Genomic DNA, 57,671 nt, shown 5'->3' with positions numbered 1-57,671 from the left:
GCTCGCCCACGCGGTGCTGATCGCCCGCGACTACCTCGGGGACGACGACTTCGTCATGTATCTCGGCGACAACTTCATCGTCGGCGGCATCGACGACATCGTCGCCCGGTTCGCCAGGGACCGGCCGTCCGCTCAGATCATGCTCACCAGGGTCAACGACCCGCGCCAGTTCGGCGTCGCCCAGCTCGACGAGACCGGCCGGGTGGTCGGCCTGGAGGAAAAGCCGCAGCGGCCCAAGAGCGACCTGGCGCTCGTCGGCGTCTTCCTGTTCACCCCGGAGATCCACGAGGCGGTCGCCGACCTGAAGCCGTCGGCCCGCGGCGAGCTGGAGATCAGCGACGCCATCCAGTGGCTGATCGAGGAAGGCCGCCGGGTGGAGTCGCTCACCATCTCCGGCTACTGGAAGGACACCGGCAACGTCACCGACATGCTGGAGGTCAACCGCCTGGTGCTGGAGTCGCTGGAGAGCCGGGTGGACGGCCGGGTCGACGGGGACAGCGAGCTGATCGGCCGGGTCGTGGTCGAGCAGGGGGCGGTCGTCGAGCGCTCCCGCGTCGTCGGCCCCGCCATCATCGGCACCGGCTCCCGGGTCTCGGGCAGCTACGTCGGGCCGTTCACCTCGATCTCGCCCGACTGCGCGGTGGTGGCCAGCGAGATCGAGTACTCGATCATGCTGCCCCGGGCCTCCATCACCGGGGTCTCCCGGGTGGAGGCGTCGCTGATCGGCCACGAGGTCCAGGTCACGCCCGCGCCCGACACGCCCCGCGCGCACCGGCTGGTGCTGGGCGACCACAGCCAGGTCCAGCTGAGCTCATGAGACGGATCCTGGTCACCGGCGGCGCCGGCTTCATCGGCTCGCACTTCGCCCGGTCCCTGCCCGACGCCGAGATCACCGTGCTCGACAAGCTCACCTACGCGGGCGACCGGGCCAACCTGGAGGGCGTGCCGCACACGTTCGTGCACGGTGACCTCTGCGACGCCGGACTGCTGAAGGAGGTGGTCCCCGGGCACGACCTGGTGGTCAACTTCGCCGCCGAGTCGCACGTGGACCGCTCGATCGAGGGCGCGGCCGTGTTCGTCCGCACCAACGTGCTGGGCACCCAGACGCTGCTCGACGCCTGCCTGGAGGCCGCGGTGGCGAAGGTCGTGCAGGTCTCCACCGACGAGGTGTACGGCACGATCGACGAGGGCTCGTGGACCGAGGACGCCCCGCTGCTCCCCCGCTCGCCGTACGCGGCCTCGAAGGCGGGCGGCGACCTGCTCGCCCGCGCCTACGCGATCACCCACGGGCTGGACGTGTCCATCACCCGCTGCGGCAACAACTACGGGCCGTGCCAGTACCCGGAGAAGATGATCCCGCTGTTCGTCTCCCGCCTGCTGGACGGGCGCAAGGTCCCGCTGTACGGGGACGGCCGCAACGTGCGCGACTGGATCCACGTCAGCGATCACTGCACGGCGATCCGCCTGGTCGCCGAGCAGGGCCTGCCCGGCGAGGTCTACCACGTCGCCGGCACGGCCGAGCTGACCAACCTGGAACTGACCGAACGCCTGCTCGCGGAGTGCGGCGCCGGCTGGGAGATGGTCGAGCACGTCGAGGACCGCAAGGGCCACGACCGGCGCTACTCCCTGGACGACGCCAAGCTGCGCGCACTCGGCTACCGGCCGAGGGTCGGGTTCGCGTCCGGGCTGGCCGAGACCGTCCGCTGGTACGCCGACCATCCCGAACGGCGGGCCCGCCACGAGGAGTGACATGAGCCACCTGATCGTCGACAAGGCCGACCCCCGTTACCCGGATCTGGCCGGTCGGGGCATCAACGCCCGGTTCCCCGCGAGCCCCGCGAAGATCGTCCTGCCCGGTGAGACCGGGCAGGTGGTCCAGGCCGTGACGGAGGCGGTGGGGGCGGGCGAACGGCTCGCCGTGCGCAGCGGCGGGCACTGCTTCGAGTCGCTCGTCGACCACCCCGGGACGCAGACCGTGCTGGATCTGTCGGAGATGAAGGCCGTCGGCCTCGACCCGGAGACCGGGGCGTTCGCGGTGGAGCCGGGCGCGACCCTAGGCGCGATGTACCGGACGCTGTTCCTGCGCTGGGGCGTCACCGTGCCCGCCGGCCGGTGCCCGGAGATCGGCGTGGGCGGGCACGTGCCGGGCGGCGGGGGCGGCGCGCTCTCGCGCCGCCACGGGCTGTCGGTCGACCACTTGTACGGCGTCGAGATGGTCGTGGTGGACGACTCCGGGCGGGCGCGCGCCGTACGGGCGACCAGGGAGCCGGACGACCTCCACCGCGACCTCTGGTGGGCCTGCACCGGCGGCGGCGCGGGGGCCTTCGGCGTCGTCACCCGGTTCCTGTTCGGCTCGCCGGGGAAAGAGCGGGCGCTGCCCGCGCCGCCCGCCGCCGTGACCAAGAGGACCCTGCGCTGGCAGTGGGCCGACCTGGACGAGGACGACTTCGTCGCGCTCGTGCGCGCCTTCTCCCACTGGCACGAGCGCAACAGCGAGCCCGGCGGACCGGGCGCCCTGCTCGACAACAGTCTGACCCTGCCCCGCGCCGGCGGCGGGCCGATCACCCTGGAGACCGCGACCGAGGACGGCGGCGTCGGGCCGGCCGTCGCCGACGCCTTCGTCGCCGAGGTCTGCCGCGCCGTGCGGGCGACTCCCGAGACCGAGGTCTCGACCAGCCCGTTCCTGGCCGCCACGCTGGTTCCCGACGAGTACGCCGGGGTGAAGGGGCGCTTCAAGTCGAAGGCGGCCTTCCTCCGCTCGTCGTGGCCGGAGGAGAGGATCGCCGGGCTCTACCGCCGGCTCACCGACGAGTCGGGCTACCGCAACCCCGCGGCCGCCTTCTACCTGCTCTCCCACGGCGGGGCGATCAACGCCGCAGGACCGGCGGACACGGCCATGGCCCACCGGGACGCGGTGCTCAAGGCGTACGGATCGGTGTTCTGGTGGGACGGCCGTGAGGACGACGCGCACCTGGCGTGGATCCGCGAGACCTACCACGACCTGTTCGCCGACGCGGGCGGCGTGCCCGACCCGGCGCGCGGCCACGGCGGGGCGTTCGTCAACTACGCCGACGCCGACTTCACCGATCCCGGGCTCAACACGAGCGGGGTCCCCTGGCACCGGCTGTACTTCCGCGACAACTACCCCAGGCTGCAGCAGGTGAAGGCCCACTTCGACCCGCTCGACGCCTTCCGGCACGCCCTGTCGGTCCGGCTGCCTTGACGGGCACGTAAAAGCTTGACGCGCACGGAAAGGGAGACGTCACCCGGGTGACGTCTCCCTTTCCGTGCGCCTGAACCTTTCCCGTGCGCCTGAACCCCGCTACAGGACGCGCACCTCGGGGACGTAGACGATCCACTTGCCGCCCTGGGCGGCGAACTCCGCCTCCCGGGCGAGGATCTCGTCGGTGTGGTTCCACGCGAACAGCACCGCGTAGTCCGGGTACGGCCGGGAGAACTCGCTCGCCGCCTTGATCGGGATGCCCGAGCCGGGCATCAGCCGCCCGATCTTGGCCGGGGTCGTGTCGTAGACGCACGGCAGCAGCTCCGGGCCGAGGCCCGCGTAGTTCGTGACCGTCGCGCTCTTGGCGGTCGCGCCGTACCCGGCGACGGTGTGCCCCTTGCGGCGCAGATCCGCCAGCAGCGCGACGAGGTCGGCGCAGATGCGGTCGATGCCGTTGCCGAGCTTCTCCAGCGTCCCCAGCTCCGCGAGCCCCCGATCGGTCTCCTCGGCGATCAGCGCGGGGACCGCGGGGTTCACCTCCCGCTCGCCCCGGCGGGCGAGGGTGTAGCGCACCTCACCGCCGTGCACGGGCAGCCGCTTGACGTCGACCAGCTCGAAGCCGAACCGGCGGGCCACGCCGCGCACCGACCGGGCGGTGAACAGGTAGAAGTGCTCGTCGTAGATCTGGTCGAAGGTGTTGCGCTCGGCGATGTCACCCAGGTACGGGTCCTCGAAGACGAACACCCCGCCCGGGCGGAGCAGCGCGTCCACTCCCCGGAAGATCGAGTCCAGGTACGGGATGTGACAGATGGTGTTGGCCGCGTAGATCACGTCGGCGGGGCCGTCCTCGGCGGCGATCAGCCGGGCCGTCGACTCCTCGAAGAAGTCGGTGCGGACCCGGACCCCGTCCTTCCTGGCCACCTCGGCGACCCCGCCCGACGGCTCCACGCCCAGGTGGCGCACGCCGGCGTCCTTGATCACGCCGAGCATGACGCCGTCGTTGGAGCCGATCTCCACGCAGAACGGGTCGGGGCCGGTCAGCTCGGTGGCCAGCAGGTCGCGGGCGGTCTGCGCGAAGTGCTCCCGCATGTGCCGCGAACCGGAGGAGTGGTAGGGGTAGTCGTGGTGGAACATGCGTTCCCTGGGCACCTCTTCGAGCAGCTGCACCAGAGTGCACGCGGTGCACAGTCCCACGGCCAGCCGGAAGTGGAAGGCCTGGCCGGCCTCCTGCTCGGTGAGGAAGGCGTCGGACAGCGGCTGCGTACCGAAGTCGAAGAATTTCCGCACTTCACCTGCACAGACACGACATTTGCTTACTTCGGATTTGCTCACATCGCGATTGCTCACATCGGGCTCCATGGTGGACTCCGCGGAAACGGCGCCAGGGCGCCTGGGCTGCCTTCCAGCACAGCGGGTGGCGCTGGAGTGTGGTTGGAGCGCCGGTGGACCACACGCGCGGGAGCGCTTCTCCAGCGCCGTCGCCCAGGCTGATGCCGACGGCCTACCCGACGAGCCTACGGAGCGACCATGGCAGAACTGCGAGCGCCCGTGACCCCTGAGGGACGGCGGCTCCTCGAACTCCTCCGCCCCCACCTCCCGGCGCTGGCGGCGGAGGCGGAGGCGCACGACCGCGCGGCGGAGCTGCCCGCGCACCTGTTCGCCCGGCTGGGCAAGGACGGGGTGCTCGGCGCCACCGTGCCGGCCGAGCACGGCGGGCTGGGCGTCGCCTCGATGCACGACGTCGCCGTCGCGCTCGGCGAGGTGGCCCAGGCCGACGCCGGGGTGGCGCTGGCCCTGCACATGCAGTTCAGCCGGGGCCTGACGCTGGCCTACGAGTGGAAGCACGGCCCGCCCGCCTCCCGCGAGCTGGCCGCCGGCCTGCTGCGCCAGATGGCCACCGGTGAGGCCGTGGTCTGCGGCGCGGTCAAGGACATGGGCCGGACCACCGTGCTGACCAAATCCGGCGACGGCGGCTACATGCTGAGCGGGCGCAAGACCCTGGTCAGCATGGCGCCGATCGCCACCCACTTCGTGGTCTCGGCGCAGGTGCACGAGAACGGCGGGCCGGCGCGGATGGCCGCCCCGGTGGTGCCCCGCGACAGCGCCGGGCTGACCGTGGGCGACGACTGGGACGGGATGGGCATGCGCTCGTCCGGCACCGTCGAGATCGCCTTCGACGACGTCCCGGTGCCCGCCGAGCACGTGCTGCCGCGCGGGCCCGTCGGCGAGCAGGACGACGCCGCGCTGGCGGGCCAGACGGTCAGCTCGATCACGATGCTCGGCATCTACACCGCGCTGGCCGCGTCCGCGCGGGAGCTGGCCGTGGCGCACGTGCGCAAACGCGGCCGGGCGGCGCCCGCCGTGCTGACCAAGCTCGCGGAGATCGACACCCGGCTGTACGCGGTGCGGTGCGCGGTGGCCGCGGCGCTGGAGAACGCCGACCGGCTGGCCGAGGACCTCAGCGGCGACCCGGCCGAGCGCGGGCGGGCCATGATGACCCCGTTCCAGTACGCCAAGATGCTGGTCAACCGGCATGCGGTGGACATCGTGGACGACTGCCTGAGCGTGGTGGGCGGGATCGCCTACACCGGCTCCCATCCGCTGTCCCGGATCTACCGCAACGTCAGGGCGGGCGGGTTCATGCATCCCTACAACTACGCCGACGGGGTCGACTACCTCAGCGGCCAGGCGCTCCGGTGAAGGCCCGCGAGCTGGCCGTCGAAGGCGCCTACGAGTTCGTGCCCCAGGTCTTCCCCGACGAGCGCGGCCTGTTCGTCTCGCCGTTCCAGCACGCCGCGTTCGAGGCGGCGGTAGGCCACGACCTGTTCCCGATCCGGCAGACCAACCACAGCAGGTCCCGCCGGGGCGTGGTGCGCGGGATCCACTACACGGTCACCCCGCCGGGCACGGCCAAGTACGTCTACTGCCCGCAGGGCCGCGCGCTCGACGTCGTCGTCGACATCCGGGTGGGCTCGCCGACCTACGGCAAGTGGGAGTCGGCGCTGCTCGACCCGGACGAGTTCCGGTGCACGTACCTGCCCGTCGGGGTGGGGCACGCGTTCATCGCGCTGGAGGACGACACGGTGATGGCCTACATGCTCTCCGAGGAGTACACCCCGGCCAACGAGCTGGCGCTGTCGCCGCTGGACCCGGACCTGGGCCTGCCGATCCCCGACGCGTGGGAGCGGCCGATGCTGTCCGAGCGCGACCTCGCGGCCCCGACGCTGGAGGAGGCGCGGCGGGCGGGGCTGCTGCCCGGCTACCAGGCCTCCCGGGGCGTGGAGCGGAGGCTGTGGTCATGAGTTCCCCGCGCGTCGTGGTGCTGGGCGGCACCGGCAGCGTCGGCAGGCAGGTGTGCGCGGCCTTCGCCGGGCACGGCTGGGACGTGCTCGCCGTGGCCAGGTCCGCCGCCCCGCACCTGGCCGGCGTCCCGTTCACCGCCCTGGACATCACCGCGGCCGAGCCGGAGCGCCTGGCCGCGCTGTTCACCGAGCCGAGAGCCGACGCCGTGGTCAACGCGGCGGGCGGGTGGGGCGACACGACCGAGGAGATGACGTACTCGCACATCAGGCTGGTCGACCGGCTCCTGGAGGCGCTCGCCCTGGCGCCGCACCGGCCGCGCCTGGTGCACGTCGGCTCGGTGCACGAGTACGGTCCCGTCCCGTACGGCACGCTGCTGCGCGAGAACACGGTGCCCCAGCCCGTCACGCCGTACGCCACGACCAAGCTGGCGACGTCGCTGGCCGTGCTGGCGGGGGCCGGGCGCGGCCTGGACGCGGTGGTGCTGCGGGCGGCCAACATGTCGGGGCCGCACCCGCCGCAGGAGAGCTTCCTCGCCGCCCTGATGCTGCGCGTCGAGCGGGCGCTGGCGGCGGGCGAGGTGCTGGAGCTGAGCGTGGCCGACGCCCGGCGCGACTTCATCGACGTACGCGACGTCGCGGAGGCGATCGTACGGGCGGCCACGGCGTCCTTCGACGAGCGGGTCGTCAACCTCGGCAGGGGTGAGGCGGTGCCGATCGGCGCGCTGGTCGACTGGCTGATCGAGGCCTCCGGCTTCCCCCGCGACCGGGTCAAGCTGCTCGACCGGGAGGTCCGCAGCAAGGGCGGCGACTGGACCCGGCTCGACATCGGCCTGGCGCGCCGCGCGCTGTCGTGGGAGCCGCGCATCGGCCTGCGCGAGTCGGTGCACGCGATGTGGACCGCGTCGGCGGGGGCGGCCTGACTTCGGCCGCCCCCGCCGGGCCGTCAGGCCTTCAGCGCGGCCCGCAGCTCCGTGATCACCTTGTCCTGGGTGTCCACCGGCAGCGACGGGTACATCGGCAGCGAGAAGATCTCGTCGGCCAGCTTCTCCGTCACCGGCAGCCGCCCCTCCTCGTAGCCCAGATGGGCGAACCCGGTCATCGTGTGCACCGGCCAGGGGTAGCTGACGTTGAGGCGGATGTCGTGGGCCTCCAGCGTCTTGATGATCCGCTCGCGCTCGGGATGCCTGGCCACGTACACGTAGTAGACGTGGTCGTTGCCGTCGGCCAGCGAGGGCAGCACCAGCCCGGGGACGTCGCCGAGGCCCTCCTCGTAGCGGCGGGCGACCGCGCGGCGGCCCTCGATGTAGGCGTCGAGGCGGCGCAGCTTCCTGCGCAGGATCTCCGCCTGCACCTCGTCGAGCCGGCTGTTGTGGCCGGGGGTGTCGACCACGTAGTAGCGGCTCTCCATGCCGTAGTAGCGCAGCCGGCGCAGCGCGGCCTCGACGTCAGGGTCGGAGGTGATCGTGGCGCCGCCGTCGCCGTAGGCGCCGAGCACCTTGGTCGGGTAGAAGGAGAAGGCCGCGGCGTGGCCCATGGTGCCGGCCAACCGGCCGTGGTGCCGGGCGCCGTGGGCCTGCGCGCAGTCCTCCAGCACCCGCAGCCCGTGCTGCTCGGCCAGATCCAGCACCGGCGCCATGTCGACGCACTGGCCGTACAGGTGGACCGGCAGCAGGCAGCGGGTCCGCGGCGTGATCGCCGCCTTGATCTGGGCGGTGTCCATCAGGTAGTCGTCCGCCCTGACGTCGACGAAGACCGGCGTCGCGCCGACCGCGTCGATCGCCACCACCGTGGGCGCCGCCGTGTTCGACACGGTGATCACCTCGTCGCCGGGCCCGATGCCGAGCGCCTGGAGTCCGAGGACGATCGCGTTGGTGCCGTTGTCGACGCCCACGCAGTGCGGGACTCCGTGGTAGGCGGCGAATTCCGCCTCGAACGACGACACGCTTTTCCCGAGCACCAGCTGGCCGGATTCGAAGACCTTCTCCACCGCGTCCAGGATGTCGGCGCGTTCTTCCTGATATTCGGTCAGGTAATTCCATACATAGGTCGGCACGACCTCCTCCTCAAACGAAGACCCGGCCCGCGTCCAGTTTCGGATCGGAACGCAGGAGCGCCTGCTGAAGGTGCTGGAGACGGGCCGACGGCTCGACGCCGAGTTCGTTCACGAGCGTCGTGCGCAGCTTGATGAAGTTCTCCAGCGCCTGGCTCTTCCGGCCCGCCCGGTGCAGGGCGATCATGAACTGCGCCCAGAAGTTCTCGTGCATCGGGTAGCGGGCGGTCAGCGCCGACAGCTCGGCCAGCAGGCCCACGTGCCTGCCCAGCCGCAGGTCGGTCTCGATGCGCGCCTCCAGCACGCCGAGCTTGCTCTCCTCCAGGCGGGCCACCTCGACGCCGATGCGCAGGCCGGCGTGCACGTCGGCGAGCGCCTCCCCGCGCCAGATGTCCAGCGCCTGGCTGAACAGGTCGGACGCCGGTTCCCACCGGCCCGCCTCGAAGGCCTGCTTGCCCGCGGCCACCAGGCGTTCGTACCGGTTGACGTCCACGTCGTCCGGGTCGATGTCCAGCAGGTATCCCCCGTAGGAGGTGGTCAGGACGTCCTTGGCCGAGTCGGTGCAGTTGGCGCCCAGCGCGGCGGCGATGCCCCGGCGCACCTGCAGGATGTAGGTCTGCAGGGTCGACAGTGCGCTGGCCGGCGGATGCATCCCCCACAGCTCTTCGATGAACGCCGGCACCGTGACCATGGTGCCTGCCTGCAATGCCAGCAGGGAGAATACCTGCCGGGGTTTGCGCGGAATGGGAGTGATCGACATTCCGTTCTCATGGGCGACCAGCGGACCCAGTACCTTGATCTCCATCGAGTTGGCGTCCCCTCAACATGCGTGTCGGAGCTGACCTTTTCCACCATGTCAAGGACGCCGGGGGCCGGTAAGTGCGGTCGGCACGCGTTGTCGTGAATTACCCGCATGCGAATGGTGCAGAATTCACGATTACTCAGGAGAAAAGCGATTCGGCCCTGATGACGGCCGTTCTCTCTCACGAGAATAGGCCCCCGGCCGCCCTTCCGGGCCGGGGGCCTGTTCATCAAGTGCCGGTCAGCGCACGTGGACGTCCGGCCGGGGCGGCGTGCTCATGCCGTCGCCGATGAAGAAGCTCGGGTGCGGCGGCTGGTTGTAGGCGGTGTTCTGCCAGGCCAGGGCCACCCGGTACTGGGTGTCGTGGAGCAGGGTGTGGATCTTGGTGGTGGTGGCGTGCGGGGTGCTGTAGATGCGCAGGGCCCGGTTGTCGGTGGTGGGCCAGATGACCTCCTCGCGCCAGTCGCCCAGGATGTCGCCCGACAGCGACGGGGTGGCCTTGGTGCCGTTGTTGCTGTGCACGCCGGAGGCGGTCAGCAGGCGGGTCTCGCCGCCGGTGCCGTACTTGTCGATCCGGGTCTGGTCCAGCAGCTCGCGCACCGGGTCGCCGTCCCACCAGGACAGGAAGTTGGCCGAGGACGGCTGGCGGCCGACCACCGCGCCGGAGGTGTTGCGCAGCCCGTTCTGCCCGGCGCCCGCGGCCCAGGACTCGGCGCCGGGGCTGCCCGCGTAGACGTCGCCGGCCACGCCGCGTCCCGGGCCCTCGCCGTCGGAGCCCGAACCGGTGCCGGTCTGCCACAGCACCTGGCCGGTACGGGCGTCGACCATGTACAGGCCCGGCCGGCTCGCCGACTCGGAGATCTTCACGTACTCCTGGCCCGCCCGGGCCGGGTTGAGGTCGCCCAGGTGGGCGGCGTCCCCGTGGCCCCAGCCGACGTTCCACAGCCGGCCGCCGTTGTCGTCGACGGTCGCGGCGCCGTACACGATCTCGTCGCGGCCGTCGGCGTCCACGTCGCCGATGGTCAGCGAGTGGTTGCCCTGTCCCGCGTACGAGCCGTTGCCCGAGGCGTTGGTGTCGAACGTCCAGCGCTTGACGAGCCGGCCGTCGCGGAAGTCCCAGGCGGCGATCACGCTGCGGGTGTAGTAGCCGCGCGCCATGATCAGGCTCGGCCGGCGGCCGTCCAGGTAGGCGGTGCCGGCCAGGAACCGGTCGACGCGGTTGCCGTAGTTGTCGCCCCAGGAGGAGACGGTGCCGCGCGGCGGGTCGTAGTTCACCGTGGACATCGCGGCGCCGGTCTGGCCGTTGAACATGGTGAGGAACTCGGGCCCGGACAGGATGTAGCCGCTGGAATTGCGATGGTCGGCGCCGGCGTCGCCGATGACGGTGCCGCGCCCGTCGACGGTGCCGTCGGCGGTCTTCACCGCGACCTCGGCCCTGCCGTCGCCGTCGTAGTCGTAGACCTGGAACTGCGTGTAGTGCGCCCCGGCGCGGATGTTGCGGCCCAGGTTGATCCGCCACAGCCGGGTGCCGTCGAGCCTGAGGCCGTCGAGGTAGACCGGGTCGGTCACGCCGGACTGGGAGTTGTCCTTGGAGTTGTTCGCCTCCCACTTGAGCACCAGGTCCAGCCGGCCGTCGCCGTCCAGGTCGCCGACGCTGGCGTCGTTGGCGTGGTGGCCGGAACTCGGCGGGGTGATGGGCACGTCCAGATAGCCGTTGGCGAACCGCAGGGAGGTTCCGGAGGCCGGTCCCTCGGTTCCGCCGCTGACCGGGCGGACCGTGTAGGAGGCGTCGGCGGCGGCGCCGGAGTCGAGGTAGTTGGTGGAGTTGGTGACGGTCGCCACCCGCGTGCCGCCCCGGTAGACGTTGAAGGAGGTCTCGCGCGCCTCGGTGCCGAGCAGCCGCCAGGAGACCAGGTTGCCGCTGCCTGAACGGACGCTGATCAGGCCGCGGTCGAGGTCCTCGGCCTGCCTCGTCCCCTCGGGCGGCGGGGTCACCGTGGGGGTCACCGTGGGGGTCACCGTGGGGGTCACGGTCGGCGTGACGGTCGGGCCGGGGTCGCCGGTGCAGGTGACGCCGTTGAGCGCGAAGGAGGCGGGGGCCGGGTTGCTTGAGCCGTTCCAGGAGCCGTTGAAGCCGAAACTCGCGCTGCCGCCCGTCGGGATCGCGGCGTTGTGGCCCGCGTCCTCGGCCCTGACGGCCTGGCCGTTCTGCGTGGTGGTGGCGTTCCACGCCTGGGTGATCCGCTGCCCTGCGGTGAACGACCAGTCGAGGTGCCAGCCGTTGATCGCCTCACCCACGTTCCGGATGGTCACGTTGCCGGTGAAGCCGTCGGGCCACTCGGCGGCGACGGCGTAGTCGACCTCGCACGCCACCGCCGCGGCGGACGCCTGCAGGCCGGTGGTGCCCGCGACCGCCAGGCACACCGTGCTGCCGAACGCGGTGAGGAGTAACGCTGGACGGGGTAAACGTTTCATTGAGCGTCCAATCAGGAGGCGGGATTCCGTGGACGGCGGCGCGCCCTCACGGTAGGAACCCCCTGATCAGGGTGTCAATCGACGCACCCGGCCCACGACGGCGCCGGGTTGTTACCTTTCAGGTCAGAGCGGGGAGGGCCGGGCGCCGGGGTATGAAACTTTCGGAACCGGGCCGTTCACCGGCAGGGCGGCGCCGTCGACTCGCGGACGACCAGCCGGGGCCGGTAGACGAGTCGTTGATGACGGTGACCGGGCCGGGCCTCGTCCAGGAGCAGCTCCGCCGCGACCCGGCCGAGCTCGCGCTTCGGCTGCCACACGGTGGTGAGCGCCGGGGCGAGCTGGGCGGCGAACGCCACGTCGTCGTACCCCACCACGGACATCTCCCCCGGCACCGCGATCCCCCGCTCCCGCAGCCCGCCGATCACGCCGAGCGCCGCCGCGTCGTTGAGGCAGAGGATCGCGGTGGGCGGGTCGGCCGCGCTCAGCACGTCCTCCAGAGCCGCCGCGGCGGTCAGCGTGATGTCGGGCGACGGCACCCGGACGTCCAGCACCCCGCGGCCGGGGTCGAGGCCGGCCTTGCGGAACGCCGTGCGCACCCCGGCGTGGCGCTCGGTGGTCTGCTGCACGTCGATCGAGGCGCTGAGCAGGGCGATCCGCCGGTGCCCGAGGCCGATCAGGTGCGCCGCGACCTGCTCGCCGCCCCACTGGTTGTCGATGGACACCGAGCAGAGCCGCCCGTCGGCGGCCCGGTGGTCCAGCAGCACCACCGGGACGCCGCGCCCGGCCAGGGTGACCAGGGGTTCCAGGTCGGCCTCGACCGGGGTGATGAGCACGCCGCGCACGCCCTGCTTCTCCAGCTCCTGCAGATAGTGCTGCTCCCGTCCGGGCTGCAGGTCGGTGCTGCAGGTCATGAGCATGCAGCCGTCCTGGAGCAGTCGGTCCTCCACGCCCCGGCACACCTCGGTGAAGAACGGGCCGGCGATGTCGAGGGTCACCGCGCCGACCAGCGGGCTGGGCACGCCCCGTAATCGCCGGGCGGCGTCGTTGGGCAGGTAGCCCACCCGCTCCATCGCCTCGTGGACGCGCCGCCGGGTCTCCTCGGCGACCAGTTCGGGATTGTTGAGCACGTTGCTCACGGTCGTCGGTGAGACTCCCGCCTCTTTCGCGACGTGCCGCATCCCAGGGCGGCGTGGCGCGGACGCGTCCCCATGCACGGCAGCACCTTATCCGGCGGGGTCAAGGCTCGCTGGTGACGATCTCTTACCCGCCTCCCGGTACGGATGAGACCTTGGGCAACCGCGACACCCCGCCCACCGACCTCACACAGCACCCGCCGTACCGGCGCGGTGTGGTGACGGGGTGGGTAGTGGCACGGAGGCGACCAGGGTGCCGAACCGCCCGCCCACCGACCTCACACAGCACCCGCCGTACCGGCGCGGTGTGGTGAGGGGGTGGGGAGCGGCACGGAGGCGACCAGGGTGCCGAACCGCCCGCCCACCGACCTCACACAGCACCCGCCGTACCAGCGCGGTGTGGTGACGGGGTGGGGAGCGGCACGGAGGCGACCAGGGTGCCGAACCGCCCACCCACCGACCTCACACAGCACCCGCCGTACCAGCGCGGTGTGGTGACGGGGTGGGGAGCGGCACGGAGGCGACCAGGGTGCGGGTGTAGGGGTGGCGGGGCCGGGCGAACACGGTCGCGACGTCGCCTTCCTCGACGACCCGGCCGTCCTTCATGACCAGCACGCGGTCGGCCACGTGATGGACCACGCCCAGGTCGTGGGAGATGAACACCATCGCGGTGCCGTACTCGGCCTGGATGTCGGCGAGCAGGTCGAGCACCTGGGCCTGGATGGAGACGTCGAGCGCGGAGACCGGCTCGTCGCAGACCAGCACGTCGGGGCGGGGGCCGAGGGCGCGGGCGATGGCGACGCGCTGGCGCTGGCCGCCGGACAGCTCGCGGGGGTGGCGGGCGGCCGTCTCCGGGGGCAGGCCGACGCGGGCCAGCAGGTCGAGGACGCGGGCGCGGCGTTCGGCCCTGGGCAGGCGGAGCGGCTCGGCGATGAGGCGGAAGACGGTGTGGCGGGGGTCGAAGGAGTCGAGCGGGTTCTGGGAGATGAGCTGGATGCGCGGACGCAGCGGGCGGCGTTCGCGTTCGCGCCGGCCGCTCCACGGCGTGCGGTGCAGGGTGACCTGGCCGGCGTCGGGTTCGAGCAGGCCGAGGGCCAGCCGGGCGAGCGTGGTCTTGCCCGATCCCGATTCGCCCACGATGCCGAGCGTCTCGCCGCCGTGCAGGGTGAAGGAGACGTCGTCGACGACGCGGCGGGGTCCGTACGAGCGGGCGAGCCCGGTCCCGGCGAGGACCTGGGCGGACAGGTCGGGGTCGGGCCGGCGGTGCGGGGCGCCGGTGGTGAGCCGGGTGCCGCGGGAGGCGGCGGACGGCACGGCGGCCAGCAGTTCGCGGGTGTAGTCGTGGGCGGGCGCGGCCAGCACCTCGCGGGCGGTCCCCTCCTCCACGACGCGGCCGTCCTTCATGACCAGGATGCGGTCGGCGATGGAGGCGACCACGGCCAGGTCGTGGCTGATCAGCAGCAGCGCGGTCCCGGCGGCCCGGCGTTCGGCGAGCAGCCGCAGGATCTGGGCCTGGATGGTGACGTCGAGCGCGGTGGTCGGCTCGTCGGCGATGATGAGCCGGGGGTCGGCGGCGATGGCGGAGGCGATCAGGGCCCGCTGCCGCAGCCCGCCGGAGAGCTGGTGCGGATACTGCCGGGCGCGGAGCGCGGGCTCGGGCACGCCCACCGCGTCCAGCAGCTCCAGCGCCCGCTGCGCGCGGCGGCCCCGGGGCACGACGTCGTGCACGGTCAGCACCTCGGCGATCTCGGCGCCGATCGTGCGCAGCGGGTCGAGCGAGACCAGCGCGTCCTGCAGGACGAGGCCGGCGAACCCGCCGCGCAGCCGCCGCCAGTCGGCGGGGGTGAAGGCGAGCGCGTCCCGGCCGGCCACCCGGAACGCGGCCGCGCGCACCGACGATCCGGGCCCGGTCAGGCCGAGCAGGGTGCGGGCGGTGACGCTCTTGCCCGAGCCGGACTCGCCGACGACGGCGACGCACTCCCCTGGCGCCACCGACAGGGAGACGCCGCGGACGACCTCCGTCCCGCCGAAGCTCACGCGCAGGTCCTCCACGGACACCAGCGGGGTCACGGTGTTCTCCCCTCGAAGCGGCGTTGCAGGCGACGCCCGACGACGGTCAGGCAGACGACGGTGAGCGTGATCGCCAGGCCAGGGAAGAGCGCCTCCCACCAGGCGACCCGCAGGTAGTTGCGGGCCTCGGACAGCATCGCGCCCCATTCGGCGGCGGGCGGCTGCGGCCCCATGCCGAGGAAGCTCAGCCCCGAGCTGGCGATCACGGCCTGCCCGAGCCCGATCGTGGCCAGGACGGGGATCGGGCCGAGCACGTTCGGCAGCACGTGCCCGGTGTTGATCGCCAGGCGGGAGCGGCCGAACGTGACGGCCTGCTCGACGTAGCCCGAGCGGCGCACCACGAAGGTCTGGGCCCGGGTCACGCGGGCGTAGGTGGAGATCTGCGCGATGGCGATCGCGAAGATCACGTTGGTGGTCCCGGGGCCGGTGACCGCCACGACGAGCAGGGCGAGCAGCAGCTCCGGCAGCGTGGACAGCACGTCGAAGGCCCTGGCCAGCGCCTCGTCCAGCCACTTCGGCGACAGCCCGGCGGCCAGGCCGAGCAGCACGCCGGCGGTCACGGCGAGGGCGGTGGCGGCCACGCCGATGCTGATCGAGTGGCGGGCGCCGTACACCACCCTGGCCAGCACGTCCCGGCCGAGGTGGTCGCTGCCGAACCAGTGGGCGGCGCCGGGCGCCGCGAGCGCGTCCATCGGGTCGGCCGCCAGCGGGTCGGCGGCGGTCAGCAGGCCGGGCACGGCGACGGCGAGCGCGAGCACGGCGAGGAGGGCGACGGGAACGAGCCGCATGACCGGATCAGCTCCGGATCCGCGGGTCGATGACGCGGTAGGCGAGGTCGAGCAGCGTGCTGATGGTGACGTACACGACGGCCGACAGCAGCACCACGGCCATCACGACGGGCATGTCCTGGCCGGTCACGGCCTGCATGGCCACCTGGCCGAGTCCGGGCCTGCCGAACAGCACCTCGGTGATCACCGCACCGCCCAGCAGCGTCCCGGTCAGCCACCCGGCGAGCGTCACGGCGGGCAGCAGGGCGTGCCGCAGCGCGTGCCGGGCCACCAGGGCGCGCTCGGTGAGCCCGCGCGCCCTGGCCGTCACCGCGAACGGCTGTTCCAGCGCCCGCTCCAGCCCGCCGCGCAGCACCTGGCCGAGCACGCCCGCGATGGGCAGGCCGAGCGCCAGCGCGGGCAGCACCAGGGCGAGCGGCCCCTCCGCGCCGGAGACGGGGAACCAGCCGAGCGTGAACGAGAACACCGACAGCAGGACGATCCCGATGAGGAACGGCGGCACCGACACCGACACCAGCTCGGCGGCCGAGGCGGCGGCGCGCGGCCCGCGCCCCCGGCCCGCCGTGCCGATCGCGATGACGCCCGCGAGCACCACGCCGGTGACCGCCGCGGCGAGCGTGAGCTGCACGGTCGGCCCGATCTGCCCGGCCAGGATCTCGCCGACGCCGCGCTGGAGCTGGTACGAGCGGCCGAGGTCGCCGTGCAGCAGCCGCCAGAGGTACGACAGGTACTGCACGATCTCGGGCCGGTCGAGCCCCCACTCGGCGATGATCCCGGCCCGGATCTCCGGGGTGTCGGCGCCGTCGCCGATCAGGATGTCGACGGTGTCGCCCGGAGCCGCCAGCAGGGCGACGTAGGAGGCGGTGGCGGCGGCCCAGAGGACCGCCAGCCCCGCGCCGAGCCTCCTGATCATGTCCCTGTCCGCACGTCGTACGCGCTCGCCGGGGTGCCGGAGGCCGGGTCGAAGCCGAGCCCCTGGACGCTCTTGTGGGCGGCGATCTGGTCGGCCGGCACGTACAGCGGGAACACGATGGCCTCGTCCGCCACGACCGCCCGCTGCGCCTTGGCGTAGAGCTCCTTCCGTTCGGCCTGGTCGGCGGTGGCGGAGGCGGCGGCCAGCCACTTGTCCACCTCGGGGTCGGCGAACCGGGTGCGGTTGATGGCCCCGTCCGACGGCAGGATGAGGTTGAGCGCGGCGCCCGCGTCGGAGTCGCCGCGGGAGTTGCCGAACACCTCGTAGGCGTCGTCGTCCACGGCCTGCTGCGCGCTGCCCTGGTCCACGATCTTGACCTGGAAGTCGATGCCGGCGTTCTGCTTGACCTGGGCCTGGATGGCCTGGCCGAGGATGTCGCGCCGGTCGCGGATGAACGGGGCCGCGGCGACCTCGCGCACGGTGAGCCGCTCGCCGTCCTTGACCCGGTAGCCCTCGGCGTCGCGTTCCTTCCACCCGGCCGCGTCGAGCAGGGCGTTGGCCTTGGCGACGTCGCCGCCGTAGGACTTCTCCAGGCTCGCGTCGTAGAAGGGGCTCTTGCTGCCGACGACGCTCCACGCCCTGGTGGCGGTGCCCTGGTAGACCGACTTCAGCACCGCGTCCACGTCCACGGCCTCGCGGAACGCCTCCCGTACGCGCCGGTCGTCGAAGGGGGCGTGGGAGGTGTTGAAATAGTACGAGAAGGCGGTGCCGGAGTTGAGCGACGTCTGCAGGGTGAGCTCCGGATCCTGCTCGATCAGGGCGACCTCGGTGGCCGGGACGCCCTCGATGACCTGCACCTGCCCGGAGGTGAGCGCGCCGACGCGGACGGCGGCCTCGGGCAGGAACCGGTAGGTGATCTCCGACAGGTGGGCGGGGCCCTGGTGGGCGGCTCCGGCCGGGGGCCAGGCGTAACCGGGGTTGCGGCGGTAGTGGATCTCCTGGCCCTGGACGTACCGGTCGAGGATGAACGGCCCGGTGCCGACCAGGTCGGGCCCGCCGAACTTGAGGTCCTCGGCGTTCTTCAGCGACTTCGGCGAGACCTGCCCGGCCAGGGGCGAGGCCAGGAAGTCGAGGAACAGCCCGTCCGGCTCCTTGAGGGTGATCTTCACCTGGTGCGGCGACACGACCTCGGCCTTGTCGTAGGCCTTGAGCTGGATCGCGGCCACGGCCGGGTTGTAGCCGGGCACCTTGAACTGGTCGAGGTTGGCCTTGACGGCGGCGGCGTCGAACGCGGTGCCGTCGTGGAAGGTGACGTCGTCGCGCAGGTCGAGGGTGTAGGTCAGCCCGTCGTCCGAGACCGTCCAGGCCTTGGCGAGCCACGGCCCGAACGAGCCGTCCTCGGCTTTCGACAGCAGCGCGTCGAACTGGTTGAAGACCAGCAGCCTGGCCTTGTTCTGGGCCCACAGCTGGGGGTTGAGGGTGACCGGCTGGGTCTCGACGGCCCAGGTCAGGGTGGAGGCCTGGGCGGTCTCGGCGGGCTGCGCGCCGCACGCGGCGAGAGCCAGCAGCAGGACGGGGACGATGCGCTTCACTGGCGGTTCCATGCCTCGGCGAGCAGCTCGTAGGAGCGCACGCGGTCTTCGTGGTCGTGGGTGATGGTGGTGACGAGCAGTTCGTCGGCGCCGGTCACCCGGCGCAGCACGCGCAGCCCTTCGGCCACCTCGCCGGGCGAGCCGACGAACTGGGTGCTGAGCCGGTCCTCGACCAGCGCGCGATCGGCGTCGGTCCAGACGTGGGCGTCGGCCTCCGCCGCGGTCGGGTACGGGATCGCGCCGGCGCCCGTGCGGATGCTCCTGACCCAGAGGCCGTAGCCCTTGGCCAGCTCGTGGGCGCGCGCCGAGTTCTCGGCGACGACCGCGTCGGCCGAGACGACCACGTACGGTTCGGCGAGCGCGTCCGACGGCTTGAACGCCTCCCGGTAGGCCTCGACGGCCTCCAGCACGCTGGACGGGCTGACGTGGTAGTTCGCGGCGAACGGCAGCCCGCGTTCCCCGGCGACCTGGGCGCTCTGCCCGCCGCTGCTGCCGAGGATCCACACCTCCAGGTCGGCGCCCTCGCCGGGCACGGCGCGGACCTGGTGGGTGCCGCCGAGTAAGGCCAGGACGTCGTCGATCTGCTCGGCGAAGTCGGGGGTCCGGGCGCCCGGTTGCTGCAGGAGCGCGGCCTGCCGGGCGAGGTGCGGCTGCCTGGCGAGCGCCGACCAGTCGAAGGGCGGCGGGATCAGCAACCCGTCCACCACCCGGGCCGCCCGCTGCTCGGGCGCGGGGGCCGGGGCGGCGGCGCCCTGGGTGATCTCGGCGCGGCGCTGCCCGGAACGCCCGATCCCCAGGTCGATCCGGCCCGGGTGGAGCGCGTCGATGAGCCCGAACTGCTCGACCGCCGACAGCGGCGTCTGGTGCCCGAGCTGCACGGCGCCCGACCCGACCCGGATGGTGGAGGTGGCCGCCGCGACCAGCGCGATCAGCACGGCCGGGGCCGAGCCGGCGACGCCGGGCGCGAAGTGGTGCTCGGCCAGCCAGTAGCGGCGGTAGCCGAACCCCTCCGCCCGGCGGGCGAGGTCGAGGGTGTTGCGCAGGGCCTCGCCGACCGTGCCTCCCGACACGACGGGGGCGAGGTCGAGGATGGACAGCGTCACGCGGCACCTCCGGGGAACGGCCTGCTGGGGATCTCCGCCCGGAGCACGGGCGCGATCTCGGCCTGGAACAGTTCGAGCGCGTCCCGGTGCTGCCGGGGCGTGAGCCCGTCGGCGTCGGCGTGCAGGTGCATGACCTCGTGGCCGAACCGCTTGTGGTAGCGCAGCACCTTGTCGACGATCTGCTGCGGGCTGCCGACCAGGATGGAGCTGCGCTCGATGGCGTCCTCCAGGGTGGGGAAGACCACCGGCAGGCCGAGCTTGCGCTGGAACTCCACCCGGGCGTCGAAGATCGGCCGGTACGTGGCGACGGCCTCCTGGGAGGTCCTGGCCGCGTAGTAGCCCGCGGTCCCGGCTCCCACCAGCGCGCCGGCCGGGTCGTGCCCGTGGTGCGCCAGGCGCTCCCGGTAGTGGTCGATCAGCTCGGCGTACGGGCCGATGGGGTGGGTGACGTTGGCGGAGAACAGCGGGTCGCCGTACTTGGCGGCCAGGTCCACCGACTCCTTGCTGGTGGCGCTGCCGTGCCAGACGCGGATCGGCCGCTGCAGCGGGCGCGGCCAGGTCTCGGCCTCGGTGAGCGACGGGCGGAACGCGCCCTCCCAGGTGACCTTGTCCTCGCGCCAGAGGCGGCGGAAGAGCTCGTACGACTCCCGGTTGCGCGCCCACTGGTCCTCGGGCGTGACGTGGAAGAGCTGGGCCTGCGCCGCGCCGTTGCCCTTGCCGATGATCAGTTCCAGTCTGCCCTCCGACAGGTGGTCGAGGGTCGCGTAGTCCTCGTACGCCCGGACCGGGTCGAGCAGGCTCAGCGTGGTCACCGCGGTGAACAGGCGGATCCTGGAGGTCTTGGCGGCGATGTGGCTGAGCACCACCGGCGGCGAGGAGGAGATGAACGGCCGCTCGTGCCGCTCCCCCACGCCGAACCCGTCGAAGCCGAGCTCCTCGGCCAGCACCGCGTTCTCGACGACCTCGCGGAAGCGTTCGGTGGGCGAGCGGTCGTCGTTGTGGACGATCAATGTGATCGCTAGAAATTTCATGACACCTCCGCGTAGCGGCTCGCCGGGCGCGGCAGGCCGAGCAGCCCCCGGAGCGTGGCGGCCTCGTAGGCGCTCCGGAACACGCCGTGCCCGCGCAGCTCGGCCGTCAGATCGCGGGTGATCCGCTCCAGGTCGTACGGCAGCGCGCCGGGCCGCAGCCGGAACCCCTGGATCCCGGCGCGGTGCCACTCCAGCAGCACGTCGGCCAGCTCGCCCGCGGTCCCGGTGAAGATGGCGGCGTCGGACGCGAGCTCGGCCCCGTCCAGCTCGTCGAGCCGCGCCTTGCGCCAGGCGGCGTCCTCGCCGAGGAAGACGACCAGGTCGGCGAAGATCTTGATGCTGTCCGACAGCTCCCGGACCTCCTCGACGACCGCGCGGGCCTGCTCGTCGGAGTGCGGGGTGACGTACACGACGTCGGCGCTGCCCGCGGCGAACTCGTACGGCAGCCGCGAGTGCGCGAGCGCGGTCACCACCGGCTGCCCCTGCGGCGGCCGCGGCGTGATCGACGGCCCCTTGACCGAGAAGAACCGCCCGGCGAAGTCGGCGTAGTGCAGCTTGTCCCGGTCGATGAACCTGCCGGTGGCCACGTCGCGGATCTCGGCGTCGTCCTCCCAGCTGTCCCAGAGCCGCCGGGCGACCTCGACCGCGTCGGCGGCCTCGGCGAACAGGTCGCGCACGTGCGGGTCGCCGGACAGGTCCGCGCCGCCGGGCCGGTTGAGCACCTGGTCGAGCGGCGGGAACTGCCTGCGGCCGAAGTGCCGCGCCTCCGATGACCGGGCGGAGATCTGCGCCCGCCAGCCGGCCCGTCCGCCGCTGACGTGGTCGAGCGTGGCGATGCCGATGGCCACGTGGAACGGCTCGGTGTGCGTGGTGGTAGCGGTCGGCACCAGCCCGATCCGGCTGGTGAGCGGCGCCAGCCGGGCCGCGAGCAGCACGGCGTCGAACCGTCCGCGCACCTGGCCGGTCCGGTCGTCGGGGCCGTCGGGCAGGGTGGACTGCAGGCCGAGTGCGTCCTCGATGGTGACGAAGTCGAGCAGTCCGCGCTCGGCCTCGGTCACGAGCGCCGCCCAGTGGCGGGCCGAGAAGACGTCCGAGTGCGTCTCGCGCCAGGCGGCGGGGTGCCAGCCCGCGCCGTCGAGCGCCACGGCCAGGTGTAGCGTCATGTGAGCTCCAGGTGATCGCGGAGGGTGGCGCCGGTGTAGTCGGTGCGGAAGACGCCGCGCTCCTGCAGCAGCGGCACCACGCGGTCGACGAAGTCGTCCAGCCCGCCGGGCGTCAGGTGCGGCACGAGGATGAACCCGTCGGCCGCGTCGGCCTGCACGTGCTCGTCGATCTGCCGGGCCACGCCCTCGGGGGTGCCGACGAACGTCTGCCGCCCGGTCACCTCGATGACCAGCTCCCGGATCGACAGGCCCTTCTCCGCGGCCAGCGCCCGCCACTTGGCGGCGACGGCCGCGCGGTCCTTGATCGGCACCCGGCCCTGGGAGACCCCTTCCGACAGGTCCGGCTCGATCTCGGGCAGCGGGCCCTCGGGGTCGTACGACGACATGTCGCGGCCCCACACCTGCTCCAGGAACGCGATCGCGGTCTGCGGCCCGACCTGCTGACGGCGGATGGCGGCGGCGTTCTCGGCCGCCTCCTCGGCGGTGTCGCCCAGCGCGAACGTCGCCCCCGGCATGATCTTGAGTTGGTGCGGCTCGCGGCCGTACCTGGCCAGGCGGCGCTTGACGTCGGCGTAGAAGCGCTGGCCGTCCTCCAGCCTGCCGTGCGGGGTGAAGATCACATCGGCGTTCGCGGCGGCGAACTCGCGCCCTTCGTCGGAGTCCCCCGCCTGGATGATCACCGGGTGGCCCTGCGGGCCGCGCGGCAGCGTGAACCGGCCCTCGACGGTGAAGTGCGCGCCCCGGTGCTCGACCGCGCCGATGGCGCCGGGCCGGACGAACCTGCCGGTCTCCGGGTCGGCGGCGACCGCGTCCGGCTGCCAGGAGTCCCACAACTGCCGGGACAGCCGCACGAACTCGGCTGCTCGCTCGTACCGGTCGGCCTTGTCGAGAAAGCCGCCGCGGCGGAAGTTCTCGCCGGTGAAGGCGTCGGACGTGGTCACCACGTTCCACGCGGCCCGGCCGTCGCTCAGGTGGTCGAGCGTGGACAGCCGCCGGGCCAGCTCGTACGGCTCGTTGAAGGTGGCGTTCACGGTGCCGGCCAGGCCGAGCCGGTCGGTGACGGCGGCGAGCGCGCTGAGCAGGGTGAGCGACTCCGGCCGGCCGACCACGTCCAGGTCGTGGATGCGTCCCTTGAGCTCGCGCAGCCGCAGCCCCTCGGCCAGGAAGAAGAAGTCGAGCTTGCCGCGTTCGGCCGTCTTGGCCAGGTGGACGAACGAGGCGAAGTCGATCTGGCTGCCGGACCGGGGGTCGGCCCACACGGTGGTGTTGTTCACGCCGGGGAAGTGGGCCGCCAGGTGGACCCGCTTGCGGCTCATCGGTCCCGCCCGTGCGGCTCGTCCCAGGCCGCGGTCAGCCCTTCGGTCGTCTCGCGGAAGGCCGGGCGCTGGTAGAGGTCGCGGGCGTACGGCCAGAGATGCTCGAAGTCGGCCAGCTTCCTCTCGCTGATCAGGTGGCCGCGGTTGTGCTCGTCGAACCTGGCCAGCGTCACCCAGAGCCGCACGTCGGACTCGGTGATGGTGTCGCCGGTCAGGAACCGCCGCTCGGCCAGTTGCGCGTCCAGCCGTTCCAGGGCCGAGACGACCACGTGCCGCTCCCGCTCGCGGTCGTCCTCGGTGCCGGCGCGGCCCACGCGGGAGACGCCGGCGTTGACGTCGTGGTAGATCCAGGCGTTCAGCTTGTTGATCTCCGGGCGGAGCTCGGCCGGATAAAGGTCGGCCGAGCTGCCGGCCCACTGCTCGAACTGGGTGGCCAGGTCGATCGTGATGTCGGGGAAGTTGTTGCTGACGATCGCGCCGGTGTGCCGGTCCCAGAGCACGGGCACCGAGATGTGCCCGCCGTAGCCCTTCTCGGTGGCGTCGTACGCCTGCTCCAGCAGGGTGAAGCCGTTGACCGGGTCGGCGCCGCGACGCTCCCTGAAGGCCCAGCCGCGGCCGTCGCGCTCGTCGTCCACGTACGACAGCGAGATCACGTCCTCCAGGCCCTTGAGCTTGCGGACGATCGCGACGCGGTGCGCGTACGGGCAGACCCAGGCGGCGTAGAGGTGGTAGCGGCCGGGTTCGGCGCGGAAGCCGGTGGAGCCGTCGGCGCTGACGCGTCCCTGGAACGGGTAGAGCGGGCGGTTCCACTGGGGCGACAGGTGCAGACGTCCTGGCCCGTAGTGGCCGTACGCGACGTGGTCGACGGGGCTCGCGTAGGCCCTCGTCGTCGTGGGTGTGGACATGGGTTCTCCGGTTCAGGCGTCGGGGTGGGCCAGGAAGCGGCCGAAGCGGCCCTGGTGGTAGAGGAGCGGGCGGCCGGGCTGGTGCACGTCGGCCTCGGCCACCAGGCCGACGACCAGCACGTGGTCCCCGACCTCGGCCCGTTCGTAGGGGAGGCAGATCAGGTGGGCGGAGACGTCCTGCAGCAGGGGCGCGCCCAGCGGGCCGGGTCGCCAGCGGGTGGGCTCGGCGAAGCGGTCGATGCTCTTGCGGGCGAACCGGGCCGCCACCTCGGCCTGGTCGCTGGCCAGGATGTTGACCGCGAAGTGGTCGGCGGCGCCGAGGCGGGGCCAGGTGGTGGAGGAACGGTCCACGTAGAAGGAGACCAGGGGCGGTTCGAGGCTGACGGACGAGAAGGACGTGGCGGTGAGACCGACGGGGACGCCGTCGCTCTGGGCGGTGATGACCACGACGCCGCTGGCGTGCACGGCCAGCGCCCGCCTGAACCGGCCGGATTCCACGGCATGGTCGGCGGTCACGGGTGAAACGGTCACGAGAGTTCCTCACAGGAGAAAGGCATGCTCGCGCGGCGCCCCGGCAGGAGCCCGGGGACGCGGCGGAAGAGAAGTCGTCGACGAGGGCGCGGGCGGCTTCGGCCGCGCCGTGAGCACGGAGGTGACGGCTACGGATTCGTGATCAACGACATTGCGCGCTGGCGACGTGGCAGAAATCCACGTGGGAGCGCCTAGTCAGGAGGAGACCCTGCCTCATAGCCTCGACGTTAAGCCGGGGTGATCGCAAAGTCAATATTCCCTACTAGTTTTTAGGGGAAATTGCGCGAGGCACCCCCGTGCCCCCGCGCCCGGACGGGGGGCACGGGGGCACGTTCAGGACAAGGAGCCGCCGCGGACGGAGGGACGCGCCCTCACATGTCCTCGGCGCCCGCCTTGATCGCCTCGCGGATGCGCGAGTAGGTGCCGCACCGGCAGATGTTGCGGATGCCGTCGAGATCGGCCTCCGTGATCGCGCGGCCCTCGGCCGCGACGCGGCGCACCAGCGCGACCGCGGCCATGATCTGGCCGGGCTGGCAGTAACCGCACTGCGCGACGTCGTGCTCCAGCCAGGCCCGCTGCATCGGGTGCAGGTCCGACCCCGAGGTGGCCGCCAGTCCCTCGATGGTCGTGACCTCGTCGGCCGGCTCCAGGTCCGACACCGGGATCGCGCAGGGGTTGACCGCCTTGCCGTTGAGATGGCTCGTGCAGGCCTTGCAGACGTTGATGCCGCACCCGTACTTCGGCCCGGTGATGCCGAGGATGTCGCGCAGCACCCACAGCAGGCGCACGTCGCCCGGGACGCTGACGGTGACCTGCTCGCCGTTGACGCGGAAGGTGTGCTCGGGCACTCGGGACTCCTTGCTCCGGGAAGGGGCTTCAGCGGGCGTGGTCCCGGCCGTCGGTGGGCGACGGCGGGATCGGGGGGACGGTGGGCTTGGGGGTGAAGGAGAGCGTCCCGTGGTTGATCGGGAAGCTGGTCGGCATCGTCCCTGTCGCTCTGCCGTACGCGCAGGCGACCGCCGCCATCGAGGCGGCGACCGCGAGCTCGCCCGCGCCCCCGGGCTCTTCGGACGTGCTCGGCATGACGATGATCCGCAGCTCGGGCGGGGTGTTCCACTGGCGGGTGTAGAAGTAGTTGTCCCAGCTCGCCTCCAGGAAGTGGCCGTCGCGCAGGTGCAGGCTGGAGGTCAGGGCCAGCGCGATGCCGTCCATGACGCCGCCCATCATCTGGGCCTCCAGGCCGCGCGGGTTGACGGCCAGGCCGACGTCCACGGCGAAGACGACCTTGGTGACGCGCGGGCCGGTCACGCCGTCGCGGATGGGGCGGTTGACGGTGCCGGGCCGGCAGTCGATCTCCACCAGCGCGGCGCTGACGGACTTGTACTCGGCGTGGAAGGCGATGCCCTGGGCGGTGCCGGCGGCCATCGACCGGCCCCAGCCGCCGGCCTCGGCCACCCTGGCGAGCACCGCCCGGGAGCGGGCGTCCTGCAGGTGGTCGTGCCGGAACCGGTAGGGGTCCTTGCCCATCCTGCCGGCGACCTGGTCGACGATGAGCTCGCGGGCGCAGGTGACGTCGGGCGAGTAGACGTTGCGCATGCTGCCGGTGTTGAAGCTCTTGTCGGTCTCGTTGAGCAGCTGGCTGGTCACCCCGAACCGGTAGGACATCGACTGGCTGAAATGGAAGAACACCTGGGCGAAGGTCATGTCGCCCACCGGGAGCCGGGCGGCCAGGGCGGTGATGATCTCGCCGAGCCCGTGGCCGAGGTCCGTGGAGACGCTCGTGTGCCGCTGCTTGTAGCTGAGCACGGTGTCGCCCAGGTAGGAGACGCGGACCCGCGAGGTGGCCATCGGGTGCGTGCGGCCCTGCCGGGAGTCGTCGGCGCGGTGCCACATGAGCTTGACCGGCTTGCCGATCTTCTTCGACAGCTCGGCCGCTTCGAGCGCCGCGTCGAAGAACAGCTTGCGCCCGAAGGAGCCGCCGCCCTCGGTGACGTGCACGGTCACCTTGCCGACCGGCAGCCCGAGCTTGGCGGCGATGGCCTGCTGGGCGACGATCGGCGACTTCAGCGACGACCAGATCTCGGCCCGGTCGGACCGCACGTCGGCGATCGCGCAGTTGGGTTCGAGCGCGCTGTTGCTGCGGAAATAGAAGGTGAACTTGCCCTCGACCACCGGAGTGGGCGGCCGGAGCCCCATCGGCAGCTCGGCCGACTCCAGGGCCCGCAGCACGCTCGCGTCGGACTTCCCTTCCGCGGTGCCGGGGTTCCAGGTGACCTGCAGCGCGCGTACGGCGTCGATGCACTGGCCGAAGGTCTCGGCGCGGACCGCTACCCCGGTGGAGATCGTGACGACGTCGGTGACGCCCGGCATGGCGCGGACCGCCGCCAGGTTGGCCACCGAACGGACCGTGCCGTTGATGGTCGGCGGGCGGCACACCATCGCCGGCTTGGCGTTCGGCACGTCGAGGTCCATGGTGAACTTCTTGCGCCCGGTCACCGCGTCCAGGGCGTCGACGCGGTTGTGCGGTCTGCCGATGACGCGCAGGGCCGCCCGCGGCGTCAGCTCGACGGACACCCGCTCGGTCCGCGTGCTCGCGGCCTTCGTCGCGAGCGCGCCGATGCCGACGCTGCGGCCGGAGCGGTCCTTGACCACCCCGTCCTCGATCGTCAGGACGGCCGCGGCCACGCCGAGCTCGGCCGACGCCGCCGCCAGCAGGCGCTCCCTGGCGACGGCGGCGGCGACCCGGATCGGGGTGTAGGTGGCGATGGTGGTGTTCGAGCCGCCGGTGAGCTGGTTGAACACCAGCTCGGGCCGGGCGTCGGCCAGCGTGACGCGCACCCGGTCCAGCGGTACGGCCAGCTCCTCGGCGATCAGCATCGCCGTCGACGTGGTGATGCCCTGGCCGACCTCGGCCCGGGGCAGCGCGAACGCCACCGTGCCGTCCTGCCGCACCTCGACCGTGATCAGGTTGGCGGTCGGCAGCGCCGCCACCGTCATCAGGTCGTTGAGGTCGAGCAGCTCGGGCAGGGCCGACGTGGCCGCCGTGTTCGACGCGGCCGAGGCGGACAGCGGGGCGGCGGCGGCCGGCGCCGGGACGAGCTCGGCGGCGGCCACCAGGGTGGGGGCCGCCAGCACGTACCCGAGGAACCGCCGCCGCCCGATGGCCGTGTCCGGCCTGCCGTCGTCGTGGGATCCGGTCATCACGGGTCAGCTCGGGCGGTTGGTGGTCGGAATTTCGATCTTGGTTTCCTTGCCCTTGGTGAGGAACCACAGGATGTACTGCCGGATGGCCTCGTCGATGACCCAGGCGACCTGGGGCACCAGCGGCAGCGGGATGAGCCCTTCACGGAACTTGACCAGCTTCGGCCAGGCGGAGCGGATCAGCGGGTCCCACACCGGCTCGCGCCGGATCCCGTCCCAGTCGGCCACCTGGTCGCCGACCAGATAGCGGGCGAGCGCGTTGCACAGGGGGCGGCTCACGCTGGCCGGGCTGGTCTGCTCGGCGAGCTGGTCGAGCAGGATGTCGGTCAGCGCCACGCCCTCGGGCGTCGGCCCCATGTTGCGCGGCAGGACCAGGTCCGACTGCGCGTTGGCGGCCTCCCAGGTGGCCGGGATGTACTCGTCCCTGATGCCGAGCATGTGCGCAGTCACCTGCCACACGTGCAGGTACGCGGCGGAGTCGGCGGCGTTGATCGGGACCTTCCATTCCAGCATCTTGCGCATGGCGAAGGTCGGCAGCGTGTGCCAGGTGACGAGCATGTCCTCCTGGCTGATCGGGATGCCGTAGGGCCAGTGCGGCACCTGCTTCAACAGGTGCCGCACCGCCGCGTGCACCAGCCGGGTCTTCACGGCCTCGACCACGCACGAGCCGTCCGGCCGGTAGGCGTTCAGCGATCCGACGGCGAACCCCAGGATGCTCGTCTTGGCCACGCGGTCTTCCATGTCCGCGCCGCCCTTGGAGTAGTAGACCGCCCGGGCCTCCTTGGGGATGGCGGTGCTCAGCATGCCGCCGCCCACGCCGTTGAGCAGGTTGAGATAGAGCCCTCTGGACAGGTTGAACTTGGCCGCGGTCTCCAGCTTGGCCCGGTCGGCCCAGGACGGCATCTGACGGGCCCGCTCCATGAAGTCGCGCAGGTCAGCCGGCAGGCCATCGGGTAAGGGCTGGTCGTTGCGGTTCCAGTCCCACAGCAGGCGGTTGACCTCGGGCACGTCGCCGCGGTCGATCAGTGAGGCGACCAGTGCGTCGGCCTCCTCGTCCCACACCCACCTGGGGTCCTCACCCGTGCCGGAGCCCGCCACCGAGTTCCGCGGCGACCAGGTCCAGGCCGCCTGGCTGCGGGCCTCCGCCGGGGCGGTCACCCCCAGCGCGCCGAGTGCTCCCAGTGCTCCGCCCGAGATCAGCACTTTGCGCCTGCTCAGCTCTGCCATGCCGGGAACTCCTTCCTGCTCGTTGATACGCTGATACATAACACGTAAATTTGTATCTCCACAAGGGCCCCATCCACCGTGAAAGCCTTGGCGAAAAGGGCCCGCCGGTGATCAGGAAGGCCGGTTGGTGACCGGGATCTCGATGCTGATCGGCCGGGCCTCGGACAGGAAGAGCAGCGCCGCCTTGCGCAGGAACTCGTCGAAGAGCCAGTAGGCCTCCGGCGCCAGCGGGAAGGGCAGCAGCCCCTCGCGGACCGCGATGAACGGCCGCCAGGCCGTCTTGAGCAGCGTGTCCCAGACCGGCTCCCTGCGGATCTTGAGCCACCCGGCGATCTCGTCGCCGAGCAGGAAGCGGGTGAACGCGCCGAGAATGGGCTTGCTGAGGATGCCGGCGTCGACCTCGGCGCCCAGGTTGAGCAGGATGTCGGCGAGCTTGAGGCCCTCGGGCGTGGGGGCCAGCACCGGGGTCAGGACCTGCGCGGCCTGGGCGTCGGCCTCGGCCCACGAGGCGGGGATGTACTCGTCCTGGATGCCGAGCAGGTGCGCGCCCACCTGCCACGAGTGCAGGAAGGCGTCGGCCTCGGCGGCCGGGATCGGCACCCGCCAGGAGTTCATCTTCTGCATGACGGTCGTGGGCAGGCTGTGCCAGGTGACCATCATGTCGCGCTGGCTGATCGGGATGTCCTCGTCGGCGACCCCCGGCCAGTACGGCGACTGCGGCAGCAGGTGCCGCACCGCCGCGTGCACGAGCCGGGTCTTGACGCAGGTCACGATCATCTCGCCCTCGGGCCGGTAGGCGTTGGTCGACCCGATGTCGTACCCGAGCTTGGCGGTCTTGGAGATGCGGTCCTTCATGTCCGCACCACCCTGGGAGTAGTAGACCGCGCGCGCCTCCTTGGGGATGACCGTGCTCATCATGCCGCTGGCCAGGCCGTACAGCACGCCGAGGTAGAGCCCGCGCTTCTTGTTGAACTCGACCGCGGTGGCCAGCTTGCCGGTGTTGGCCCAGGACGGCATCTGGCGGGCCCGCTCCATGAAGTCGCGCAGGTCCGTCGGCAGTCCGGACGGCAGCGGCTGGCCGTTCTTGGTCCAGGTCCGTAAGAGCTCGTTGACGCGGGGCACGTCGCCCCGGGTGATGAGAGAGGCGACCAGCTGGTCGGCCTCGGGGTCCCACACGTACCGGGGGTCGACGCCCGCGCCGGAGCCGGCCACCGAGCCCGCGGGCGACCAGGTCCACGGTGTCGCGTTCGCGGGGGACGCCATGCTGATCGCACCTAGGGCGCCGAGCGCCCCACCGGCCTTGAGCACGTGGCGCCTGCTGAATTCGGCCATGCGTTCCTCCTCCTCGCCGAGGGGCACCCTGATACGATGAAACACGGGGCGAGTCCGTGTATCATCATCTGAGCACAATGTGAGGCCCATCACAAGCCGTGTCAACCGCTGTGCGGAAACGAGGCAGAATCATGTACGGGAGGTGATCGTGGAATCCGCGCTGTCCGTGCTCATGACGCCGTCCGACTCCGAGTCGCTGCTGGAGCGCGCCTACACCGACGCCGTCGAGCAGGTCGACGACACCGACACGACCCGCGCGCGCATCCTCGACGCCGCGTACGAGCAGTTCTGCCGCATGGGCATCCGGCGCTCCACGATGGAAGACGTGGCCCGCCGGGCCAAGGTCTCCCGCGTCACCGTCTATCGGCGCTTCGCCACCAAGGACGCGCTGGTGGAGCACGTCGTGCGCCGGGAGTTCCGGCGCTACTTCGACCAGTTCCTGGTCGACATCGAGCAGGCCGGCACCGCCGCCGACCGGGTGGTCCTGGGCTTCGTCAGCTCGATGCGCGCCATCAGGAGCAACCCCCTGATCGGCGGCCTGATCGCCGCCGAGCCCGAGCTGCTGGTGCCTTCCATGATCAGCGACGGCGGCCGGACCCTCGCCACCGTGCGGCAGTTCGTCGCGGGCCAGCTCCGCCGCGAGCAGCGGGCCGGCCACGTCCCCGGCGACCTCGACACCGACCTGGTGGCCGAGCTCATGGTCCGGGTCTCCGCCTCATTCCTGTCCACCCCGAGCCACATCGTCGACCTCGACGACGACGAGCAGCTCGCCACCGTGGCCCGGCAGTTCCTGGTGCCGATGCTGCGCGCCACCGGCTGACCCCCGGGAAGGGGCACGGCGCGGGCCGCCGCACCCCTCGCCCGTCAGGAGAACGCCGGCATGATCCGGTCGTGGATCAGCCGCAGCTGGGTGTCGACGTCGGCCACGTCCGGCAGTTCCCTGCCCATGAACTGCTTGACGAGCGTGGCGTCGGTGATGGCCAGGATCATGTGGTTGACGCCGGCGGGCTCGATCTCCTGCTTGATCTTGGCCACGCACTCTTCGGGGGTGCCCGCGATGGACAGCCGCTCCCCCAGCTCGGGCGTGGTCAGCTCGACGGCCCTGGCCAGGTCGCCGGCGCCGAGGGCGTCGACGATCGGCTTCATCGCGTTCGGGTCGACGCCGTTGCGTTCGAGCTGCTCGGCGGGCATGGACGAGGCGTAGAGGCCGACCATGCTGCGGGCGGCCTCCTTCGCCACGGCCGAGTCCGGGCCGGTGGCGAAGACGACCCAGGCGCCGATGTCCATCGACGAGGCGTCCTTGCCCGCCTTCTCGGCGCCGGCCGTGAAGTGCCGCACGAGGTAGTCGTAGGCCTCACGGGTGTAGCTGAGCGCGTGGTGCACGCCGTCGGAGTGCTCGCCGGCCGCCACGAAGGAGCGCGGCCCGCGCATCGCGCCGAGCTTGACCGGCACCCGGTCCTGCACCGGCCTGGCGAAGGTGAACAGGCCGCTGTACTTGAAGAACTCGCCGTCGTAGGTGATCGCGCCGTCGTCCAGCAGCGTGCGCACCACGTGCGCCGCCTCCTTGACCCGCGACAGCGGCTTGGTGACCGTCCAGTCGATGGTGTACTGGGCGAGCAGGCCGAAGTTGCCGCTGGACAGCACCACCTCGGCGCGCCCGTCGCTGAGCTCGTCGAGCGTGGCCGCGGCCTGGGCGATCAGCGTCGGCTCGCGCAGCACGACCGACGACACGCTGGGCCCGAAGCGGATCCGGGAGGTCTGCTGGGCCGCGGCGGCGAACAGCAGCCACAGGTCCTTGTGCCAGGTCTCGTCGGCCGCGTAACAGGCGTGGAAGCCGAGCTCGTCGGCCAGGCGGATGGACGCCAGCGACTCCTGGAGCGGGTAGTCGGGCAGCATCACGTAACTGAACTTCATCGTGCGACCTCCTGGGGGATGGCGTCGCCCGCCGGGGCGTCGCCCTTGTCGTACGGCCTGACGACCAGCAGGTAGACCAGCCCGGCGGCGATCACCACGAGCCCGGACAGCGCCACCAGGTAGTTGTCGTACCAGGGGGCGTCGGGCGTCCTCGGCCAGGTCATGTTGAGGATGGCGAGCACCCCGTACGCGAGCGCGGCCACGTTGACGGCGAGCCCGGCGCGGCCGAGGGTGAACGGCCCGGCCGGTCGCCAGCCGCGCACCCGGGCCCGCAGCGCCGCCAGCACCACCATCTGGAAGCCCAGGTAGATGCCGAGCACCGCGAACGAGACGATCTTGATGAGGGCGTCCTCCGACACGATCGAGCCGAGCACGATCACGGCGGGCACCAGGGCCGCGACCAGGAGCGCGTTCGGCGGGATGTGCCGGGCGGCGGAGAACTTACGGAACGCCCGGCTGAACACGATCATGTCGTCGCGGGCGTAGGAGTAGAGCAGCCGGCTCGCCGCCGCCTGGAGGCTGAGCGCGCACGACAGGAACGACAGCAGCACCACGCCGAGCACGACCTTGACCCCGACGGGGCCGAAGGCGGCGGTCAGCACGTTCATCACCGGGTCGGCGTCGGCACCGGTGATGACGGCACCGAAGTCGGGCACCGCGAGGAGCAGCGCCAGGCAGACGAACGTCGCGGCGGCGCCGCCCACGTAGATGGTCATGCGCATGGCCTTGGGGATGCGCCGGGTCGGGTCGGGCACCTCCTCGGCCACGTCACCGCACGCCTCGAAGCCGTAGTACTGGAAGATCCCGATCAGCCCCGCAGCCAGGAATGCCACGAAATATCCGGACTCGGACCCGGCGCCGAACGTGTCGAACAGCACCCCGAGCCCATGATGCCGCTCGGTCAGCAGCAGCCACCCGCCCACGGCCAGCGCACCGACCAGCTCGGCCACGAACCCGATGATCGCCACCACCGCCAGCGCCCTGGTCCCGCCCATGTTGACGGCCAGCGCCACGCCCAGGATGACCAGCGCGCACAGGATCGTGTTCCAGGTGGAGACCTCGATGCCGAGGAAGGCCGACAGGTACGGCCCGGCCCCGTACGCCACGCTCGCGATCGTCACCAGCAGCGCGACCAGATACACCCAGCCCGTCATCCAGGCCCACCGCCGCCCCCACAGCCGTCTGGCCCAGGGGTAGATACCGCCGGTCAGCGGATACTGGGAGACGATCTCGCCGAAGACGAGCGCCACGAGGAACTGCCCGGCGCCGACGATGACCAGGCTCCAGATCATCGGCGGGCCGCCGATGGCCAGCGACGAGGCGAACAGCGTGTAGATCCCGACCACGGGAGACAGGTACGTGAACCCGAGGGAGAAGTTGGCCCACAGGCTCATGTCCCTGCGGAACTCGGAGGTGTAGCCGAGGTCGGCCAGCCGGGCGTCGTCCGGCGGCGCGTCCCGGCGGCGCGGCGCGTCATTCGTCGAGGTCATGGAGGAGCTCCTCGCCAGAGATCACCTTGTCCGCGAAGTGCCGGTGCATCCAGGCCAGGTGGTCGGCCCGGGACCGGACCAGGCGCAGCGTGTCCCAGTTGGGGAAGGTCTGCTGGGTCACGTGGTCGGTCATGAGGCCGGGCTCGACCTCGTAGACGTGCTCGAACCGGGTGATCGCGACATCGGTCACCCGTTGGGGCGGCGGAGGCGACATTTCCTCCTTATAGCGATATTTCATGACTACTCCGCGTACGCCTGGTCGAGCAGGTACTTGCCGGGGTTCATGATGTTGTTCGGGTCGATGGCCCGCTTGACGGCGAGCATCACGTCGTACCCACCGCCGAGCTCCTCGGGCACCAGGTCCACCTCGCCCTCGCGGCAGGAGCCGTGACAGGCGCTGATCGAGCCGCCGTGCGCCAGCGCCACGGCGGCGAGGTCGCGCTTGGCCCGCACCCACGCCGCCCAGGCGGCGTCGTCGAGGCGCTGCTCCCAGATGCCGATGTCGATCTCGGTGAGGTAGTCGGCGCCGGTCGAGCCGTTGGTGTAGGCGAACATGCCCCAGTCGTCGAACACGTCGCTCTCACGCCGCAGCCGGTCGGCGATCTCGTGCCAGGCCAGCCGGACGGCGGGCAGGTTGGTGTAGTTGATCGAGGCGTCCTCGCAGTGCCAGCTCATCGGCACGACCTGGCCGGAGCGGGTGCGGCCGTGCAGCGGCGTGGCGTACCGGTCGTGCCGGGCCGCCCAGTCGCCCTCGGAGATCTCGTCCCCCAGGTAGTGGGCGCCGAGATCGCGGGCGATGCGGAGCAGCCGCCGGCCGCCGGCCCGCACCTCGTCCTCGTAGCCGTACAGCGCCGCGCACACCAGCGCCTTCACCGACGACGGCTGCGGGATGTAGGCCTCGTCGTCGCGCCGCAGGTAGGCGACCTTCCACTCGTCGAAGAGCACCGCCCCGGCGAAGGTGGCCACCCCGGCCCGCGCCAGCGCACCGACCGCGCGGTAGGCGCTGTCGTAGTCCTCGAACGCCCAGAACGGCGAGAACTCCGCCTCCGGCTTCGGGAACAGCTTCAGCGTCGCCTCGGTGGCGATGCCGAGCGTGCCCTGGTGGCCCATGAACAGGTGCTTGAGCTGGTAGCCGCTGGAGCTCTTGGTGATCTTCCGCCCGATGCCGTCGCCCACGTGGATGACCTTGCCGGAGGGCAGCACGTGATCGAAGCTGAGCACCAGGTCACGGGTGTGGCCGTAGCGGGAGCCGATCAGCGACCAGCCGCTGGTGCCGATCCGGCCGCCGACCAGCGAGCACGGGTAGGACGCCGGGTCGTCCGGATAGATCAGGCCGTGCCGGGCGAGGACCTCGTTCAGCTTGAGCGCGTTGATGCCGGTGCCGACCGTGCAGGTGCGGTTGTCGAGGTCGATCTCCTTGATCCGGTTGATCCGTTTGACGTCCACCACGATGCCGCCGCGCAGCGGCACCGCGCCGTCGGTCAGACCGGTGCCGCCGTCCCGCGGCACCACCGGGATCCGCAGGCTGTCGGCCAGCCTGAGCACCTCCGCGACCTCCTCGGTGGAGCCCGGCAGCACCACCAGGTCGGGCATCCGCTCCGCCCAGCGGTGCACCGGGAACGGCGCCGGCACCCGGGCGCGGTTGAGCCGGTCGGCCTTGCCGGTCAGCACGTGTTCGGCCCCGAGTATGCCCCTGAGCTCCTCCAGCACGGGATCGCCGAGCAGCACGGTCATGGCGCCACCCCCAGCGACTCGGCCAGCAGCTCGTGCAGGTCCACGACGTCGATCGACTGGGCCCGGCCGGCCTGCGTCAGCGGCCGCTCCGACCACGGGCAGGCGCTGACCAGCGTGTCGACGCCCAGCTCCGCGGCCTTCCCGATCCGGTGCTCGCTGATCTTCGCGGTCAGCTCCGGCTTCTCCACGGGCAGCCCGCCGCCCGCGCCCGAGCAGTAGGACCACTGCGTCACCCGGTCCACGTCCTCGAAGGTCAGCCCCGGGATCGCCCGGAGGATCTCGCGCGGCTCCCGCCAGACGCCCTTGCGCTTGTTGAGCCGGCACGGGTCGTGGTAGGTCACCGTGCGCTCGACCGGCACGTGCGGGGTCAGCCTGCCCTCTCGGATGAGCTCCGCCAGCAGCTCCACGACCAGGACGATCTCGATGTCGTACGACTCGCCGAAGTACTTCGGATAGTCCTCGGTGAACGTGATGTAGTCGTGCGGGTCGAGCACCAGCACCCGGCGCACCCCGGCCGCCCGCCAGTCGTCCAGGTTGTGCCGGGCGAACCGGCGCGCCTGCTCCTCGTACCCCATCTCGGCCGCCGGGCCGCCGCAGCACCACTGCTCGTTCATCAGCCCGAACTTGTAGCCGGCGAGGTTCAGGATCCGCGCCACCGAGCGTGGCACGGAGGTGCGGTGGAAGGCCGCCTCGCAGTCGACGAACAGGATGGTCTCGCCGCCGATCGGCAGGTCGAGCCCGTCGGCCCAGTCGCGGACCCGCGCCTGGTCGACCGGGGTGCCGTTGAGCACCGGCTCGTGCCGGCGCTCGTCGGTGAGCAGGTTCCAGCGCTGCCAGCCCGGCTGGTGCACGCCCTGCTCGACGGCCAGCCCGCGCACGGCCTTGACCAGGTCGACCGTGCGGGTGCGGAAGCGGTAGAAGTCTCCGGTGAACAGCGAGTTGGGGCAGCGCAGCTCGCACGCGCCGCATCCGGTGCAGTTGACGTAGTCGGCCGCGACGTCCGCGACCTCCAGTTCGCCCTTCTCCATCGCCACGACGTTGGCGTGGAAGGCGGTGGGGCTCCAGGACTCGTTCCGCGTGACCTGCATGACGGGGCAGACCTCGCGGCAGAACTTGTGGCCTGAGGAGAAACAGTTGTAAGCGGCGTTCCGCCACTCCTCGGCGAACTCCTTCTCGGGATCCGGCATGGGGCCTCCCTAAGGCGGGCGTTGCGCTTAAAACTATGAGTTCATATTTCAAAAGGCAATATGCTGGGGCCTGTGAGTCAGCTCCCCAAGGCCGCGGTCTTCGCCCCGGTCGACGACGGTTCAGGACGGGTGGAGGTCGTGGTGCGGCGGCTGGCCGAGGCGATCGCGCTCGGCCTGATCGCCGACGGCGACCAGCTGCCCGCCGAGCTGGAGCTGGCCAACGCGCTCAACGTCTCCACCGTGACGCTGCGCGCGGCCCTGGCCGCCCTGCGCGAGCGCGGGCTCGTCGAGACCCGCAGGGGCCGCGGCGGCGGCACGTTCGTGCTCGCGCCCGCCGACCCGTCCACCGCCCGGCTCCGCCGCCGCCTGCGCGAGCTCAGCACGTCGGAGCTGCGCGAGATCGGCGACTACCGCTGCGCCATCGCCGGCACCGCCGCCCGGCTGGCCGCCCTGCGGGCCTCCGCCGACAACATCACGCGGCTGCGCCAGATCCTCGGCCGGCTCGACGCCGCCGGCTCCGTGGGCGAGCGCCGCCGCGCCGACGGCCGCTTCCACATCGAGGTCGCCGCCGCCGCCCAGTCCGTACGCCTGACGCGCGCCGAGATCGACATCCAGTCCGAGGTGGGCGAGCTGCTCTGGCTCCCGTACGGAGAGGCCGTCGACCCGAAGGACGTGGTGCGCAGCCACACCCAGGTGATCGAGGCCATCGAGGCACGCGATCCGGCACGCGCCAGGTCACTCACCGAGGAACACATCGACAAGGGGATAGAGCGTCTGATGGAGTTCCATTGGCGGCTCGTCGCATCCGGGTAAGGAGGAAACGATGAGCGATCGGCACGTCGATCAGGTGGCGGCCCGGGTCCATACGATCGTCTCCGACATCTTCCGCTCGCTGGATCACATCCTGGCGAGCGTCGAGACCTGCTATCACGCCTCCAGCTCGTTCACCTGCGCCGATCTCGTCGCGGTGCGGCCGGAGATCTTCGCCTGCCTGAGCGGGAAGCGCGACGTGGTGGCGGGAGCCGGCGTCATCGTCGCGCCCGGCGTGCTGGCCGACCGCAGACGCTGGCTGGAGTGGTGGCAGGCGCCCTCCGAGCAGGATCCGACCTTCCTCGACGTGGACCTCGACCCGGAGAGCCTCGACTTCTACGACTACACCGCCGCCGAGTGGTTCGCCGTGCCCGAACGCACCCGGCACCGCCACATCGTCGGCCCGTACGTCGACTACGGCGGCACCGACACGTACATGCTGACCTTCACCACGCCCGCCGAGGTCGACGGCCGGTTCCTCGGCGTGGTGGGGGCGGACGTGCGGGCGGCCAGGTTCGAGGCGCTGCTGCTCGGCGTGCTGGCCGCCGGCCCCGCCCAGATCACGCTGGTGAACGGGGAGGGGCGGGTGGTGGCGACCAACTCGCCGCGGTTACCCGCCGGCTCCCTGCTCCTGGACCCGGGCCCGGACCGGCGTCCGCTGCCCGGGCTGCCGTGGAGCATCGTCACCTCGGCCAGGGACCGCGCGATCAGCCCTAGATAGCCGCCCGAATCTTCCGGGACTGCCCGGCCGGTGCCAGACCGGCCGGGCAGCCTCGCTCAGTCCTTCGCTGCCTTGATGAAGCCCCTGATGAAACCTATGACGAACGCCCCGGCCCGTCCCGGATCGGCGAGCATGTCCCCGTACTTCGGCACAGCCCCGACGAGGCGGCTCGGGCCATCGGCGTACGTCTGCTGATATTTGAGCCCGGTATCCACTCCGGATTTCACCCTGGGGTATCGGATCGCGGCACGCTGGACGAAGCCCTGTCTGTACGGCTGGGTCGCGGGGGGCGACTGCCGTGGCCTCACCGGCTCCCGCCGCGCCCTGGGCGGCGACTGCCGTTGGGCCGCCCGGTGACTGGTCGGACGGGTGCCGGGCCGGTGCCGCTGCTGGGATCTGGCCGGAGACCTGCTCGCGCGCCTGCTGTTCCGCACCTTGGCCGCGAGTTGCCTGCGCTGGGCCATGATCTCCTTCCGGCGTTTCGCCGCCGCCGCCACCCTGCGCCGCTGCGCCGCCTGCGCCGCCCGCTTCCGCTTCTCGGCCGCCCTCCTCTTGGCCGCCTCCGCCCTCTTGGCAGCGGCTGCCTGCCTGCGCTTCTCGGCCGCCTCCGCGGCCTTCTTCCTCTTGTCCGCAGCGGCCTTGCGCTTGGCCGCCTCCGCGATCGCCCTGCGCCTGGCCGCCTCGCGCCTGGCAGCCTCCAGGGCGGCGCGCCTCCTGGCCAGCCAGGCCGCCAGCCGCCTGGCTGCGGCTCTGGCGGCGAGTATCATCGCGACCCGTGCCGCGACAGCGAACCAGACCCACTGGCCGTCGGGGTCGCTGAGGGTGACGGGGCTGTTGTTGGCGTAGGCGTAGGCGTTGAGCTGCTGCGGCTCCTCCGGGTCGATGATCGGGTCCACGGAGAGGAAGCGCCCGTTCCTGGCGTCGTACTCGCGCGCGCCGAGGTGGACGAGGCCGATGGTCTTGTCCTGGGTGCCGCCGACGAAGCCGCGCTGCCCCGGCCACCAGGAGGGCGGTGATCCGCGGTCCTCGCCGAACGGCGTCATCCTCCTGACCGCGAGTTCGCCGGTGCTCGCTTTCACGGCCGCCTGGGCGGTGCCCTGGTGGTCGCCGGCCAGGAAGTACACCTGGTTGTCCGGCGTGCGCACCGCGATGGGCTGGCCGCCGACGGTGTAGTAGCGGGTCTGCTCTACGGCGTCCTTGGCGTAGTCGAAGCGCAGTTCCATGTCGTCGATGTAGAGGGTGGCGTCGGTCGGGGTCTTGCGCAGCAGGCGGTCACCGTCCGCGTCGTACACGAACGAGGTGACCTTGCCCGCCTCGGTCACCGACTCCAGGTTGCCCTCGACGTCCCAGACCAGGGTCTGGTCGGAGTTCCCGACCTTGCGCCTGGTGGTGTTGCCGGCCGCGTCGTAGGCGAACAGGTCCTGCCCGACGGACTGCAGCGCGTGCGGCCGGGGGCTGCCCGCCGCCGGGTAGGCGGAGGTGAGCACGGTGTCGGGCGCGCCGCCCCAGCCGTGCCTGGTCTCCTTGATCCGGTTTCCGGTGACGTCGTAGGCGTAGCTGAACGCGTACGGGGCCACGCCGCCGATCGTGGCGGCCTGCGGGCCGCCGGCGGCGCAGCCGTCCGTGGCCGTCCACGCCGAGGTCAGGCGGCGCAGGTGGTCGTGCCTGAAGCACTGGGTGTCCTGCCCGCCGGCCCGTTCCTCGATCTTGGTGATGTTGCCGGCCGGGTCGTAGCTGTAGCGGAGGTCGAGGTCGGTGGCGGGGGCGCCGGCCCGGTCCAGCCGGATGCCGGTCGTCCTGCGGGTGCCCTCGTCGTGGGTGTAGGTCAGCCAGGTCTTCCCGGCTCCCTCGCCCAGCTCGTACTGCAGGGTCTCGCCCATCTTCGAGTAGCGGGCCGCGCTCACGTACGGCGACAGGCCGGCGACCCTGGTCGGCTGGGCGAGCTCGTCGTAGGTGTAGACGACCGACTCTTCCGCCAGCCCGCCGGCGGCGGGGAAGCTGACGGACTTGACCTCGTCGTCGAGCGTGTAGCGGGTGTTGAGCACGTACGAGCCGGCCAGCTTGCCCTCCCGCGCGGGGATGGTGACGGTCTGGCGTAACGTGCGGTAGTCCGCGTCGATCGCGTTGATCTCGGCCTTGTACGCCTGCCCGCCCACGTAGCGGATGGCGGCGTTCAGCTCGCCCTTGGCCAGCGCGTCGTACTTCCACTCGGCCAACAGCGTGCCGGTCGCCGAGCCCTCGCGCAGCTGCGTCTTGCGGCCCAGCGCGTCGTAGCCGTGCCACAGGGTCCTGCCGCGGGCGTCGGTGGTGGTCACCACCTCGTCGGCGTCGTTGTACGTGGTGGTCGTGACGCCCTTGTCCGGGTCCTCCGTCCTGATCTCCCTGCCGCGCAGGTCGTAGTGGTGACGCCACACGTTGCCGGCCGCGTCGGTCACCGTGGACAGCCGGCCGGCGGAGTCGTAGGTGTACTTGGTGGACTCGTACGCGCCCGTCGGGGTCGCGCCCTTGTACTCGCGCAGCTCGATGAGCCGGTCCTCGGCGTCCCCGATCCGGGTGGTCGCGGTGCCTCCCGGCGGCGGCGTCAGGTGGACCCGGTCGCCTTCCACCTGGGCGCTCACCCGGAACTTCTCCACGCCCTTCGCCTTGAGGATCTGGGTGTCGAGCTCGCCTGCGCCGTCGTACAGTGACACGACCTGATTGGGCACGTCGGCGTCGGCCACCGCGATCAGGTTCGTGGACGGCGAACCGACGGCGAAGTAGCCGGTGTTGGCCTTGTGCTCCTCGCCCTGCGAGTTGTAGAGGGTGTCGGTGATCGTCCGGCCGTCACGCAGCGCGGGGTCGCTCGCCTGGTCGTCACGGGGGGCGGGCTCCTGGGTCTGCCGCTCGCGCAGCAGGCCGTCGTACAGCTCGTGGCTGGTGGTGTAGCCGCCGTCGTCGCGCAGCGTCTTGCTGGTCACGACGCTGGGGCCGTCCTTGCGGGTCAGGTAGGTGTACTCGGTGCTCGGCGACTGCCCGGCCGCCTTGCTGCGGTCGGACTGCCAGACCTTGGTCAGCCGGCCCAGCGGGTCGTACTCCAGGTCGACGCGGCGGTTGTTGGCGTCGATCTCGGCGACCGGCTCGCCCCAGGCCGGTTCGAGCAGGGTGCGCTCGGTGTGGCCGAGCGCGTTGGTCTCGGTGGTCTCCGTCACGGGGGCGCCCGAGGCGGGGCTGTAGGCGGTGACGGACCGGGTGCCGACCGGGTCGGTCTCGCTGGTCTCCCGGCCGTAGACGTCATAGGTGTGCGCGCTGCCGGTGATCGTCCGGCCGTCGGCGGAGACGAGCTCCTGGACGGAGGTCACGTCGCCCTTGGTGGGCGGCTGGCCGTTCGCCTTCCCGTCGTACTGGATGCGCTCGTCCGAGAGCACCTCGCCGGCGGCCAGAGAGGCGACCGGAGTGTCGCAGCCGGCCGAGACCGTCTCGACCCGGCTCGTGTAGTCGAGCATCCAGGAGGTGTCGTTCCTGGCGTAGCTGTACCGGACGCACTCGTCGTCGCCGGCGTCGGCCAGGTCACCCTTCTCGTGCACCCGCAGGAGCAGGCCCGTGGCGTCGTACGAGCGGGCCTCGCCGGTGCGCCGCCACTGACCTCCCTGGGTCGCGGTACGGGTGACCATGGAGGCGGGCTGGACCATGTGCGCGGCCTTGGTTACGCCGCCCTGGGTGGACTCGGCGGTCTTGACCGACCACGGCTCCTCCAGGGTCGCGGTCAGGATCGACCCGCCGTCGCCGTCGAAGAGGATCTCCTCGCGCTCGAAGCCGGCCAGCTGGTCCAGGTCGTCCAGCTTGCCGCCTTCGGAGTCCTCGACCTGCTCGCTGCGCCGGGAGCCGTCGGACCGCTTGTCTCCGTGCAGGCCGCGGAAGTACCGGTACTCCTTGAGCGTCCGCTCCGTGTCCTGCCCGTCGCCCTCCCTCACGCGTACGCGGCCGTACCCCCGCCAGTCGGACCACGTCCGGTGCGCGGGCTTGACCAGGATGTTCTCGGCGTAGCGCCAGCCGGCGCCGTCCAGGTACTCGTAGCCGGTGACCACGTCGGGCGAGCCCGCGACCCGGTCGACCTCGACCGTCTGGGTGACCAGGTACTTGTGGAACCAGTCGGTGACCTCGGTCTCGTCCGGGGGCGCCCAGCGCTGCGGGAAGCAGCGTCTGGCGTTCCGGTCCGCGACCGGCGTGTCACCGGGGGCGCAGTCGGCGGGCGAGTAGTTGATGCGCAGCTCGCCGCCGGACTCGTTGCCGATCGCCTGCACCCGCCACTTGATCAGCGGGGGACGCCCTTCGAGCGCGTCCACCCGGTTGGGCAGCTGCTTGCCCGTGAAGGTGATCGGAGGCAGCGTGAGCGAGCCGCCCACGTGGCCGGACTGCTGGATCGAGGCCAGCCACAGCGCCGGGCTCATGCCGTCCCCGGAGGCGGGGAAGGTGTGCGTCAGCGTCCACGAGTCCACTGGCTGGTACTGGCCGGAGGCGTTGCGGATCTGGGTGGTGACCTTCGCCAGCCGCTTGCGTGAGAAGAACGTCGGAGCCAGCCGGTCGGTGCACTTCACGCCGACGTCGCAGATCTGGTCGAACGGCACGTCCGGCCAGTGCTTCGCGGTGTCCTTCTTCAGCTCGCCGGGGGCGCACGTGACGGCGCCGGAGGGGATGCAGCGCTCGGCGTCCTCGAACAGCACGCGGGCGGCGGGAGCCCTGGTGAACAGCTCGTTCTTCAGGTATCCGTAGTCGATGCGGGTGAGCGGGGCGGCGCGCACGTACCGGGTGCCGAGCTCCGGCTTCATGCTGCGGCCGTAGTAGTTCGTCTCGTGCTGGTACCAGTACGTGGTGGCGTTGCCGTGGGCGTCGGCCACGTAGTCGAGGTTCCACCGGTAGGCCTGGTGGCACCAGGCGTTGGCCGGGGTGCCCGAGTGGCACGGCTCGCCGCTGTTGTTGCCGAACACCGGCACAGTCTGCACCGAGTTCGTCACCGGGTTGCCGGTGGTGTCGGCCCAGCCGGGGAGGCGGTTCAGGCCGAAGGTGTACTGGGTGCCGTCGGGGCTGGTCATCCGCCAGTACTCGCCGTTGTTGTCTCCGTTCACAGCGCCGACGAGCGCTTCGATCCTGGTCCCGTCGTCGCGCTTGGGCCGCCACTGCCCGCTGACGGCGTCCTTGACGAGCTCCATGGCGGTGCCGTCGAGGGACATGGTGGCGTTGTCCTGGTCCCAGCACAGGTCGCCGGTCTTCTTGCCGTCGAGCATGCACGCCTTGTAGCGGCGTTCGATGAAGCCGCCGGGGTTCAGCTCGAAACCCTCACCGGCCCAGGACGCCTGGTTGTTGGTGGAGGCGGTGCGCCCGTCCACGCTCTGCGAGGAGTAGGCCAGCGCCAGGTCCGGCTCGTCGCCGCCCAGAGCGGGCGGGGTGCGCAGCGCGTACCCCCAGCCGAAGTCGCCGGACTGGGTGCCCACACTCCACTTGGCTGTGGGTGACAGGGAGGTGGCCGCGTGGTCGCCGGACGGTCCGGACGGGGCCGCGGTGAGCGCGTACAGGCCGTCGGTCCCGACCTCGGCGGTGACCGTGCCCTTGGCCGCGTCGTTCTCGCTCTTCACCGGCAGCGACGGGGCGCAGCCGGTGGCGGCCGCGTCGAGCGCGCACTCCTCCAGCTTCACCACGCGCAGGCGCGAGCCGTAGTCGCCGCCGTACGCGTGCCGGAAGCCTGAGTAGTCGATCTCCAGGCGGGTCGTGGCCGCCGTCTTGACCCCGGCTCCGGGCTTGAGCCGCAGGGCCAGGCCGGGCAGGTCGGTGTCCAGCAGTTCGACGCTCACCGGGGCCTGGGCGGCGGTGGTCTTCGCGGTTCCCGGCGCCAGCCTGACGGGGAAGTCCTCCGCCTGGACGGCGGCGGAACCGCCCAGCACGGCGCTGCGCGCGCGGGGCCAGCGGACGTCCGGGGGCTTCTGCCACGCCCGCTCGGCGGCGGGGTCGGCCATGGGCGGTCTGACGGGGACGTCAGTGCCCTTGACCGGCGCTTCCCGCTGCACGGCCGGGTCCTGGCGGGAGGCCGCCCGGGCGGGCGTGGCCTGCACCAGCTGCACCACGAGCAAGATCGTGAGGGCGGGGGCCAGCTTGCGGGGCCAGCGGGCTTCGGGCTTGTTCTCTCCCTCGAAGCGGTTCCATGAGCTGTCGGGGATGTCGGGCTGCCGAGGGGCCTGCTGGAGGCCGTTCCATCGGGATTCGGGTAACTCTAACTCACCTGGAACATCCATGAGCGTCTCTCCAGTGGGGGTTCTGGATGGGTGTTCTACTGCGCGGCCAGTTGGGCGATCTGCTCGACGCTCAGCACTCCGTCGTAGAGGCGGATGTCGTCGATCGTCCCCGGCCAGTGACCGGTGAAGACTCCTGCGGTCTTGGTACGGCCCAGTTGCAGCGGCCTTGAGGCGTTCCATTGGCTGAGATGGTCGGTGTGGGTGGCCGACAGGCGGCCGTCGACGTAGACGCGGAGCTGTCCGGCGAGCGGGTCGTAGACGCCGGCGACGTGCGTCCACACCATCGGCACCGGCACGGCGTCGGAGCGGGCGCGCACGAGGGCGGCGGTGTCGGTGTCCGCGCCCGCCATGCCGAGCATCCACCGGCTCCGCGCCCCGTCGTAGCCGAGCTGGAAACCGGCGGCCCGGTCGCCCGGCTGGGCGACCAGCGCGGCGTCCCCGGCGGGGAGGTAGTCCAGCTGCGTCCAGCCCGCGACGGTGAACCCCGTCCGGGTGTTCACGGCGGGGCCGGCCGTCTGGGCGTGGCCGGTGACTCCGTCGAGGGCGAGCCCGCCGCCGAGCCAGCCGCCGGTCCACGACGAGCCGCCGGTCACGGTGGCCGGCGTCGACCGGCCGGAGGAATCGGCCGCGGACAGGCCCTCGGTCTCGTCCATCTTCCAGTGGCCGACGAGTGTGGTGGCGCTGTGGACCAGGTCGGCGACCTCTCCGGCGAAGACGGCCCGGCCGTAGACGCGGACCTCGTCGACGTCGCCCGGCCAGAACTCCGTGGCGCCTGCCCCGCGGCCGATGGTGAGACGGCCCGTGGCGGCCCACGACCGCGCCGCGACGGTCGATTCCAGCCTGCCGTTGACGTAGAGGGAGATCCGCCCGGCCGCGGCGTCGTACACGCCGGTCAGGTGGGTCCACTCGCCGAGCCTGGGCTGCGCCGCCGAGAGCGCGCGCACGGCCGGGGCGCCGGCGGAGTCCGAGCCGGCGACGGCCAGCGCCCAGCGGTCGTCGGGCTTCGAGTACTGCAGGGCGAACGCCCCCGTGCCCGTGCCTTCCTGGGTGAGCGCGGTGGCCGTGGCGCCGGCGCCTGTCAGGCGGACCCAGGCGGCGACGGCGAAGTTGCGGCTGGTGTCCACGACCGGGCCCTGGGTCTGCGCGTACGTGCTCGCGAGGCGCAGGGCGGCGCCGTTCCTGCCGGAGGTCCACGTGGCCCCGTGCAGCGTCACAGGATGGGAGCCGGCGGCGTCGGCGGCGAGGGTGCCCTGGCCTTCGTCCAGTTTCCAGTGGGCCGCCGGAGCGGCGCCGGGGTTGACGTTGAAGATGTAGGCGCGGATCGGGCCGAGCTGGCCGGCCTGGTCCTTGCTGCGCACCGACAGGACGTTGGGGCCGTCGTGGCGCGGGGTGAGCCGGATCGTGGCGGTGCCGTCCTGCCCGGCGGCGACCTCCGAGCCGGGCGTGGTGTCGAGCCCGTAGAGGTAGCCGCTGACGTCGGCGACGCCGTTGGGCGCGAAGGTGAACGCGCCCGCCAGGCCCACACCGTCGCGCCAGGAGTTCTCCGCGTAATCGGCCGAGGTCACCACGGGCTCCCTGGCCGGCGCCGAGGAGTCCACCCTGATCTCGCACCAGGGACTCCACGCGCTGCCCACGGTGCCGTCCTCCGCGAGCACGCGCCAGCGGACCACCGAACCGTCGGTGTAGGCGCCCTGCGGCACGAGCGCGGAGTACGCGTTGCCCGTCGAGCCCATGGGCGTGACGTACTCGCCCAGTTTGGTGACCCCGTCGGCCGCGTACCACTCGAACCGGCCCCGGACGGAGTTGTCGGCGTCCCTCAGCTTGGCCCAGAGTCTCGGCGTGGCGGTGCTGCTGACGGGCCGCGCCTCACCGGAGACGCAGGCGCCGCCAGGATCCGACCACATGTCGGCGACCCCGGGGGTCGCGGGCAGCGAGTTGTACTCGATGACCAGGACCGGGTTGTTCCTGAACTTCTTCCAGGCGTACACGTCGGACTCGCTGGTGGCCCGCAGGCCGATGGTGGCGTAGGTCCAGCCTTCGGACGCGGCCCGGACGACCCACGGCGTGGCGTTGAACTCGACCCCGCCGGGCTTGCACGCCGTGCCCCAGCCCTTGGCCACGTTCACCGTGGCTAGCTTCGTGGACCAGTACGGCTGTTTGCTCCAGGTGGTGCTCTTGCTGATCGCGCCGGTCCCCCAGGCTTCGACATCGCGGGGCTGGCAGGAGTACGACCACGTCTCGTAGGTGCGCAGGGTCGCCTTGATGATCTGCTTGCCGTGGACTGTCGGGCCGACGGTGAACTGGAAGAACGAGCGGTTCGTCTGGGAACTGCTGATCTTCCCCACCCGCGCGATGTCGCTGGCGTTGAGGTAGTTGCTGCCGGCGTGGTTCTTCCAGACCGCCGCCCACGAGCCGCGCGCGGCCGAGAAGTAGGGGTCCAGGTAGACGGGGAACGTCGTCTCGGGGCTGGTCAGCAGTTTCTTGTCCGGTTTGAGGAGCAGTTTCCCGTCGGCCAGCTCGACGCCCATGGTGGCCTCGCGAGCGTCCGGTGAGCGTCCTTCCTTGAGCGCCCGCGGGCTGGTGACGCCCTCCGAGTCCCACATCTTGGGGGTGGGCGCGATGAAGATCGTGCCGCCGTTGCGGTCGACGGCCTCCAGGTTGCCGGCCTCGTCCGTCTTCAGCGAGAGGCTCTCGGCCGACAACGGGTAGGCGAGCTCGGTCAGTCCCGCCGCGGCGGCTCGCGACTTGACCACCAGGATGTGGGAGAAGCCGTCCACGTCGGCGGTGACCTGGAGGTCCACGCCCGGCATGACCTCGGCGTAGGTGGCGGTGTCACCGTTCAGCACCGGCTTGGGCAGGGCGCCGTGCCAGCCGAGTTCCATCGACTTGCCGCCCCGGGCCAGGCGGGCGAGAGGGGCGGTGCCGCCGCCGGAGAACGTCATGTCGACCGCCGTGGCGACCGGCCCGACCGTCCCGTCGGGACGCGTGCGGAGCGTGGTGTCGACGGGCACCCAGCCGTCCCCGTCGCGCACGCGCACGGGGCGGACGTGCTGCTCCAGGAGGAAGGTCCCGCCGGGCTGGGCGAAGACCCGGGCGGTCTCACTGCGCAGCGACTCGACCTCCACCCGCTCCCCGGTGCGCCGGGCGCGCGCCAGCGCGGCGGGCTCCGGCTCGACCGCCGCGCCGCGGTCCACGGCCGGTACGCGGCCGGCCCCCGCGTCCGCGGGCGGCGGGACTGCCAGGATCGCGGTGACGAACGCCGTCGTGATCAGGCCATACACTGCGCGCATAGGTTCCTCGCCCATCGGTGAGCAGCAGTTGTCGCCCCGGTAAACGATTACCTGACGGCGCCCCGATCTTGTGTGTCGATCGGATTGTCATCCCCTGTCAGGGTGCGCGTCCATAGTTTGGACGCCGTCTATTTAAAATATTTTCAGGGATCATTCTTGTCCGAAAATATCCTTCACGTCGGGCAGAAAATCGTGAATTACCGTGGCAACCGATTGCAGAGACAGCCGGGGTCAGCACGACGAAAGTGGAGTGTTCTCGCGGCAACCGCTTGCACAAGCATCGATGAAAGTTTCATCGTCCGCACGCTTCTCGTACCCCTCCCCCGAGGCGGCTGACCAGGCAGGACGGCGGGCGGACCTGGCGGCTCGTCCCTCTGGGCCTTCCCCGGCCTCGCGCCCCCGTGCTTCACTGCGAAGCACTGACGGGAAAGCGCTTACCCGCCACCCGCTCGACGTGCTCCCCCTACGGAACTGGAGTTCACCGTGCGCGAAAGAAGAAGATTGGCGCTCTCACTGGCCGCCGCTCTGGTGACGAGCGGCGGGCTGGTGGCCGTCATGACCGGCACCGCCTCGGCAGCCCCGTCCAACGGCGACTACACGCTGGTCAACGCGGCCAGCGGGCTGTGCGCCGCGGTGCCCGGCGCGAGCACCGGCGACGGCGTCCAGCTCGTCCAGACCTCCTGCACCGGCGCCGCCGGACAGGTCTTCACCCTGAACGGAAGCCAGCTCAAAGCCGCCCACAGCGGCAAGTGTCTAGGCGTCAAGGACGCCTCGACCAGCGCGGGCAAGGCGGTCCAGCAGGAGACGTGCGCCTCCGCCTCCTCCCAGAGCTGGCAGTTCACCGCCTCGGGCAGCAACTACCGGGTGGTCAACGCCAACAGCTCCAAGTGTCTCAACGTCAAGGACAACGCCACCTCCTCCGGCGCCCTGCTGCAGCAGAACTCCTGCGACTCGGTGGCCACCAAGCAGTGGACGCTGCGGCCCGCGAGCGGGGGCGGCAACCCGGACCCCACTCCGACGCCGACGCCGACCCCGACCCCCACCAACGGCGGCGGTGACGGCAGCGGCTCCTGGCCGTCCGACACCGGCAGCGTCCACCAGACCTCGACCCGCAACGTCGGCTCGTTCTTCGACGGCGGCATGAAGCGCTACTACGGCATCGGCGACGGCGGCCAGAGCGAGAGCCAGGACCCGATGTTCGTGGTGGCCAACGGCGGCACCATCCAGAACCTGTTCATCGACGCCCCGGCCGGTGACGGCATCCACTGCGAGGGCTCCTGCACCATCAAGAACGTGTGGTGGAACGACGTCGGCGAGGACGCCGCCACCTTCCGCAGCTCCAGCTCCTCGGCCGCCTACCTGGTCGACGGCGGCGGCGCCAAGTCCGCCTCCGACAAGGTGTTCCAGCACAACGGCGCCGGCACCCTGACCATCCGCAACTTCCAGGTGCACAGCGCCGGCAAGCTCTACCGGGCCTGCGGCAACTGCTCCAGCTCCTACCAGCGGCACGTGGTGATGGACGGCATCACCGCCCGCTCCACCAAGGTGCTGGCCGGCATCAACACCAACTGGGGCGACACCGCCCGGTTCAGCCGGATCACCGTCTACGGCAGCGCCACCATCTGCGAGAAGTACCGGGGCGTGCCCAAGGGCAGCGAACCCACCAAGATCGGCGAAGGCGCCGACGGCGTGAACTGCCTGTACTCCTCGTCCGACATCACCTACCGGTAGAAGCCCCCGGGCAGGCGGGCACGGTCCCCGCCCTCCTGCCCGGGCACCACCCCGTCGTCCGCGCCGGTCACGGTCACGCCGTGGCCGGCTCGCGGCTGACCGCCTCCAGGTAGTCCATCCGGAGCACCAGCGTGTCGTCGCCGGTCTCGTCGAAGCGCTTGACCACGTCGAGCATCTCGGCCCTGAGCTCGGCGGCGCGCTCCGGCGCCAGCGTGGCTGCGGCGTCCTCCTCACGCTCGACCACCCGCCCCGAGGCTCCTCCCGTCGAACCCCTCCGGCAACCCCCGGGTGCTACGGCGCGGTCGCCGTGAGGACGGCGTGGGATGGGGAGCGGGCGAGTTCCTTCCAGGGGCCGGGGGCGCAGCCTGCCTCCTTCAGCCATTCCCTGATCGTCTCCGGCGGGTGCAGGGCGCCGCCTTGGGTGTGCCACAGGTTGAGCGAGAATCCCGCGCCGAACGCCACGTCGGCGGCGTTGCCAGGAGGCTCGGGCAGGCTCTCCATGACGACCAGCAGCCCGCCCGCCCGCAGCGTGCCCGCCGCCCTGGCGACGAGCGCGGCGGCGTCGGCGGCGCCGAACCCGTGCAGCACGTTGAAGAGCATGGTCACGTCCTGCCCGCCCGGCAGGTCGGCGGTGAGCAGGTCGCCGGCCCGCCAGGTCAGCGGCCCGTCGGTGCGCTCGGTGACGGCGCCGTCGACGACCGTGCCCTGCAATCCCGGATGCGCCCGGCAGAACGCCCCGGAGTACACCCCGTGGCCGCCGCCCAGGTCGAGCAGGCTCCCGCTGCCCTCCGGCAGCGTCACCGTCGCGACGACCTCCTCCGACAGCCACTCGGCGAGCCCGCGCTGCAGGTCGTGGAAGGCGGCGGAGAGGTCCGGGCGGCCGGCGAGCCAGGTGTAGAAGCCTCCGCCCGGCGTCCCGGAGCGCACCGCGTCGGCGAGCCCGGTCCACCGTTCCGTCACGATGGCCTGCCACAGCCCGAGGATCCGCCCGTAGTCGACGGGCGAGTCCGTGCAGAGCCAGGCCGAGGTCGGGGGCGTGTTGGCGTACCGGCCGTCCTGCCGCTCCACGTACCCGGTGGCGCGCAGCACGCCGAGCAGCTGTTCCAGCCCGGCCGCGTCGGCGCCGGTCGAGGCGGCGAGCTCGTCCGCCGTCAGCGGCCGGGCGGCGAGCGCGTCGAACACACCGAGCGTGCGCGCGGCCAGGATGGCGTGGCAGGCCATGAGGCCGATCAGGTCCAGCATCGGCGCCGGGGCCTCGCCCCGGCGGAAGGCGGCCAGCTCGTCGGGTGGCAGGTGGACCGGCATGGGGTTCCTCTCTTCCGATGATGCTGGCTCAGGTGACGGCGACCAGGGCGGGCTGCTCGTCGAGCCGGCGTAGGGCGGGCAGCGCGGCCAGGAAGGCGGCCACGCCCAGCAGGAGCAGCCCGTCGAGGAGCAGGACGAGGGCGATGCCCCGGCCCTCGCCGACGCCGACGATCAGGCCCGCGCTGCCGGCCAGCGCGCCGCCGGGCATCAGCGCCGGGTTCAGCAGATGCTCCGCCAGGGGCGCGGCCAGCAGGTAGCCGACCGGGATGGCGGCCGAGCCGAGCGCGTGCGCGGTGCCCATGGTCCGCCCCAGCAGGGCCGGCTCGACGCGGCTCTGCAGAACAGCGTGCGCGCAACCGTTCACCACGGGCAGCGTGAACAGGAACGCGGCAGCGGCGAACCCGACCAGCAGGGGCGAGGGGGTCAAGGAGTGCAGCACCAGGAACACCCCGCCGAGCGCCATGAACGCCGTCATCCCGGCGACCTTCTTGCGCGGCCCGCCCCAGGCGCCCATGACGAGCCCGCCGGCGAGCATGCCCGCGCCTCCGGCGAACATGAGCACGCCCAGCACCCCGGGCCCGGCGAAGGACAGGATCAGCGGCTGGACCAGCACCCCGGCGACGGCGAAGGTGAAGTTGAACCCGGTCAGCGCCGCCACCAGCGCCGTCAGCCCGGCCCGGGAGCGCAGGTGCCGCCACCCCGCCCCGAGATCCTCCAGGACGGCGGGCCGCTCGGCGGCGGCGTTGGGCCGCAGCACCGCCGCGGGCAGCCGGATCAGCAGCAGCGCCATCATCGCCACGCCGAAGGTGGACAGGTCGATCGCCACCACCCCGACCATGCCGACGGCGGCCAGCAGCGTGGCGCCGAGTACGGGCGCGGCGATCTGGACGCCGGTGGCCAGGTGCATGAGCCCGTTGGCGCGGCCCAGGTGCCGTTCGGGGATCAGCAGCGGGGTCATGGCCTGGTAGGCGGTGAGGTGGAAGACGCCGCAGGCGCCGCCGACGGCGCCTGCCAGCGCGACGTGCCACACGGCCAGCGCGTCCGCCCAGATCAGGACGGCCACGGCGGCCGTCGCCACGGCCGCGAGCGAGTCCGTGACGATCATCACCGTACGCCGGTCGAACCGGTCGACCACCACCCCGGCGAACGGCCCGATGAGGATGCCCGGGAGCATGCCGCTGAGCACGACGAGCGCGAACTGCGTCGGCGACCCGGTGCTCTGATACACCCAGACGCCCAGCACGAAGGCGGTGAGGCTGGATCCGACGGACGACAGCAGCGACGCGGTCCAGATGAACGCGAACCTGACGATGTCCGCTCGCGCGCCGCTCATGCGTGCACCACCTCGGCCAGGCGGCCGGCGTAGCGCCTGATGAGCGCGGCGTCGGCGGGCGGGCACACGAGCCCGGCGCGGGCCAGGGCCCGCTCGGTGCGTCCGCAGTCGAAGGCGGTCCGCCGGAACTGCGGGTCGGGCGAGTCGAGCACCGGCGCGAACGGCGCCATGGGGTTGTCCGCGCCCAGCCCGGCCGCCCGCACCCGCCAGTCGTCCCACGGGACGCAGTCCAGGCCGAGCGCCTCGGCGATCTCCCGGTAGGAGATCGTCGCGGCGTTGAAGTAGTGGAAGTCCCCGGCCGTCGCGGGGTCGGCGATCAGGTGGGCCATGCCCGCCGCGACGTGGTCCACGGGCGCCAGGTCCTCCGCGACCGGCAGGTCGGGCACCAGGCCCAGACGGACGCAGGTGGCCAGCAGCCGGCCGAAGTAGTCGCCCGGGTTGCCCAGGCCGGTCCGGCTGTGTCCGCTGACCCGCGCCGGCCGGTGCACCACCACCGGCAGCCCCTCGTCCCTGGCCCGGCGGGCCAGCCGGTCGGCCACCCATTTGCTCTGGTCGTAGCCCGTCTTCAGGCCCGACGGGTCGTCCGGGGCGGTCGCCTCGGTCACCACCCGGTCGCGGTGGGCCAGGCCCAGGAAGACGCCGAGGGTGGAGACGACGTGCAGGCGGGCGCCGCCGAGCCAGGCCAGGCGCAGGGCTTCGACGGTGCCGCCGACGTTGACCGGCAGCATGCGGTGGACGCTCTCGTAGAAGTTCACCTGCCCGCCGTTGTGGCAGATCGTCCGCACGTCGCGGGCCAGCCGGGCGAACCGCTCCCGGTCCAGGCCGAACCGGGACGCGCCCAGGTCGCCGGGCAGCCCGCGCAGCCGGCCCGGCGGCGCGTCGAGCCCGTACGACCGCAGGTTGTCCAGCACCCGCTCCCGCGCCTGCTCCTCGCCGGAGGCCCGGACCAGGCAGACGATCTCGGCGTCGGTCCTGGCCAGGAGCTCGGCGACGAGGTGGGCGCCGAGGAAGCCGGTGGCCCCGGTCAGCAGGATCGCCCCGCCGCGCCTGGCCGGGCGCGCGGCCCTCGGTCGTACCGCGAGGTCGGGCGGCAGGACGGCGAGCGGCTCCAGGTCCAGGTGCTCCGGCTCGCCGCCGCCGCGCTCCACGGCGGCGGCGAGCTCGGCCAGGTCGGCGGTCTCCAGGACCGCGCGCAGCGGCACGTCCGCGCCCAGTTCGCGCCTGATCTCGGCCACCACCCGCCCGGCGAGCAGCGAGTGCCCGCCCGCCTCGAAGAAGTTGTCCGACCTGCGCACGTCGGGCACGCCGAGCACCCGCTGCCACACCGCGGCCAGCGCCGACTCGGTGGCGGTCGCGGGCGCCTCGCCCACGGGTCCCGGCAGCGGCGGCAGCGCCTCCTGGTCGACCTTCCCGTGCGTGGTACGCGGGATCGCGGCGACCGGCGTGATCACCGCCGGGACCAGGTAGCCGGGCAGCCGGTCGCGCAGGAAAGCGCGTAACGCGCCTGGCGTCAGGCCCGGCGCGGCGGTCGCCGCGTAGGCGACGAGCCGGTCACCGGAGACGACGACGGCGCTGTCGGTGACGTCCGGGTGTGCCCTGATCGCGTGCTCGACCTCGGCCGGTTCGATGCGGTGGCCGCGGATCTTGACCTGGCGGTCCCGCCGGCCCAGGAACTCGATCGCGCCGTCCGGCCGCACCCGGGCCAGGTCGCCCGTACGGTACAGCCGCGCGCCCGGAGGGCCGTCGGGGTCGGGGACGAAGGCGGCGGCGGTCAGCGCGGCCTGACGCGCGTATCCGTCCGCCAGACCGGCCCCGCCCAGGTGCAGCTCGCCCACGCCGCCGGTCGGCACGCGGCGTCCCGACCGGTCCAGGACGCGGGCGCGCACGTGCGGCAGCGGCCTACCGATCGGCACCCGGCCCAGGTCGTCCACCTCGTCGGTGCCGTCGACGCGGTGCACGGTGGCGCAGACGGTGGCCTCGGTGGGGCCGTAGTGGTTGAACAGGGCGCATCGGCCTCGGGTCAGCCGCTGCCAGGCGCGGACGTCCGCCACCGGCACCTGCTCGCCGCCGACCATCATGATCTCGACCGGCCAGCCCTCGGGGACGCCGGTCTCTCCCAGGTCGGCGACCCAGCGCCGCCACAGCGCCACCGGCGCGTCGACGGCGGTGACGCCGTGCTCGGCGCAGAACCGTACGAGCTCCGCGCCGTCCAGCCGGGCGGGCTCGGGATGGATGACCAGGGCGCCGCCGGACATGAGCACCGGGAACAGGTCGCCGACCGACGCGTCGAAGGTGAGCGGCGGCAGCATGAGCACCCGGTGCTCGGGCCCGAACCCGTGCGCGTCGACGAACGACCGGCTGAACGCCTTGACAGCCCCGTGCGGCACCACGACGCCCTTGGGCTCCCCGGTCGACCCCGACGTGAAGATCACATACGCGGGATCCCCGGGCCGCACGGGCTCGGGGTGCGGTGGGTCGAGGGCGGGGTCGGCGGGGGGCGTCCGGCTGGATTCGGGGGGTGTCAACCTGGCTCCCTGGTACGCGTCCAGGGCGGCGAGCAGGTCGGGCGGCGCGATCACCGCGACGGCCTCCGCCCGTTCCAGCAGGTGGACGAGGCGAGCGGGCGGGTGGCCGGGGTCGAGTGGCAGGTACGCGACCCCGGCCAGCAGAGCTCCGAGAACGGCGGCGATCCCGTCCGGCCCGGCCGGCAGCGCCACGCCGACCACCGGACGTGGGTCACCGGACCCGGCGACCGGCTCCAACCGGACCGCCAGCTCCCGTGCCCGGAAAATCAGTTCCCCGTACGAAAGGCACTCCCCCGACGCCAGAACAGCGGGCCGCTCGGCTGCCTCCCCAGCCCGCCGCACGATCAGATCAGCCACACTCTCCCACCGGGCCGCACCGACCGGAGCAGCCTCGGAGACCGGCCTGGGCCCAGACGCGGCGGCCGGGGCAGCGAACCCAGCACCCGACACACCACCCAGGCCGGCGGGCCCCGCACCCGGTGCACCAGTCGGGGTGGTGGGCCCGGCGCCCGGCGCGCTGCTCCCAGTGGCGGGTCCAGCTCCCGAAGCAGCGGGCTCAGGGGGTTCCGTCGTGAAGGGGATGTGGCCTATCTGGAGGTCTGGGTGGGTGGCGAGGGATTCGAGGGCGCGGGTCAGGTGGTCCGCCAGTGCGGCCGCGGTGGCCGGGGTGAAGAGGTCGGCCGCGTAGTCGAGGTACAGGTCGATGTCGTCGTTGACGGTGACGAACAGGGTGAGGTCGAAGCGGGCTTCGGGGGCGGGCAGTTCCCAGGGTTCGATCAGCAGGTCGCCGGCCGTCCGGGGCTCGTCGTCCAGGTGGTCCATGACGAGCATGACCTGGAAGAGCGGGTTGTGGCTGAGGTCGCGGCGGCCTCCGGTCAGCTCCACGACCTCGTCGAACGGCGTGCCGCCGTGGGCGAGCGCCTCGGCCACGGTGCGTCGGCACTGCCGGAGGAGGTCCGCCGCGGTGAGGTCGCCGCCGAGGTCCAGGCGCAGCGCGACGGTGTTGGCGAACATGCCGACCGTCCGCCCGAACTCCGGCCCCATCCGCCCGTCCATCGGGCTGCCGACCACGACGTCGTCCTGGTCGGCGCACCTGGCGAGGGTGACGCCCAGGGCCGCCAGCATCATGGCGAAGACCGTGGTCCTGGTCCTGCGCGCGCCGTCGACCAGGGCGGTGTGCAGGTGCGGGGGGAGTTTCCAGCGGTGCTGCCCGCCGCGTCCGCTCGGCACGGCGGGGCGGGGCCGGTCGGTCGGCAGGCCCAGCAGGGAGGGCGCGCCGGACAGCCGGGTGCGCCAGTAGTCGCGGGAGGCCCGTGCCCGGTCCTGGCTGCCGCTGCCGAGCTTGGCGACGTACGCGGAGAACGGGACGGGGGGCGCCTCGGGTTCGGGCGTCCCGGCGAGCGTCTCGTACAGCTCGGAGAGGAGGATCCGCAGCGAGCGCCCGTCGCAGATCGCGTGGTGCAGGCAGAGGACGAGCACGTGGTCGTCGGGGGCGAGCCGGACGAGGAGCGCCCGCGCGAGCGGTTCCCCGTCCAGCGTGAACGGCCTGACCACGAACGCGTCGCAGGCCGCGCGCGCCTCGGCGGCGTCGTGGACCTCGACGAGTTCCAGGTCCACGACGGCGTGCTCGGCCACGATCTGGACCGGGCGGCCGTCCTCGGTGGCGGCCAGCCTGGTGCGGAGCGCCTCGTGCCTGGCGACCAGGCGGTTCAGGGCCTGGCCGAGGCGGTCGGGGTCGAGCGGGCCGCGTAACCGGTGCCCGCCTCTGACCTGGTAGCCGGACGGGTCCTGCCCGGCGTGGTGCAGGAACCAGAGCCGTTCCTGGGCGGGCGTCAGCGGGAAGCGCGCGGGGGTCATGGCTTGGCCACCAGGTTCCGCAGGTGACCGGGCACCTGCTCGCCGAACAGGTCGCGGTACGCGGCCAGATGGGTCTCCTCGGAGAGGAGGAAGGGCAGGTCTGTCGGCACCATGTGCCTGATGGCCAGCATCGGCACCGGGCTGCGCAGCGGGCGGAAGCCGGGGTTCCACAGCCCGGCCTTGTCCGGTGGCCCGTCGTGGAACTCCCCGATCATCAGGCCGTGCCCCACGTAGGCGTCCTTGAGCCGGGCCTGCGCGGCGTCGATCACCTCACGCGCGTCGCGCATGCCGGGCAGCAGGACCAGGACGGTGGCCGACTGAGCGCCGGGGCTGCGGCGCGGGGCGAGGTCGAGGAACCAGTCGCGGTAGGGGGCCAGCAGGGCGCTCAGGGACTCGACGGTGTGGCCGCCGCCCTCCTGGACGGTCAGCCGGAAGGCCCCGCGGTCCAGCGACGCCTGCGCGTACGGGCACACCGGCCCGATCCGGCCCAGGTCGGGGTGCGGCCGGCACAGGTAGGCGCGGGCCCAGGCGACGACGGTCCGCAGGTCGGCCCGGTGCTCGCCGACCAGGGGGTGCGGGGCGGGATCCCGTTCCAGGTCGTCCGGGTCGAACAGGACGAGGGAGTCGTCGTGCGGATGCTTGATCATCGAGGGTTCCTCCCGTGGCGCCGCCCGAGCCCGGCGAGCAGGCCGGCGACCGCCGTGCCCGCCGCGGTCGCGGCCAGCGTGGCGGCCACCCGGTCCTGGCGCCGGGCGCGTCGCAGCGCGTCGCCGTAAGGCACGGTGGTGTGCGAGACGAGCGTGTAGAGCGGCACCCAGGTGCCGGGGAATGCCTTGTGCAGCAGCAGGTCGAGCCGTTTCCTGGCCAGGCGCAGCGGTGAGCGCATGCCGTCGCGCAGCTCCAGGAAGTTCTGCTCCGAAAGCTCGGCGAGCACGTCGGTGTGCGGCTTGCGGGCGCGTTCGTAGGCGGTGAAGGCGGCTTCCCGGTCGTGCGGGTGCTGGGCCAGCATCCGGTCGAGGACCAGGCAGTCCTCGAAGGAGGCGTTCATGCCCTGGCCGTAGAAGGGGTAGACGGCGTGGGCGGCGTCCCCGACGAGGACCGTCGTGTCCCGGTGCCGCCACGGCGCGGTGCGCAGGGTGGTCAGGTGCCCCATCGGCGCGGCGGCGGCCTGCTCGTCGAGGTCGGGCACCAGCTCCGCCAGGTGGGGGAAGGCGTCGGACACCCGTTCCGGTGTCTCGTCGTACGGCAGGAAGAGGGTGCAGGTCAGGCTGTTGTCGAGGTTGGGGTGGGCCACGCCGAGACTGTCCTCGCCGGGCCAGATGTGCAGCGCCTCCAGCGGCACCGCGGGCCCGCC

Annotated in this window: 42 protein-coding genes (2 of these 42 cut by a window edge); 10 read left to right on the top strand and 32 right to left on the bottom strand. The window is 72.1% G+C overall.

Going from position 1 to position 57,671, the window contains the following annotated elements:
* The 3 genes in view from ACGFI7_RS14065 to ACGFI7_RS14055 are tightly spaced (at most 1 nt apart) and all read left to right on the top strand, a layout consistent with a single transcriptional unit that may run on beyond the window.
* Positions 1 to 817: the 3' portion of a glucose-1-phosphate thymidylyltransferase gene (locus tag ACGFI7_RS14065; RefSeq protein ID WP_393403647.1), read on the top strand. 251 nt of this gene lie to the left of the window's left edge; the window shows 817 of its 1,068 coding nt (coding positions 252-1,068); the start codon falls outside the window, past its left edge; it ends in the stop codon at positions 815 to 817.
* Positions 814 to 1,749, top strand: coding sequence for a dTDP-glucose 4,6-dehydratase (gene rfbB, locus ACGFI7_RS14060; protein ID WP_393403645.1), 936 nt, complete (start codon positions 814 to 816; stop codon positions 1,747 to 1,749). Before ACGFI7_RS14065 ends, rfbB begins: the two co-directional genes overlap by 4 nt.
* A 1-nt stretch (position 1,750) precedes the next feature.
* Positions 1,751 to 3,223, top strand: coding sequence for an FAD-binding oxidoreductase (locus tag ACGFI7_RS14055; RefSeq protein ID WP_393403643.1), 1,473 nt, complete (start codon positions 1,751 to 1,753; stop codon positions 3,221 to 3,223).
* A gap of 99 nt (positions 3,224 to 3,322) precedes the next feature.
* On the opposite strand, the gene ACGFI7_RS14050 is transcribed toward ACGFI7_RS14055, so the two are convergent.
* Positions 3,323 to 4,582, bottom strand: a complete 1,260-nt coding sequence (locus ACGFI7_RS14050; protein ID WP_393403641.1) for a methyltransferase domain-containing protein — start codon at positions 4,580 to 4,582, stop codon at positions 3,323 to 3,325.
* 168 nt (positions 4,583 to 4,750) lie between these two features.
* Here ACGFI7_RS14050 and ACGFI7_RS14045 point away from each other — a divergent pair, with 168 nt between their 5' ends.
* The 3 genes from ACGFI7_RS14045 to ACGFI7_RS14035 are packed head-to-tail and all read left to right on the top strand — an operon-like array spanning position 4,751 to position 7,445.
* Positions 4,751 to 5,923: an acyl-CoA dehydrogenase family protein gene (locus ACGFI7_RS14045; RefSeq protein WP_393403639.1), complete on the top strand. Its 1,173-nt coding sequence runs from the start codon at positions 4,751 to 4,753 to the stop codon at positions 5,921 to 5,923.
* Positions 5,920 to 6,525, top strand: a complete 606-nt coding sequence (locus ACGFI7_RS14040; RefSeq protein ID WP_393403637.1) for a dTDP-4-dehydrorhamnose 3,5-epimerase family protein — start codon at positions 5,920 to 5,922, stop codon at positions 6,523 to 6,525. The genes ACGFI7_RS14045 and ACGFI7_RS14040 overlap by 4 nt, the downstream gene beginning before the upstream one ends.
* Positions 6,522 to 7,445 (top strand): NAD-dependent epimerase/dehydratase family protein, encoded by a 924-nt coding sequence (locus tag ACGFI7_RS14035; protein WP_393403634.1) that lies wholly within the window; start codon positions 6,522 to 6,524, stop codon positions 7,443 to 7,445. The genes ACGFI7_RS14040 and ACGFI7_RS14035 overlap by 4 nt, the downstream gene beginning before the upstream one ends.
* 23 nt (positions 7,446 to 7,468) lie before the next feature.
* Here the strand turns inward: ACGFI7_RS14035 and ACGFI7_RS14030 are convergent, their stop codons facing one another.
* From ACGFI7_RS14030 to ACGFI7_RS13945, 18 genes are all read right to left on the bottom strand, one after another.
* Complete coding sequence (locus ACGFI7_RS14030; RefSeq protein WP_393403632.1) at positions 7,469 to 8,578, bottom strand: DegT/DnrJ/EryC1/StrS family aminotransferase; 1,110 nt, start codon at positions 8,576 to 8,578, stop codon at positions 7,469 to 7,471.
* 10 nt (positions 8,579 to 8,588) lie between these two features.
* Positions 8,589 to 9,380 (bottom strand): BTAD domain-containing putative transcriptional regulator, encoded by a 792-nt coding sequence (locus tag ACGFI7_RS14025; protein WP_393403630.1) that lies wholly within the window; start codon positions 9,378 to 9,380, stop codon positions 8,589 to 8,591.
* Positions 9,381 to 9,617: 237 nt separating this feature from the next.
* Positions 9,618 to 11,852: a cellulose binding domain-containing protein gene (locus ACGFI7_RS14020; RefSeq protein ID WP_393403628.1), complete on the bottom strand. Its 2,235-nt coding sequence runs from the start codon at positions 11,850 to 11,852 to the stop codon at positions 9,618 to 9,620.
* 176 nt (positions 11,853 to 12,028) lie between these two features.
* Entirely contained in the window at positions 12,029 to 13,030 is a 1,002-nt protein-coding gene (locus tag ACGFI7_RS14015) for a LacI family DNA-binding transcriptional regulator (protein WP_393403926.1), read from the bottom strand.
* 417 nt (positions 13,031 to 13,447) lie between these two features.
* On the bottom strand, positions 13,448 to 15,055 hold the full coding sequence (locus ACGFI7_RS14010; protein WP_393403625.1) for a dipeptide ABC transporter ATP-binding protein: 1,608 nt from the start codon (positions 15,053 to 15,055) through the stop codon (positions 13,448 to 13,450).
* Complete coding sequence (locus ACGFI7_RS14005; protein ID WP_393403623.1) at positions 15,052 to 15,843, bottom strand: ABC transporter permease; 792 nt, start codon at positions 15,841 to 15,843, stop codon at positions 15,052 to 15,054. The genes ACGFI7_RS14010 and ACGFI7_RS14005 overlap by 4 nt, the downstream gene beginning before the upstream one ends.
* Positions 15,844 to 15,850: 7 nt before the next feature.
* Entirely contained in the window at positions 15,851 to 16,756 is a 906-nt protein-coding gene (locus ACGFI7_RS14000; RefSeq protein WP_393403621.1) for an ABC transporter permease, read from the bottom strand.
* A complete protein-coding gene (locus ACGFI7_RS13995; protein WP_393403619.1) occupies positions 16,753 to 18,348 on the bottom strand; it encodes an ABC transporter substrate-binding protein in 1,596 nt (531 codons plus the stop codon). The genes ACGFI7_RS14000 and ACGFI7_RS13995 overlap by 4 nt, the downstream gene beginning before the upstream one ends.
* Entirely contained in the window at positions 18,345 to 19,451 is a 1,107-nt protein-coding gene (locus ACGFI7_RS13990) for an LLM class flavin-dependent oxidoreductase (RefSeq protein ID WP_393403616.1), read from the bottom strand. Before ACGFI7_RS13990 ends, ACGFI7_RS13995 begins: the two co-directional genes overlap by 4 nt.
* Complete coding sequence (locus ACGFI7_RS13985) at positions 19,448 to 20,482, bottom strand: LLM class flavin-dependent oxidoreductase (protein WP_393403613.1); 1,035 nt, start codon at positions 20,480 to 20,482, stop codon at positions 19,448 to 19,450. The genes ACGFI7_RS13990 and ACGFI7_RS13985 overlap by 4 nt, the downstream gene beginning before the upstream one ends.
* Positions 20,479 to 21,645: an LLM class flavin-dependent oxidoreductase gene (locus ACGFI7_RS13980; protein WP_393403611.1), complete on the bottom strand. Its 1,167-nt coding sequence runs from the start codon at positions 21,643 to 21,645 to the stop codon at positions 20,479 to 20,481. The genes ACGFI7_RS13985 and ACGFI7_RS13980 overlap by 4 nt, the downstream gene beginning before the upstream one ends.
* Positions 21,642 to 22,961, bottom strand: coding sequence for an NtaA/DmoA family FMN-dependent monooxygenase (locus tag ACGFI7_RS13975; RefSeq protein WP_393403609.1), 1,320 nt, complete (start codon positions 22,959 to 22,961; stop codon positions 21,642 to 21,644). Before ACGFI7_RS13975 ends, ACGFI7_RS13980 begins: the two co-directional genes overlap by 4 nt.
* Positions 22,958 to 23,866 carry a glutathione S-transferase C-terminal domain-containing protein gene (locus ACGFI7_RS13970; protein ID WP_393403607.1) on the bottom strand — a complete coding sequence of 303 codons (909 nt, stop codon included), beginning with the start codon at positions 23,864 to 23,866 and terminating at the stop codon, positions 22,958 to 22,960. Before ACGFI7_RS13970 ends, ACGFI7_RS13975 begins: the two co-directional genes overlap by 4 nt.
* A 12-nt stretch (positions 23,867 to 23,878) precedes the next feature.
* Entirely contained in the window at positions 23,879 to 24,397 is a 519-nt protein-coding gene (locus tag ACGFI7_RS13965) for a flavin reductase family protein (RefSeq protein ID WP_393403604.1), read from the bottom strand.
* Positions 24,398 to 24,768: 371 nt separating this feature from the next.
* The gene (locus ACGFI7_RS13960) at positions 24,769 to 25,245 is read right to left on the bottom strand and encodes a (2Fe-2S)-binding protein (RefSeq protein ID WP_393403602.1); all 477 of its coding nucleotides are present in this window, start codon (positions 25,243 to 25,245) and stop codon (positions 24,769 to 24,771) included.
* Between the two features lie 28 nt (positions 25,246 to 25,273).
* A complete protein-coding gene (locus ACGFI7_RS13955; protein ID WP_393403600.1) occupies positions 25,274 to 27,598 on the bottom strand; it encodes a molybdopterin cofactor-binding domain-containing protein in 2,325 nt (774 codons plus the stop codon).
* Between the two features lie 6 nt (positions 27,599 to 27,604).
* Positions 27,605 to 28,825: an oxygenase MpaB family protein gene (locus ACGFI7_RS13950; protein WP_393403598.1), complete on the bottom strand. Its 1,221-nt coding sequence runs from the start codon at positions 28,823 to 28,825 to the stop codon at positions 27,605 to 27,607.
* 111 nt (positions 28,826 to 28,936) lie between these two features.
* Positions 28,937 to 30,157, bottom strand: coding sequence for an oxygenase MpaB family protein (locus ACGFI7_RS13945; protein WP_393403595.1), 1,221 nt, complete (start codon positions 30,155 to 30,157; stop codon positions 28,937 to 28,939).
* Between the two features lie 148 nt (positions 30,158 to 30,305).
* Between ACGFI7_RS13945 and ACGFI7_RS13940 the strand changes: the two genes are divergently transcribed.
* On the top strand, positions 30,306 to 30,977 hold the full coding sequence (locus tag ACGFI7_RS13940; RefSeq protein ID WP_393403592.1) for a TetR/AcrR family transcriptional regulator: 672 nt from the start codon (positions 30,306 to 30,308) through the stop codon (positions 30,975 to 30,977).
* A gap of 44 nt (positions 30,978 to 31,021) precedes the next feature.
* On the opposite strand, the gene ACGFI7_RS13935 is transcribed toward ACGFI7_RS13940, so the two are convergent.
* Genes ACGFI7_RS13935 through ACGFI7_RS13915 form a run of 5 tightly spaced genes read right to left on the bottom strand, consistent with a single transcriptional unit; the run spans position 31,022 to position 36,482 of the window.
* Positions 31,022 to 32,071: an LLM class flavin-dependent oxidoreductase gene (locus tag ACGFI7_RS13935; protein ID WP_393403589.1), complete on the bottom strand. Its 1,050-nt coding sequence runs from the start codon at positions 32,069 to 32,071 to the stop codon at positions 31,022 to 31,024.
* Positions 32,068 to 33,561, bottom strand: coding sequence for an APC family permease (locus ACGFI7_RS13930; protein ID WP_393403587.1), 1,494 nt, complete (start codon positions 33,559 to 33,561; stop codon positions 32,068 to 32,070). The genes ACGFI7_RS13935 and ACGFI7_RS13930 overlap by 4 nt, the downstream gene beginning before the upstream one ends.
* Positions 33,545 to 33,799: a hypothetical protein gene (locus tag ACGFI7_RS13925; RefSeq protein WP_393403585.1), complete on the bottom strand. Its 255-nt coding sequence runs from the start codon at positions 33,797 to 33,799 to the stop codon at positions 33,545 to 33,547. The genes ACGFI7_RS13930 and ACGFI7_RS13925 overlap by 17 nt, the downstream gene beginning before the upstream one ends.
* A 2-nt stretch (positions 33,800 to 33,801) precedes the next feature.
* Positions 33,802 to 35,295: an FAD-binding oxidoreductase gene (locus ACGFI7_RS13920; protein ID WP_393403584.1), complete on the bottom strand. Its 1,494-nt coding sequence runs from the start codon at positions 35,293 to 35,295 to the stop codon at positions 33,802 to 33,804.
* The gene (locus ACGFI7_RS13915; RefSeq protein WP_393403581.1) at positions 35,292 to 36,482 is read right to left on the bottom strand and encodes a (Fe-S)-binding protein; all 1,191 of its coding nucleotides are present in this window, start codon (positions 36,480 to 36,482) and stop codon (positions 35,292 to 35,294) included. The genes ACGFI7_RS13920 and ACGFI7_RS13915 overlap by 4 nt, the downstream gene beginning before the upstream one ends.
* Before the next feature lie 72 nt (positions 36,483 to 36,554).
* On the opposite strand from ACGFI7_RS13915, the gene ACGFI7_RS13910 reads away from it, so the two are divergent.
* Both ACGFI7_RS13910 and ACGFI7_RS13905 read left to right on the top strand, forming a co-directional pair.
* Positions 36,555 to 37,295 carry a FadR/GntR family transcriptional regulator gene (locus ACGFI7_RS13910; protein WP_393403578.1) on the top strand — a complete coding sequence of 247 codons (741 nt, stop codon included), beginning with the start codon at positions 36,555 to 36,557 and terminating at the stop codon, positions 37,293 to 37,295.
* 10 nt (positions 37,296 to 37,305) lie between these two features.
* On the top strand, positions 37,306 to 38,013 hold the full coding sequence (locus ACGFI7_RS13905) for a hypothetical protein (protein ID WP_393403576.1): 708 nt from the start codon (positions 37,306 to 37,308) through the stop codon (positions 38,011 to 38,013).
* Positions 38,014 to 38,069: 56 nt separating this feature from the next.
* Here ACGFI7_RS13905 and ACGFI7_RS13900 read toward each other — a convergent pair whose 3' ends face one another.
* Both ACGFI7_RS13900 and ACGFI7_RS13895 read right to left on the bottom strand, forming a co-directional pair.
* Positions 38,070 to 44,276, bottom strand: a complete 6,207-nt coding sequence (locus ACGFI7_RS13900; protein WP_393403573.1) for an RHS repeat domain-containing protein — start codon at positions 44,274 to 44,276, stop codon at positions 38,070 to 38,072.
* 35 nt (positions 44,277 to 44,311) lie between these two features.
* Positions 44,312 to 47,566 (bottom strand): LamG-like jellyroll fold domain-containing protein, encoded by a 3,255-nt coding sequence (locus tag ACGFI7_RS13895; protein WP_393403571.1) that lies wholly within the window; start codon positions 47,564 to 47,566, stop codon positions 44,312 to 44,314.
* 501 nt (positions 47,567 to 48,067) lie between these two features.
* On the opposite strand from ACGFI7_RS13895, the gene ACGFI7_RS13890 reads away from it, so the two are divergent.
* On the top strand, positions 48,068 to 49,297 hold the full coding sequence (locus tag ACGFI7_RS13890) for a pectate lyase (RefSeq protein ID WP_393403568.1): 1,230 nt from the start codon (positions 48,068 to 48,070) through the stop codon (positions 49,295 to 49,297).
* A 73-nt stretch (positions 49,298 to 49,370) separates the two neighbouring features.
* On the opposite strand, the gene ACGFI7_RS13885 is transcribed toward ACGFI7_RS13890, so the two are convergent.
* The 6 genes in view from ACGFI7_RS13885 to ACGFI7_RS13860 are tightly spaced (at most 47 nt apart) and all read right to left on the bottom strand, a layout consistent with a single transcriptional unit that may run on beyond the window.
* Positions 49,371 to 49,541, bottom strand: a complete 171-nt coding sequence (locus tag ACGFI7_RS13885) for a hypothetical protein (RefSeq protein WP_393403566.1) — start codon at positions 49,539 to 49,541, stop codon at positions 49,371 to 49,373.
* 47 nt (positions 49,542 to 49,588) lie between these two features.
* Positions 49,589 to 50,602, bottom strand: a complete 1,014-nt coding sequence (locus ACGFI7_RS13880; RefSeq protein ID WP_393403565.1) for a methyltransferase — start codon at positions 50,600 to 50,602, stop codon at positions 49,589 to 49,591.
* 28 nt (positions 50,603 to 50,630) lie between these two features.
* A complete protein-coding gene (locus ACGFI7_RS13875; protein WP_393403563.1) occupies positions 50,631 to 51,935 on the bottom strand; it encodes an MFS transporter in 1,305 nt (434 codons plus the stop codon).
* Positions 51,932 to 56,317, bottom strand: coding sequence for an amino acid adenylation domain-containing protein (locus ACGFI7_RS13870; protein WP_393403561.1), 4,386 nt, complete (start codon positions 56,315 to 56,317; stop codon positions 51,932 to 51,934). Before ACGFI7_RS13870 ends, ACGFI7_RS13875 begins: the two co-directional genes overlap by 4 nt.
* On the bottom strand, positions 56,314 to 56,964 hold the full coding sequence (locus ACGFI7_RS13865; protein ID WP_393403558.1) for a DUF6875 domain-containing protein: 651 nt from the start codon (positions 56,962 to 56,964) through the stop codon (positions 56,314 to 56,316). The genes ACGFI7_RS13870 and ACGFI7_RS13865 overlap by 4 nt, the downstream gene beginning before the upstream one ends.
* A protein-coding gene (locus ACGFI7_RS13860; RefSeq protein WP_393403555.1) for an FAD-dependent oxidoreductase crosses the window boundary here: on the bottom strand, positions 56,961 to 57,671 show its 3' portion. 597 nt of this gene lie beyond the right edge of the window; the window shows 711 of its 1,308 coding nt (coding positions 598-1,308); its start codon lies beyond the right edge, outside the window; it ends in the stop codon at positions 56,961 to 56,963. Before ACGFI7_RS13860 ends, ACGFI7_RS13865 begins: the two co-directional genes overlap by 4 nt.

This window comes from Nonomuraea sp. NPDC048826, from assembly GCF_043198225.1.
In the GTDB taxonomy this organism is placed as follows: domain Bacteria; phylum Actinomycetota; class Actinomycetes; order Streptosporangiales; family Streptosporangiaceae; genus Nonomuraea.
Note: the sequence above shows the minus strand (reverse complement) of the source record. Positions and strands in the feature narration are given on the sequence as shown.

Bases quoted from the DNA above. Each gene is read 5' to 3' on its own strand.
- rfbB (WP_393403645.1), top strand. From the start codon at position 814: ATGAGACGGATCCTGGTCACCGGCGGCGCCGGCTTCATCGGCTCGCAC.
- ACGFI7_RS14055 (WP_393403643.1), top strand. From the start codon at position 1,751: ATGAGCCACCTGATCGTCGACAAGGCCGACCCCCGTTACCCGGATCTG.
- ACGFI7_RS14050 (WP_393403641.1), bottom strand. From the start codon at position 4,582: ATGGAGCCCGATGTGAGCAATCGCGATGTGAGCAAATCCGAAGTAAGC.
- ACGFI7_RS14045 (WP_393403639.1), top strand. From the start codon at position 4,751: ATGGCAGAACTGCGAGCGCCCGTGACCCCTGAGGGACGGCGGCTCCTC.
- ACGFI7_RS14035 (WP_393403634.1), top strand. From the start codon at position 6,522: ATGAGTTCCCCGCGCGTCGTGGTGCTGGGCGGCACCGGCAGCGTCGGC.
- ACGFI7_RS14025 (WP_393403630.1), bottom strand. From the start codon at position 9,380: ATGGAGATCAAGGTACTGGGTCCGCTGGTCGCCCATGAGAACGGAATG.
- ACGFI7_RS14020 (WP_393403628.1), bottom strand. From the start codon at position 11,852: ATGAAACGTTTACCCCGTCCAGCGTTACTCCTCACCGCGTTCGGCAGC.
- ACGFI7_RS14015 (WP_393403926.1), bottom strand. From the start codon at position 13,030: ATGCGGCACGTCGCGAAAGAGGCGGGAGTCTCACCGACGACCGTGAGC.
- ACGFI7_RS14005 (WP_393403623.1), bottom strand. From the start codon at position 15,843: ATGCGGCTCGTTCCCGTCGCCCTCCTCGCCGTGCTCGCGCTCGCCGTC.
- ACGFI7_RS14000 (WP_393403621.1), bottom strand. From the start codon at position 16,756: ATGATCAGGAGGCTCGGCGCGGGGCTGGCGGTCCTCTGGGCCGCCGCC.
- ACGFI7_RS13985 (WP_393403613.1), bottom strand. From the start codon at position 20,482: ATGAAATTTCTAGCGATCACATTGATCGTCCACAACGACGACCGCTCG.
- ACGFI7_RS13980 (WP_393403611.1), bottom strand. From the start codon at position 21,645: ATGACGCTACACCTGGCCGTGGCGCTCGACGGCGCGGGCTGGCACCCC.
- ACGFI7_RS13975 (WP_393403609.1), bottom strand. From the start codon at position 22,961: ATGAGCCGCAAGCGGGTCCACCTGGCGGCCCACTTCCCCGGCGTGAAC.
- ACGFI7_RS13970 (WP_393403607.1), bottom strand. From the start codon at position 23,866: ATGTCCACACCCACGACGACGAGGGCCTACGCGAGCCCCGTCGACCAC.
- ACGFI7_RS13955 (WP_393403600.1), bottom strand. From the start codon at position 27,598: ATGACCGGATCCCACGACGACGGCAGGCCGGACACGGCCATCGGGCGG.
- ACGFI7_RS13950 (WP_393403598.1), bottom strand. From the start codon at position 28,825: ATGGCAGAGCTGAGCAGGCGCAAAGTGCTGATCTCGGGCGGAGCACTG.
- ACGFI7_RS13945 (WP_393403595.1), bottom strand. From the start codon at position 30,157: ATGGCCGAATTCAGCAGGCGCCACGTGCTCAAGGCCGGTGGGGCGCTC.
- ACGFI7_RS13935 (WP_393403589.1), bottom strand. From the start codon at position 32,071: ATGAAGTTCAGTTACGTGATGCTGCCCGACTACCCGCTCCAGGAGTCG.
- ACGFI7_RS13930 (WP_393403587.1), bottom strand. From the start codon at position 33,561: ATGACCTCGACGAATGACGCGCCGCGCCGCCGGGACGCGCCGCCGGAC.
- ACGFI7_RS13925 (WP_393403585.1), bottom strand. From the start codon at position 33,799: ATGAAATATCGCTATAAGGAGGAAATGTCGCCTCCGCCGCCCCAACGG.
- ACGFI7_RS13920 (WP_393403584.1), bottom strand. From the start codon at position 35,295: ATGACCGTGCTGCTCGGCGATCCCGTGCTGGAGGAGCTCAGGGGCATA.
- ACGFI7_RS13915 (WP_393403581.1), bottom strand. From the start codon at position 36,482: ATGCCGGATCCCGAGAAGGAGTTCGCCGAGGAGTGGCGGAACGCCGCT.
- ACGFI7_RS13905 (WP_393403576.1), top strand. From the start codon at position 37,306: ATGAGCGATCGGCACGTCGATCAGGTGGCGGCCCGGGTCCATACGATC.
- ACGFI7_RS13900 (WP_393403573.1), bottom strand. From the start codon at position 44,276: ATGGATGTTCCAGGTGAGTTAGAGTTACCCGAATCCCGATGGAACGGC.
- ACGFI7_RS13895 (WP_393403571.1), bottom strand. From the start codon at position 47,566: ATGCGCGCAGTGTATGGCCTGATCACGACGGCGTTCGTCACCGCGATC.
- ACGFI7_RS13880 (WP_393403565.1), bottom strand. From the start codon at position 50,602: ATGCCGGTCCACCTGCCACCCGACGAGCTGGCCGCCTTCCGCCGGGGC.
- ACGFI7_RS13875 (WP_393403563.1), bottom strand. From the start codon at position 51,935: ATGAGCGGCGCGCGAGCGGACATCGTCAGGTTCGCGTTCATCTGGACC.
- ACGFI7_RS13870 (WP_393403561.1), bottom strand. From the start codon at position 56,317: ATGACCCCCGCGCGCTTCCCGCTGACGCCCGCCCAGGAACGGCTCTGG.
- ACGFI7_RS13865 (WP_393403558.1), bottom strand. From the start codon at position 56,964: ATGATCAAGCATCCGCACGACGACTCCCTCGTCCTGTTCGACCCGGAC.